The organism is Bradyrhizobium sp. Leaf396 (genome assembly GCF_001424605.1).
GTDB classification, from domain to species: domain Bacteria; phylum Pseudomonadota; class Alphaproteobacteria; order Rhizobiales; family Xanthobacteraceae; genus Bradyrhizobium; species Bradyrhizobium japonicum_C.
The window spans coordinates 55,586-112,842 of record NZ_LMQJ01000015.1; the positions used below are offsets into that span (position 1 = coordinate 55,586).

Annotated in this window: 46 protein-coding genes, 1 pseudogene and 1 riboswitch (1 of these 48 cut by a window edge); of the genes and pseudogenes, 23 read left to right on the forward strand and 24 right to left on the reverse strand. The window is 64.5% G+C overall.

Annotated features, from left to right (window positions below; all coding sequences use genetic code 11):
• On the reverse strand, positions 1-53 hold the beginning of the coding sequence (locus ASG57_RS17000; RefSeq protein WP_024342221.1) for a LemA family protein. It extends 556 nt beyond the left edge of the window; the window shows 53 of its 609 coding nt (coding positions 1-53); its start codon is at positions 51-53; the stop codon falls past the left edge of the window.
• Positions 54-313: 260 nt separating this feature from the next.
• Here ASG57_RS17000 and ASG57_RS17005 point away from each other — a divergent pair, with 260 nt between their 5' ends.
• Genes ASG57_RS17005 through ASG57_RS17015 form a run of 3 tightly spaced genes read left to right on the forward strand, consistent with a single transcriptional unit; the run spans position 314 to position 3,533 of the window.
• Positions 314-1,168 carry an enoyl-CoA hydratase gene (locus ASG57_RS17005; protein WP_024342220.1) on the forward strand — a complete coding sequence of 285 codons (855 nt, stop codon included), beginning with the start codon at positions 314-316 and terminating at the stop codon, positions 1,166-1,168.
• A 4-nt stretch (positions 1,169-1,172) separates the two neighbouring features.
• Positions 1,173-2,321, forward strand: coding sequence for an acyl-CoA dehydrogenase family protein (locus tag ASG57_RS17010; protein WP_024342219.1), 1,149 nt, complete (start codon positions 1,173-1,175; stop codon positions 2,319-2,321).
• A gap of 15 nt (positions 2,322-2,336) precedes the next feature.
• Positions 2,337-3,533, forward strand: coding sequence for an acyl-CoA dehydrogenase family protein (locus ASG57_RS17015; protein WP_024342218.1), 1,197 nt, complete (start codon positions 2,337-2,339; stop codon positions 3,531-3,533).
• An 88-nt stretch (positions 3,534-3,621) separates the two neighbouring features.
• On the opposite strand, the gene ASG57_RS17020 is transcribed toward ASG57_RS17015, so the two are convergent.
• The 3 genes from ASG57_RS17020 to ASG57_RS17030 all read right to left on the reverse strand — a co-directional run bounded on the left by ASG57_RS17020 (position 3,622) and on the right by ASG57_RS17030 (position 8,219).
• Positions 3,622-5,946: a xanthine dehydrogenase family protein molybdopterin-binding subunit gene (locus ASG57_RS17020; protein ID WP_024342217.1), complete on the reverse strand. Its 2,325-nt coding sequence runs from the start codon at positions 5,944-5,946 to the stop codon at positions 3,622-3,624.
• Positions 5,947-6,070: 124 nt separating this feature from the next.
• Entirely contained in the window at positions 6,071-7,177 is a 1,107-nt protein-coding gene (locus ASG57_RS17025; RefSeq protein WP_024342216.1) for a S1C family serine protease, read from the reverse strand.
• A gap of 166 nt (positions 7,178-7,343) precedes the next feature.
• Positions 7,344-8,219, reverse strand: a complete 876-nt coding sequence (locus tag ASG57_RS17030) for a dihydrodipicolinate synthase family protein (protein WP_024342215.1) — start codon at positions 8,217-8,219, stop codon at positions 7,344-7,346.
• A 178-nt stretch (positions 8,220-8,397) separates the two neighbouring features.
• Here ASG57_RS17030 and ASG57_RS17035 point away from each other — a divergent pair, with 178 nt between their 5' ends.
• Entirely contained in the window at positions 8,398-9,558 is a 1,161-nt protein-coding gene (locus ASG57_RS17035) for a GGDEF domain-containing protein (protein ID WP_024342214.1), read from the forward strand.
• On the opposite strand, the gene ASG57_RS17040 is transcribed toward ASG57_RS17035, so the two are convergent.
• Positions 9,548-10,513, reverse strand: a complete 966-nt coding sequence (locus ASG57_RS17040; RefSeq protein ID WP_024342213.1) for a VOC family protein — start codon at positions 10,511-10,513, stop codon at positions 9,548-9,550. The genes ASG57_RS17035 and ASG57_RS17040 overlap by 11 nt on opposite strands.
• A 192-nt stretch (positions 10,514-10,705) precedes the next feature.
• On the opposite strand from ASG57_RS17040, the gene ASG57_RS17045 reads away from it, so the two are divergent.
• Positions 10,706-11,572: a S1C family serine protease gene (locus tag ASG57_RS17045; protein WP_024342212.1), complete on the forward strand. Its 867-nt coding sequence runs from the start codon at positions 10,706-10,708 to the stop codon at positions 11,570-11,572.
• Complete coding sequence (locus ASG57_RS17050) at positions 11,569-11,940, forward strand: response regulator transcription factor (RefSeq protein WP_024342211.1); 372 nt, start codon at positions 11,569-11,571, stop codon at positions 11,938-11,940. Before ASG57_RS17045 ends, ASG57_RS17050 begins: the two co-directional genes overlap by 4 nt.
• Before the next feature lie 175 nt (positions 11,941-12,115).
• On the opposite strand, the gene ASG57_RS17055 is transcribed toward ASG57_RS17050, so the two are convergent.
• Positions 12,116-14,452 carry a Tex family protein gene (locus ASG57_RS17055; RefSeq protein WP_057196858.1) on the reverse strand — a complete coding sequence of 779 codons (2,337 nt, stop codon included), beginning with the start codon at positions 14,450-14,452 and terminating at the stop codon, positions 12,116-12,118.
• Between the two features lie 581 nt (positions 14,453-15,033).
• On the opposite strand from ASG57_RS17055, the gene ASG57_RS17060 reads away from it, so the two are divergent.
• The gene (locus tag ASG57_RS17060; protein WP_024342209.1) at positions 15,034-16,503 is read left to right on the forward strand and encodes an amidase; all 1,470 of its coding nucleotides are present in this window, start codon (positions 15,034-15,036) and stop codon (positions 16,501-16,503) included.
• Between the two features lie 39 nt (positions 16,504-16,542).
• On the opposite strand, the gene ASG57_RS17065 is transcribed toward ASG57_RS17060, so the two are convergent.
• The gene (locus ASG57_RS17065) at positions 16,543-16,860 is read right to left on the reverse strand and encodes a hypothetical protein (RefSeq protein ID WP_024342208.1); all 318 of its coding nucleotides are present in this window, start codon (positions 16,858-16,860) and stop codon (positions 16,543-16,545) included.
• Between the two features lie 135 nt (positions 16,861-16,995).
• Here ASG57_RS17065 and ASG57_RS17070 point away from each other — a divergent pair, with 135 nt between their 5' ends.
• Both ASG57_RS17070 and ASG57_RS17075 read left to right on the forward strand, forming a co-directional pair.
• Positions 16,996-17,904 (forward strand): PaaI family thioesterase, encoded by a 909-nt coding sequence (locus tag ASG57_RS17070; RefSeq protein ID WP_024342207.1) that lies wholly within the window; start codon positions 16,996-16,998, stop codon positions 17,902-17,904.
• Positions 17,905-17,973: 69 nt separating this feature from the next.
• A complete protein-coding gene (locus ASG57_RS17075; RefSeq protein ID WP_024342206.1) occupies positions 17,974-18,366 on the forward strand; it encodes a hypothetical protein in 393 nt (130 codons plus the stop codon).
• 80 nt (positions 18,367-18,446) lie between these two features.
• Here the strand turns inward: ASG57_RS17075 and poxB are convergent, their stop codons facing one another.
• The 3 genes from poxB to ASG57_RS17090 form a co-directional block, all read right to left on the reverse strand.
• Entirely contained in the window at positions 18,447-20,183 is a 1,737-nt protein-coding gene (gene poxB / locus ASG57_RS17080; RefSeq protein WP_024342205.1) for a ubiquinone-dependent pyruvate dehydrogenase, read from the reverse strand.
• A 96-nt stretch (positions 20,184-20,279) separates the two neighbouring features.
• Positions 20,280-20,924 carry a 2-dehydro-3-deoxy-6-phosphogalactonate aldolase gene (locus ASG57_RS17085; RefSeq protein ID WP_057196859.1) on the reverse strand — a complete coding sequence of 215 codons (645 nt, stop codon included), beginning with the start codon at positions 20,922-20,924 and terminating at the stop codon, positions 20,280-20,282.
• A gap of 13 nt (positions 20,925-20,937) precedes the next feature.
• Positions 20,938-21,852, reverse strand: coding sequence for a 2-dehydro-3-deoxygalactonokinase (locus tag ASG57_RS17090; RefSeq protein WP_024342203.1), 915 nt, complete (start codon positions 21,850-21,852; stop codon positions 20,938-20,940).
• Between the two features lie 216 nt (positions 21,853-22,068).
• Here ASG57_RS17090 and ASG57_RS17095 point away from each other — a divergent pair, with 216 nt between their 5' ends.
• Entirely contained in the window at positions 22,069-23,166 is a 1,098-nt protein-coding gene (locus ASG57_RS17095; protein WP_024342202.1) for an LLM class flavin-dependent oxidoreductase, read from the forward strand.
• Positions 23,167-23,225: 59 nt separating this feature from the next.
• Entirely contained in the window at positions 23,226-23,780 is a 555-nt protein-coding gene (locus ASG57_RS17100) for a flavin reductase family protein (protein WP_024342201.1), read from the forward strand.
• A gap of 32 nt (positions 23,781-23,812) precedes the next feature.
• Here ASG57_RS17100 and ASG57_RS17105 read toward each other — a convergent pair whose 3' ends face one another.
• The 7 genes from ASG57_RS17105 to ASG57_RS17135 all read right to left on the reverse strand — a co-directional run bounded on the left by ASG57_RS17105 (position 23,813) and on the right by ASG57_RS17135 (position 35,023).
• Positions 23,813-25,243 carry an FAD-binding protein gene (locus tag ASG57_RS17105; RefSeq protein ID WP_035698696.1) on the reverse strand — a complete coding sequence of 477 codons (1,431 nt, stop codon included), beginning with the start codon at positions 25,241-25,243 and terminating at the stop codon, positions 23,813-23,815.
• A gap of 175 nt (positions 25,244-25,418) precedes the next feature.
• Complete coding sequence (locus ASG57_RS17110) at positions 25,419-26,306, reverse strand: LysR family transcriptional regulator (protein ID WP_230646678.1); 888 nt, start codon at positions 26,304-26,306, stop codon at positions 25,419-25,421.
• Between the two features lie 121 nt (positions 26,307-26,427).
• Positions 26,428-28,299 carry a sigma-54-dependent Fis family transcriptional regulator gene (locus tag ASG57_RS17115; protein WP_024342198.1) on the reverse strand — a complete coding sequence of 624 codons (1,872 nt, stop codon included), beginning with the start codon at positions 28,297-28,299 and terminating at the stop codon, positions 26,428-26,430.
• Between the two features lie 96 nt (positions 28,300-28,395).
• Positions 28,396-31,701 (reverse strand): acetyl-CoA carboxylase family protein, encoded by a 3,306-nt coding sequence (locus ASG57_RS17120; RefSeq protein ID WP_024342197.1) that lies wholly within the window; start codon positions 31,699-31,701, stop codon positions 28,396-28,398.
• 12 nt (positions 31,702-31,713) lie between these two features.
• A complete protein-coding gene (locus ASG57_RS17125; RefSeq protein ID WP_024342196.1) occupies positions 31,714-33,435 on the reverse strand; it encodes an AMP-binding protein in 1,722 nt (573 codons plus the stop codon).
• 159 nt (positions 33,436-33,594) lie between these two features.
• Entirely contained in the window at positions 33,595-34,251 is a 657-nt protein-coding gene (locus ASG57_RS17130) for an aspartate/glutamate racemase family protein (protein ID WP_024342195.1), read from the reverse strand.
• Position 34,252: 1 nt separating this feature from the next.
• Positions 34,253-35,023, reverse strand: coding sequence for a GntR family transcriptional regulator (locus ASG57_RS17135; protein ID WP_024342194.1), 771 nt, complete (start codon positions 35,021-35,023; stop codon positions 34,253-34,255).
• Positions 35,024-35,219: 196 nt separating this feature from the next.
• Here ASG57_RS17135 and ASG57_RS17140 point away from each other — a divergent pair, with 196 nt between their 5' ends.
• From ASG57_RS17140 to ASG57_RS17170, 7 genes are all read left to right on the forward strand, one after another.
• Entirely contained in the window at positions 35,220-36,341 is a 1,122-nt protein-coding gene (locus tag ASG57_RS17140) for an ABC transporter ATP-binding protein (protein WP_024342193.1), read from the forward strand.
• Between the two features lies 1 nt (position 36,342).
• On the forward strand, positions 36,343-37,392 hold the full coding sequence (locus ASG57_RS17145) for an extracellular solute-binding protein (RefSeq protein ID WP_024342192.1): 1,050 nt from the start codon (positions 36,343-36,345) through the stop codon (positions 37,390-37,392).
• Between the two features lie 33 nt (positions 37,393-37,425).
• The gene (locus ASG57_RS17150) at positions 37,426-38,250 is read left to right on the forward strand and encodes an ABC transporter permease (RefSeq protein ID WP_024342191.1); all 825 of its coding nucleotides are present in this window, start codon (positions 37,426-37,428) and stop codon (positions 38,248-38,250) included.
• On the forward strand, positions 38,240-39,049 hold the full coding sequence (locus ASG57_RS17155; protein ID WP_024342190.1) for an ABC transporter permease: 810 nt from the start codon (positions 38,240-38,242) through the stop codon (positions 39,047-39,049). Before ASG57_RS17150 ends, ASG57_RS17155 begins: the two co-directional genes overlap by 11 nt.
• Positions 39,050-39,051: 2 nt before the next feature.
• Positions 39,052-39,951: a polysaccharide deacetylase family protein gene (locus ASG57_RS17160; protein WP_024342189.1), complete on the forward strand. Its 900-nt coding sequence runs from the start codon at positions 39,052-39,054 to the stop codon at positions 39,949-39,951.
• Between the two features lie 206 nt (positions 39,952-40,157).
• Positions 40,158-40,658 (forward strand): hypothetical protein, encoded by a 501-nt coding sequence (locus ASG57_RS17165; RefSeq protein ID WP_024342188.1) that lies wholly within the window; start codon positions 40,158-40,160, stop codon positions 40,656-40,658.
• Positions 40,659-40,673: 15 nt separating this feature from the next.
• The gene (locus tag ASG57_RS17170) at positions 40,674-41,141 is read left to right on the forward strand and encodes a hypothetical protein (RefSeq protein WP_155248704.1); all 468 of its coding nucleotides are present in this window, start codon (positions 40,674-40,676) and stop codon (positions 41,139-41,141) included.
• Positions 41,142-41,270: 129 nt separating this feature from the next.
• Here the strand turns inward: ASG57_RS17170 and ASG57_RS17175 are convergent, their stop codons facing one another.
• The 3 genes from ASG57_RS17175 to ASG57_RS17185 all read right to left on the reverse strand — a co-directional run bounded on the left by ASG57_RS17175 (position 41,271) and on the right by ASG57_RS17185 (position 45,132).
• A complete protein-coding gene (locus ASG57_RS17175) occupies positions 41,271-42,197 on the reverse strand; it encodes a CobW family GTP-binding protein (protein ID WP_024342186.1) in 927 nt (308 codons plus the stop codon).
• A 3-nt stretch (positions 42,198-42,200) separates the two neighbouring features.
• Entirely contained in the window at positions 42,201-43,691 is a 1,491-nt protein-coding gene (locus tag ASG57_RS17180; RefSeq protein WP_024342185.1) for an amidohydrolase family protein, read from the reverse strand.
• 232 nt (positions 43,692-43,923) lie between these two features.
• Complete coding sequence (locus tag ASG57_RS17185) at positions 43,924-45,132, reverse strand: alpha/beta hydrolase family protein (RefSeq protein ID WP_024342184.1); 1,209 nt, start codon at positions 45,130-45,132, stop codon at positions 43,924-43,926.
• Between the two features lie 436 nt (positions 45,133-45,568).
• Positions 45,569-45,763, forward strand: a riboswitch (cobalamin riboswitch).
• A gap of 179 nt (positions 45,764-45,942) precedes the next feature.
• Here ASG57_RS17185 and ASG57_RS17190 point away from each other — a divergent pair.
• The 3 genes from ASG57_RS17190 to ASG57_RS17200 all read left to right on the forward strand — a co-directional run bounded on the left by ASG57_RS17190 (position 45,943) and on the right by ASG57_RS17200 (position 50,814).
• Positions 45,943-48,147 carry a TonB-dependent receptor gene (locus ASG57_RS17190; RefSeq protein ID WP_230646676.1) on the forward strand — a complete coding sequence of 735 codons (2,205 nt, stop codon included), beginning with the start codon at positions 45,943-45,945 and terminating at the stop codon, positions 48,145-48,147.
• 2 nt (positions 48,148-48,149) lie between these two features.
• Complete coding sequence (locus ASG57_RS17195; RefSeq protein WP_024342182.1) at positions 48,150-49,595, forward strand: PepSY domain-containing protein; 1,446 nt, start codon at positions 48,150-48,152, stop codon at positions 49,593-49,595.
• A 193-nt stretch (positions 49,596-49,788) separates the two neighbouring features.
• Entirely contained in the window at positions 49,789-50,814 is a 1,026-nt protein-coding gene (locus ASG57_RS17200; RefSeq protein ID WP_024342181.1) for an alpha/beta hydrolase, read from the forward strand.
• Between the two features lie 24 nt (positions 50,815-50,838).
• On the opposite strand, the gene ASG57_RS38735 is transcribed toward ASG57_RS17200, so the two are convergent.
• The 4 genes from ASG57_RS38735 to ASG57_RS17215 all read right to left on the reverse strand — a co-directional run bounded on the left by ASG57_RS38735 (position 50,839) and on the right by ASG57_RS17215 (position 54,291).
• Entirely contained in the window at positions 50,839-51,084 is a 246-nt protein-coding gene (locus tag ASG57_RS38735; protein ID WP_024342180.1) for an ATP-binding domain-containing protein, read from the reverse strand.
• A 58-nt stretch (positions 51,085-51,142) separates the two neighbouring features.
• The gene (locus tag ASG57_RS38385) at positions 51,143-51,316 is read right to left on the reverse strand and encodes an NERD domain-containing protein (protein WP_162250064.1); all 174 of its coding nucleotides are present in this window, start codon (positions 51,314-51,316) and stop codon (positions 51,143-51,145) included.
• 436 nt (positions 51,317-51,752) lie between these two features.
• Positions 51,753-52,868, reverse strand: a complete 1,116-nt coding sequence (locus ASG57_RS17210) for a hypothetical protein (protein WP_024342179.1) — start codon at positions 52,866-52,868, stop codon at positions 51,753-51,755.
• 391 nt (positions 52,869-53,259) lie between these two features.
• Positions 53,260-54,291: an IS110 family RNA-guided transposase gene (locus ASG57_RS17215; protein WP_028146165.1), complete on the reverse strand. Its 1,032-nt coding sequence runs from the start codon at positions 54,289-54,291 to the stop codon at positions 53,260-53,262.
• Positions 54,292-54,432: 141 nt separating this feature from the next.
• Between ASG57_RS17215 and ASG57_RS17220 the strand changes: the two genes are divergently transcribed.
• Together ASG57_RS17220 and ASG57_RS17225 are read left to right on the forward strand one after the other, a co-directional pair.
• Positions 54,433-55,989, forward strand: coding sequence for an ISL3 family transposase (locus ASG57_RS17220; protein WP_057196861.1), 1,557 nt, complete (start codon positions 54,433-54,435; stop codon positions 55,987-55,989).
• Between the two features lie 212 nt (positions 55,990-56,201).
• Positions 56,202-56,330: pseudogene (locus ASG57_RS17225) on the forward strand (transposase domain-containing protein); the annotation flags it as partial.
• Positions 56,331-57,257 lie beyond the last annotated feature (927 nt).

The following is a 57,257-nucleotide window of genomic DNA, read 5'->3' on the forward strand; positions in this document are numbered from 1 at the left end:
TTGGTCAGGCTCAGCGAGGCCAGCGCCGCCAGCACGGTCAGGATCTTGCGCATCAAATTTCTCCCGGTGGAATCTCTCGCAAACTATCAGATTGCGCGCGCAAGACGCCAGCTTGCCGATGTCATTCCAAAGCGAACTATGGTGCGCATTTGCGCACCTGAGAATCTCGAGATTTCGGGTCTGGTCCTCGGACCATCCGGGAATGGCTGCGCCGATGACCACACGCCAGCCGGCTGACGCAAGCCTCTTGCCTATCGCGGGCCGACATAGTCAACTCCGACAAAACAAAAGCGGAAACGCCAGGGGGAACGCAATGAGTTCGTTCGAGACCATCCTCGTGGAACGGCCGGACCCGGCGATCGCACGGATCGTGATGAACCGGCCCGAGGCGCGCAATGCGCAGAACCTGCAAATGACCTACGACCTCAACGCCGCCTTCGACGCGGCGGTGCAGGACGATGCGGTCAAGGTGATCATCCTCGCCGGAGCCGGTCCGCACTTTTCGTCGGGCCATGACCTGCGTGCGGGCGGCAAGAACGAAGCAGGCACCGATTTTCCGCCGGTAGGAAATTGGGGCGGCTTTGCCGAACCCAATGCGCACGGCCGCTTTGCGCGCGAGCAGGAGATATATCTCCAGATCACGCGACGCTGGCGCAACCTTGCCAAGCCGACCATTGCCGAGGTCCACGGCAAGTGCATCGCCGGCGGACTGATGCTGGCCTGGGCCTGCGACCTCATCGTCGCCAGCGACGATGCGCAGTTCTGCGATCCCGTCGTCACCATGGGCGTCTGCGGCGTCGAATGGTTCGTGCATCCCTGGGAACTCGGTCCGCGCAAGGCCAAGGAGTTCCTGTTCACGGCCGACAGCTGGAGCGCGCAGGAGGCTCACCAGCTCGGCATGGTCAATCAAGTCGTGCCGCGCGCCGAGCTGTCCTCGCGCGTGCTCGAGCTGGCGCGCCGGATCGCGACAAAACCGTCCTTCGCACTGAAGCTGACCAAGGAAGCCGTCAACCGCTCGGTCGACGTGATGGGCCAGCCCGCCGCGATCGATCAGGCCTTTGCTCTGCATCAGCTCTGCCACGCCCACAATCTCCAGGAATTCGGCATGATCGTCGATCCTTCCGGCCTGCATCCCTCCGTGCGCAAGCCGCCGGCGGCCGCGGAGTAGCGATATGGACCTCAATCTCAGCGACGAACAAAAGCTGCTGCGAGAAAGCGCGGAACGCTTCGTGGCCGAGAGCTACGATGCCGCTCACCGCCGCAAGATGGCGAACGACCCGCTCGGCTTCAGTCCTGCCGTCTGGAAGCAGTTCGCCGAGCTCGGCTGGCTGGCGCTGCCGTTGCCCGAAGAGTTTGGCGGGCTCGGCGGCGGCGCGGTCGATGTCGGCATCCTGATGGAAGCCTTCGGCCGCGGCCTGGTATCCGAGCCCTATGTCGCAACGGTCGTGCTGGGAGCCGCGCTGATCGACAGATGCGGCACCACGGAGCAGAAGCAGGCGAGCCTGCCCAAGGTTGCGGACGGGTCGCTGAAGCTCGCCCTTGCCCATTCCGAGCGCGCAGCCCGGTTCGATCTTGCCAAGGTCGCGACCAGTGCCAACAAGACGGCGCAGGGCTGGCGCCTCGCCGGCAGCAAGATCGCCGTGCTTGATGGCCACGCCGCCGACGAGATCATCGTCTCCGCACTGATGCACGACCATCACGGCCCTTCGGGGCGAATCGGCCTGTTCGCCGTCCCGGCAACGGCGCCGGGCCTTGCGATCTCCGACTATGCGCGCCTCGGCGGGGGGCGCGCCTGCAATATCGAGCTGTCTGACGTCAATCTGCCCCAGGACGCCTTGCTTGGAGACGGCAGCGACTCGCTGCCCGCGATCGAATGGGCGGTCGACCGCGCTATGGCCGCGCTCGGCGCGGAGGCCGTCGGCATCATGCAGACGTTGCTCGACACGACGCTCGAATACACCAAGATCCGCAAGCAGTTCGGCCGGACGCTGTCCGCCAACCAGGTGATCCGCCACCGTCTGGCCGACATGGCGATGCAGGTCGATGAATCCCGCTCGATGGCGCTGCGGGCTGCGTTGAAGGCCGACAGCCCGCCGGTCGAGCGCGCGCGGGCCGCCTCGGGGGCGAAGGCGAAGATCGGCAGATGCGCGCGCTTCGTCGGCGAACAGTCGATCCAGCTGCATGGCGGCATGGGCGTCACCGAGGAACTCGAGGTCGGCGCCTATTTCAAGCGGCTCGTCGCCTTCGACACGCTGTTCGGCGGCAGCGCGCATCATTATGGCCGCCACGCCGAGCTGAGCCGCCGGGCCGCCTCGGCCTGACAGGAGGAGCGCATCATGGATCTGTCGTTCAATGCCGAAGAGCGTGCCTTCCAGGACGAGGTGCGCAACTTCATTGCGAAGAACCTCACCGACGAGATGAAGCGCGCGACCGCGCTGACGCCGTCGGTGTTCTCCGATCCCGACGTCGGCATGGCCTGGCAGCGCGCGCTGCACAAGCAGGGCTGGGGCGCACCGGGCTGGCCGGTGGAACATGGCGGACCCGACTGGACGCCGGCGCAGCGCTGGATCTTCGAGACGGAATGTGCACGCGCGGGCGTACCCAACGTCAACGTGATGGGCGTGAAGATGGTCGGGCCCGTCATCATCGGCTTCGGCAGCCCTGAACAGAAGAACTTCTACCTGCCGCGGATTCTCTCCGGCGAGGACTATTGGTGCCAGGGCTATTCCGAGCCGGGCTCCGGCTCCGATCTCTCTTCGTTGAAGACGCGCGCGGTGCGCGATGGTGATGATTACATCATCAACGGCACCAAGATCTGGACCACGCACGCCCATCACGCCAACCGCATGTTCGCGCTGGTGCGCACCAGCGACGGGCCGCGGCAGCAGGATGGCATCAGCTTCATCCTGATCGACATGAAGACGCCGGGCATCACCACCCGCCCGATCCTGACCATCGGCGGCGACCACGAGGTCAATCAGGTGTTCTTCGACGACGTGCGCGTGCCGGTCGCCAACCGCGTCGGCGAGGAAGGCAAGGGGTGGACCTACGGCAAATATTTGCTCGAGTTCGAACGCGGCGCCGGCATCGCCTCGGCCAAGCTGCGCGAGGGGCTGAGGGCGATCGCGGATCTCGCCGAGTCGGACCTCACGGGCCGGGCCATCGATAGCCCCGATATCGCAACACGTATCTCCGAGGTCGAAGTCGATATCGACGCGCTGGAGATGACCGAGCTTAGGGTGCTTTCGGCGCTCCAGACCGGACAAAATCCGGGCGCGGTGTCGTCGATCCTGAAATTGCGCAACAGCGAGATCCGCCAGGCCGTGACGCGGCTGGGCGCCGACGTGATTGGCCATGACGCCCTCGCCGTCGAACCGATGCGCCCGCTCTACAAGCTCAATCACGAGCCGGCGACGCCTGAGGAGATGCTGACCGTGATGCCGGAATATCTCAACGGCCGCGCCTACACGATCTTCGGCGGCACGTCGGAGATCCAGCGCGACATCATTGCGAAGATGATGCTGGGGATTTAGCCGGGCTGGCGCTCCACCCTCCGCCGTCGTCCCGGATAAGCGGAGCGCCGATCCGGGACGACGGCGGAGATCGGAACGACGAGGAGAGTTAACCCGCCGCCTTTGCGTCCCGGATCGCCTGCCAGACCTTCTGCGGCGTCAGGGGCGTGTTGAGCTGGGTGATGCCGAGCTCGGCGAGCGCGTCCATCACACCGTTGGTGACGCAAGGCGGGCCGCCGATGGCGCCGGATTCGCCGCAGCCTTTGGCGCCGAGTGGATTGGTGCGGCATGGTGCGGAATCATCCAGCGTCACCACGATCGGCGGGATGTCGTCGGCGCGCGGGATACAGTAATCCTGGTAGCTCGCGGTGAGGAGCTGGCCGTCGGCATCGTAAGACACGCCCTCATACAGGGCCTGGCCGATGCCCTGCGCCACGCCGCCGTGGATCTGGCCGGTGACCAGCATCGGATTCACGGCGACGCCGACATCGTCGACGGTGGTGTAGCGAACGACGCGGGAGACACCGGTCTCGGGATCGATCTCGACCTCGCAGATGTGCGTGCCGTTCGGCCAGCTCGGACCGTCGACCTCGCCTTCGGAATCGACACTGAGCTTTGCGCCGCTTTCCTTCTCGGCGAGATCGAACAGGCTGATGCGGCGGTCGGTGCCGACCACGGTGAGCATGCCGCCCTGATATTCGATGTCCTCGACCGAGGTCTCGAGCACGTTCGCCGCCTTCTCGCGCGCCTTCTGGACCAAGTCGTTCGAGGAGACCGCGACGGCCGTGCCGCCGACGAACAGCGAACGCGAGCCGACGCTGCCGAAGCCCATGGCCAAATCGGTGTCGCCCTGGACGACGTCGATCTTATCCATGGGGATGCCGAGTGTATCGGAGATCATCTGGGTGTAGGTGGTCTGCAGGCCCTGCCCCATTGCCATGGTGCCGGAATGCAGCACGACGCGCCCTTGCGAGGTCGCGTGCAGGCTGACCTTCTCGGTGTGCGCGCGGCCGCCGGTCCACTCGATATAGGAAGTCAGGCCGCGACCGTAGAGCAGGCCCTTCTTTTTCGCCGCCTTCTTGCGCGCGGCAAAGCCGTCCCAGTCGGCGAGCTTCACGGCGCGGTCGAGCATGTGGGCGAAGGCGCCGGAATCGTAGACCTGGCCGGCGGCATTGGTGTAGGGCAGCTGTGCCGGCTTGATGTAATTGGCCTTGCGGATCGCACGCGGGTCCATGCCGATCTTTCGCGCGGCAGCGTCGAACAGGCGCTCCACGATGAACACCGCCTCGGGGCGGCCGGCGCCGCGATAGGCACCGACCGGCGCGGTATGGGTCATCACCGACTTGACCTCGAAATGCACCAGCGGCAGATCGTAGACGCCGGTCTGCACGAAGGGCCCGAGCACGAGCGGGATGATGTTGGCCGCTCCGGAAGAATAGGCGCCGGTGCATCCGATCGACTTGACGCGATAGGCCAGCACCTTGCCTTTTTCATCCAGCGCGAAGGACGCGGTCGAGGTGAGATCGCGGCCGTGGGTGCCGCCGACGAACTCGTCGGTGCGGTCGCCGCGCCAGCGGATCTTCTTGTTCAGCTTGGTCGCGGCATAGGCGACGATGCCGTCCTCGGGATAAAGGTTGGTCTTCTGGCCGAAGCCGCCGCCGATGTCTCCGACGAGCACGCGTACGCTGTCCTTCGGGCGTTTGAGCACGGCTTCCGCCAGCACGTCCCGGGTCGAGGCCGGCGTCTGGGACTGCACGTGCAGGAGGAGGCGTCCGGTCTTCTTGTCGATCTCTGCGATCGTCGAGCGCGGCTCCATCGCGGAGGGAACGAGGCGCTGGCTGACGATGTCGAGCTCGACCGTGTGCGCCGCCTTGGCGAAGGCCTCGTCGACCTTGGCGGCATCGCCATAGCTCATGGCGCCGACGATGTTGTCGGGCGCCTCCGGCCACACCACGGGCGCGCCGGGCTTGACCGCTTCGACGGGATCGACCACCGCGGGCTGCACGTCGTACTCGACCACGATCGCCTCGGCCGCGCTCTGCGCCTCCACGCGCGACGACGCCACCACGGCGGCCACAGCCTCGCCAGCATAGCGCACGACCTCATGGGCGAGCAGCCGGCGCGGCGGCACCGTCATCGGCTTGCCGTCCGGGCGCTTGAAGATGTTCAGCGTCGGGATGGTACCGATGTCGTCCTTGACCAGGTCGGCCCCGGTGTAGATTGCGGTGACGCCGGGCATCGATGCCGCGGCGCTGGTGTCGATCGAGACGATCTTCGCGTGGGCGTGCGGCGAGCGCAGCACGTGCAACCACAGCGCGCCGTCCTCCGGCTTGTCGTCGATGAATTGCCCCTTCCCGGTGAGCAGCCGCTGATCTTCCAAACGCTTGACGGGCTGCCCCGCCCCGAAACGCAAATTGCCGGGAAGAATGTTCATTCCGTTCTGTCCTCGAAATCCGGAAAACGACCGCGGCGGTTTTAGCCGATTTTACGGGCCAGACAACCGAGCCGCGGCACATCTGCACTGCGTGCCACGCCCCTAGGCCACGCAGATCGCCCCGTCAGGAACGCTCGATGTCGATGATGCCCACATTCACGTCGCGGGTGTCGGAGCCCCGCTTGAGGGTGAGGCGGACGGTCTTCCCGGCCCCGGCCTGCTCCAGCGCATCGGTCAGATCGGCGAGGCGCCGCACCGGCTTGCCTTCGACGGCGGTAATGACGTCTCCGACCGCTCCAGTCGAAAAGTTGACGCCGCGAATGCCCGCCCGCTCGGCAGGACTTCCGGGGGCCGTCCGCACCACGATCACCCCCTCGACACCAAGCCGGGTCGAAACATCCTCGCCGGCGGCCACGATGCCGATGCCGGGAGTCGGCACCCGGCCGTTGCGGATCAGTTCGGGGACAATCCGGTTCACGACGTCAACCGGGACCGCGAACCCGATGCCGGCGTTCGAACCGGAGGGCGAGATGATCGCGGTGGTCACGCCGATCAGCCGGCCGGCAGAATCCAGCAATGGCCCGCCAGAATTGCCCGGATTGATCGCAGCATCGGTCTGGATGACGTTGGCGATCTCCCGACCGCCATGGGTCGGAAGCCTGCGCTTGAGCGCACTGATGATGCCGCTGGTCATCGACTGATCCAGCCCAAAGGGATTGCCGATCGCGAAGGCCGACTGCCCAACCTTCAGGTCGTTCGAACTGCCGAGTGCAATCGGAGCCGGAAGCTGGCGGACGCTGCGGATCCGCAGCACCGCGAGATCGTAGTTGGGCGCCCTGCCGACCAGGTCGACCTCGGCCACCTCTCCCGACGCGAAGCGCACCGCAATCTCGTTGCTATTGGCCACGACGTGGTTGTTCGTCACGAGGTGCCCGTCCCGGTCCCAGACGAACCCCGTGCCGGAAGCGCCGGCGCCGCTCTGCCCTTCCTCGCCCATGAGAGGATTGGCCGCCGACCGGACCGCAACCTGGACGACCGAGGGCGACACGCGCTCGAAGATATCGATGGTAGCCTTTTCGCCATCGGATAGCGGCCCGCGTTGCTCGACGGCGCGCGCGGTTGGAGCCGCCCATGGGACATACGAGATCGGGACATGCAGGATCTTCGAGCTCGTGACGGCGAGCAGCAGGGCGGCGAAGACTGCCGCGGCGATCGCATAGCGACGATTCATTAGGGATCACCGTCTCTTGTGCTGAATACGACGCTTGAGGCACATGCATGGGGCGATAGAACTCGCTCACGCAGCAACGTCGTAGACGAACGGAAGTTTCTCACTCAGGTAAGGGCCATTTTGCGTCCGACAGGGGTGCCGGGGCAAATTGCCGCGTGCCAACCAGCTAGGCCAGCTCGCGCAACGCCGCCTCCACGATCTTGCGTGCGTCGGCCGTCAGCGGTACCTGCGGCGGGACGGGATCGCCGACGTCGTAGCCCTGGACCGAAAGGCCGGCCTTGATGCAGGCGGCCAGATTGAAACGCGCGAAGGCTTCGTTGATGCGCCACAGACCGCGCTGCAATGCCATGGCCTCGTCCCAGCGGCCAGCCTTGCAGAGCTCGTAGAGCGCAACGCTCTGACGCGGGATGATGCAGGCGGGCCCCGCCATCCAGCCGCGGCCGCCGATCAGCATCACTGCGGCGGGAATATGAGCCGAGGCCGAAAACACGCGCAAAGAATCGCCGCAGCGGTTCATGATCGAGAGCAGCCGGCCGGTGTTGGTCGAGGCGTCCTTGATATAGCCGATGCGCGGATGCTCGGCGAGCCGCGCGATGACGTCGAGCGTCAGGTCGGAGCGCTGGAATTGCGGGTTGGTGTAGATGACGACGGGGATGTCCACGGCATCCGCAATGGCGCGGAAATAGGACTCGACCTGGGCATCGGGAAGCGGAAAATACGCTTCCAGGATCGCCAGGATGCCGTCGGCACCGAGCGTCTGGTAGGCCTTGGCTTGCGCGACCGCGTCTGCCGTCGAGGTGGAGGCAACGCCTGCGATCACCGGCACGCGGCCCTGCGCGGCCTCGATCGTGGTCTGCACGATTGCGGTGCGTTGCGCGGCATTGAGATAGGCAAACTCGCCGGTCGAACCAAGCGGCGTCAGGCCGTGAACGCCGGCGCCGACCAGATCGTCGCAGAGCCTGCCGAGGACTTCGGTACGCACCGTGCCGTCGGCATCGAGAGGCGAAACGAGGTAGGGGAAGACACCGCGAAAATCGGACATGGCAGGCAATATTCCCACGCATCGAGGCGCGCACGGCGCCATTAGCCGCTGCTAACACGCCGAAAATCCGCCAGCAAGCATTCCGCGTTGACCACTTCTTAAGGACGTTGCACATCGAGCCGTCGTGCCGCGCCTCGCATCCAACCCCTTGTTAGGAAGATGCAGTGATGGTGCCGGCATGCCGCTGACAATGCTGTCCAGGTTCCTGCATCCCGATCCGCGCATCAGGCGCGAGCTCGTCGACCTCCTGTACACGTCGTTGCCGCAGGTGTTCGCGATCGGCGTGACTTCGGTGACGGGGGCCGTGGCGTTGGCCGTCATGAGCGGGGACACCGGCTACGCCGTGATCTCGATCTTCATATTCATCACGGCCACAGCCCGCATCATCTCGCTGTTCCGCTACAAGTCGCGCGCCGCGCAATTCACCGATGCCGACGTGATCCGCTGGGAGCGGCTTTACGGTGCGGGCGCATCTGCCTTCGGCCTCTCGCTCGGCATGCTGTCGTATCGGGCGCTCCAGCTCGACGACGCGCCCGGCGCCTGGATCGCGTTCGGGCTCTCGATGTCCTTCTGCGTCGGTATGGTCTCGCGAGCTGCGATCCGTCCCTGGATCATCCTCACCACCGCGGCGGTCCTGCTGACGCCGACCATCTTGGCCGGCCTGCTCCGCCCCGAGCTCGCCTACAAGCTCGGCGCAGTCATGCTGGTGTTCTTCTGGCTGACCTTGCGGGAGGCCTCAAAGCATCTCAGCGCCGCCTTCGTCGAACGACTGGAGGCCAAGCATCGTTTGGCCCGGCAGGCGACCCACGACTTCCTCACCGGCCTGCCGAACCGCGCCGCGTTTCTCCAGGCGTTGGCGGAGACACAGGGCGACTTCGCCATCATCGCCATCGATCTCGACGGCTTCAAACCGGTCAACGACCGTCATGGTCATCACGCCGGCGACGATCTGCTCCGCCAGGTGGCGGAGCGATTGTCGTCGTGCGTCGGAGAAGGCGGCCTCGCGGCACGGTTCGGCGGAGACGAGTTCATGATGCTGAAGCCCGTTGCCGCAGGGGCTGGCGGCCGCGACGAAGCGCTCGCACTGGCGCGCCAAGCCATCCGCGACCTATCGATGCCGTTCCTGCTGACAGATATTCCAGTCCGCATCGGCGCAAGCGCCGGCATCCTGGTCAGCACCGGGACGGCGGCCGCAGGCAAAACCTCTCAGCTTCTGGAGCAGGTCGATCGTGCCCTTTACACGGCCAAGCGCGCCGGCGGCGGACGATGGAATTGGTCCGAAGAGGAAACCGCCTCAAACGTGCGGCAAGCTGAAACGGCCGCACTTGTCACGTCCTGAGCAACCGGACCCGCGTGCCCCAGGGATCGACCGCCTCAAAGCCATCCGCGAGCCCCGTGACCTGCGCACCACTCTGGCGCAACCGCTCTTCCTGCGCGGCGAGCAGTTCCTGCCTTGCCATCACCAGCGAGAACCAGGCGAGGCCCGTCGCCTGATGGTCGCGCCGGCCGGCACCCTGGCTCTGCCAGACGTTCAGGCCCAGATGATGGTGATAGCGGCCCGACGACAGGAATGCGGCGCCGGCGCGGCTGCGGGTCGGATCGAGCCCGATCACACCATGATAGAATCTCTGGGCCTCGGCGAGATCGCCGACGCGCAGATGCATGTGGCCGATGCGCAGACCGTCCGGCGCCTTGGCATAGTCGGGCACCCGCGTGTTGGTCAGCGACAGCAAATCGGGGATGTCGAGCTCGTCCGTCGCCATCTTCACGCTGCCCTCGCTCCACTGCCATAGGGAGGGATCGCGATCGGCATAGATCTCGATGCCGTTGCCTTCGGGGTCGTCGAGATAGACGGATTCGGAGACGAGATGATCGGCAAAGCCCGTCAGCGGCACGCGGTGCGTGGCGGCCGCGACCAGCCAGCGAGCGAGGTCCTTGCGTGTCGGCATCAGGAAGGCAGTGTGGTAGAGGCCGGCGGCATTGCGAGGCTCGATTGCAGCACTGGGGCGGGCCTCCAGCACCAGCAGCGTGATGCCAGCCGTTCCGAGCTTCGCGGCGGTGCCCGAGCGCTCCATGACGCTGAGACCGATCACGTCGCGGTAGTAGTCTGTGACCTCGTCGAGATTCTTCACCCGTAGCGTCACCATGCCGATCCGCATCGGCGTGCGACTGGCATAGGTCGGCCCGCCGCCTTGCCGATCACCCTCGGCGCGCGCCGCAGCTGCGGCTGCCATCGCAAGCGAGGTCGCGCCGGCAAGCTGCAACAGGGTGCGGCGGGTGAGGTCGACGGTCATCGTCAGGGCTCGCTGAAAAGGTTGAAGCGGTGCGGCGCAATGTCGGGCGATTGCTACACGTTGCCGTGAGCGGCTCCCAATCACATGTTCGTCGGCCGCGTCCTGCGCAGGCGCTGCCTGCGTCCTGGCCACCCGGCCAGTTTCGCAAACGATCGCGGCACCCCAGATTGAGAACAGCTACAGGAGCCTGCCATGACCGACCCAACCGCTCTGACTTCGCTGTCGTCCGCGCTCGCGGATATTGTGGGGCGCACCGCGCCGTCCGTCGTCTCCGTGCACTCCCATCGCTCCTACGCCACCGGCTTCGCCTGGAAGCCCGGCCTCATCGTTACGGCCGACGAGACGCTGGCCGACGAGGGGGAGGTGGGGATCGGCCTTGCCGACGGCGGCCGAGCGACCGCCACGATTGCCGGCCGCGACCATACGACCGATATCGCGCTGCTGCGCGTCGATGCCGCCACCGCGCCGGTCAGGCTGACGGCGACTGTGCCGCCGCTGGGCGCCCTGTCGGTTGTGGTGGCCACCAATCGCGACACGCCGAGCGCCGCGCTCGGGATGGTCTCGGCGTCTGGCAAGAGCTGGCGCTCCCTGCGCGGCGGCGACATCGATGCGCGGATCGAGCTCGACGTGCGCCTGCGCGAGAGCCAGCAGGGCGGGCTCGCGCTCGATGCAACGGGTGAAGCCTACGGCATGGTCGTGCTCGGGCCGCGTCGGGTTCTGGTGATCCCGACCGCGACGATTGAGCGGGTCGCAACGCAGCTCGAAACCCGGGGTCGCATCGCGCGGGGTTATCTCGGCCTTGGGCTCCAGCCGGTGCGGCTCGAGGACGGCATCGGCGCCATGGTGATGAATGTCGACACGGCCGGACCTTCGGCTGCGGCCGGCATCCGCCAGGGTGACGTGATCGTGGCGGTCAACGACCAGAAGCTCTCCGGCGTGCGCGCGCTAGCCGGCACGCTTGGACCTTCAAGCGTCGGCGCCGTGGTCGATGTCGCCGCGCTCCGCGGCGGCGAGCCGGTCGGCTTCAAGGTCACGGTCGGCGAGAGGCCGGAGGCGTGAGCGAGGACACGTCGCCTGAGATCGTGCTGTCCCTGGAGATAGACGATCCAGCTTTGGCCGACCGCCTGGCCGCCCTGCTCGGTAATATCGCCGGACTTCGCCTCGCCGCGCCGGGCGAGCAGGCGGCCGCGGCGATCGTCGGCCGCGACCCTCGCATCATGCCTGAGGACATCGCGCTGACGCAGCGCGAGCTCGACGTGCTGGCGCTGATGGCGGAAGGAGCCTCCAACAAGATGATCGCCCGCCAGCTCGGCATCTCCGTGCACACGGTGAAATTCCACGTCGCCTCGCTGCTCGACAAGCTCGATGCCACCGGCCGCACCGATGCGGTCACGCACGCGGCGCGCCGCGGCGTGATCGAGCTGTAAGCGAAGCTCCTCTCTCCCGTCATTGCAAGGAGCTCTTGCGACATAGCAATCCAGAGTCTTTCGGGCGAAGCATTCTGGATATGCATCGCTGCGCTCGCATGACGATGTGGAGAGAGCTCTCCATAGGCCCAACAGTCACCTCTCCCCGCGAGAGCGGACAGAGAGATGGGGGAGCTCACGCCCGCTTGCCGCCGCTCTTCTCGGCCGCGCGGCGCAGCGCCTCTGCAAGGGCGCCGCCGCCGGCCGGCTCCTGCTTGCGGGGTGGCGAGGAGGTCATGCGGGCGGGATTGCGTGAATTGTTGTCGCGCTGCATGCCGGGTGCCTCCTTCTTGGCACCGACCTCGTCGTCGAGCCGCAGCGTGAGCGAGATGCGCTTGCGCGCGACCTCGAAGTCCAGCACCTTCACCCTGACGATGTCGCCGGGCTTCACCACCTCGCGCGGATCCTTGATGTAGTTCTTGGACATCGCCGAGATGTGCACGAGGCCGTCCTGATGCACGCCGATGTCGACGAAGGCGCCGAACGCGGCGACGTTGGTCACGGTACCCTCGAGGATCATGCCCTTCTTGAGATCCTTGATCTCCTCGACGCCTTCCTTGAACACCGCGGCCTTGAACGCCGGGCGCGGGTCGCGACCGGGCTTTTCGAGCTCGCGCAGGATGTCGGTGACGGTCGGCAGACCAAAAGTCTCGTCGACGAAATCCTTCGGCTTCAAGGTGCGCACGATCTCGCTGTTGCCGATCAGAGCCTTGATGTCGCTCTTGGTCGCCGCCAGTATCCGGCGCACCACCGGATAGGCCTCCGGATGCACCCCGGAGGCGTCGAGCGGATCCTCGCCACCCAGGATACGCAAAAAGCCCGCGCACTGCTCGAACGCCTTTGGCCCGAGCCGCGGCACGTCCTTGAGCGCCTTGCGCGACTTGAACGGACCGTTGGCGTCGCGGTGCGCCACGATGCTCTGCGCAAGACCCGCGCCGACGCCCGACACGCGCGCCAGCAGCGGTGCCGAGGCGGTGTTGACGTCGACGCCGACCGCGTTCACGCAGTCTTCGACTACGGCGTCGAGCGATTTTGCGAGCTTGGCCTGGCCGAGATCGTGCTGGTACTGGCCGACGCCGATCGCCTTGGGCTCGATCTTGACGAGCTCGGCGAGCGGATCCTGGAGACGACGCGCGATCGACACCGCGCCGCGCAGGGTGACATCGAGTCCCGGCAGCTCTTCCGAGGCGAAGGCCGAGGCCGAATAGACCGACGCACCGGCTTCCGACACCACGATCTTGTTCATCTTCAGCTCGGGGAGACCCTTGACCAGCTCGGTCGCGAGCTTATCGGTCTCGCGCGAAGCCGTGCCATTGCCGATCGCGATCAGCTCGACGCGATGCTTCAGCGCGAGCCTGCCGAGCGTCGCCAGCGACTCGTTCCACTGCCTCTGCGGCTCGTGCGGATAGATCGCAGTGGTGTCGACCACCTTGCCGGTGGCGTCCACGACCGCGACCTTCACACCGGTGCGGTAGCCGGGATCGAGCCCCATGGTGACACGGGTGCCCGCCGGCGCCGCCAGCAGCAGGTCGCGCAGATTGGAGGCGAACACCCGCACGGCCTCGGTCTCGGCCGAATTCCACAACCGCATGCGCAGGTCGATGTTGAGATGCACCTGGATCTTGGTACGCCAGGCCCAGCGCACGGTGTCGATCAGCCAGCGGTCGCCGGGCCGCTTGAGATCGGCGATGCCGAACCTCTTCATGATCTTCAGCTCATAAGCGCTTGGCACGCCCGGCGGCGGCGCCTCGGCCTCGGCCTGAATTTGCAGATCGAGGATTTCCTCCTTCTCGCCGCGGAACATGGCGAGGATGCGATGCGAGGGCAGCTTGGTCAGCGGCTCGGAGAAATCGAAATAGTCGGCGAACTTCTCGCCTTCGGTCTTCTTGCCGTCGCGTACCTTGGAGGCCATACGCGCGTTGGTCCACATCTCCTCGCGAAGGGCGCCGATCAGGTCGGCGTCCTCGTCGAAGCGCTCGACCAGAATGGCGCGGGCGCCGTCCAGCGCGGCGGCCGCATCCGCAACGCCCTTCTCGGCATTGACGAAGCCTTCGGCCACGACCTTGGGATCGTTCGCGGGTTCCGCCAGCAGCTGATTGGCGAGCGGCTCGAGGCCGGCCTCCTTGGCGATCTCCGCCTTGGTGCGGCGCTTCGGCTTGAACGGCAGATAAATATCTTCGAGGCGGGCCTTGCTGTCGGCGGCCATGATCGTCGCTTCGAGGGCGGCATCGAGCTTGCCCTGCTCGCGAACCGATTCGAGGATGGCCTTGCGGCGGTCCTCAAGCTCGCGCAGGTACACCAAGCGCTCCTCCAGGGTACGCAATTGCGCGTCGTCGAGCGCACCGGTGGCTTCCTTGCGGTACCTGGCGATGAAGGGAACGGTGGCACCGCCGTCGAGCAGCGTCACTGCCGCCTCGACCTGTTCGGCGCGAACCCCAAGCTCCTGCGCAATTTTCTGGTTGATGCTGGCCACGCGAGATTCCCTCTATCAAAGCACGCTGCGCAGGGCGAACCACCGGCCGCGGGACGCCGCTTATGGACCAACCGGGGTTGATTCATCAAGGTGCGGCGGAGGGCCGTCGACAGAGGATTTTTTGCTGGATCGATGCGATCTGGCCACAATCGTGCGATGCGAACGCGAGCGCGCTAGGCGCTTGTGGCCGGGTCGCATCGGACCGAACGGCTCTTCGTATCGCCGGGAGCGCTGCACCGCGCCCCGGGATATGCGCGCGGTTTGTGGTCCCCACTATCGCCACGTTGTCATTGCCAGCGCTTGCGACGAAGCAATCCAGGATCCCTCCTCGAAGAGACTCTGGATCGCTTTGCTTCGCTCGCAGTGGGGAACAGGAGGCGGTCTCCACGCGGCCTGCGGACAAGGTCAAAGGCCAGGCAGCCCTCAGTTGCGGCGATCCCACGACTAATGGATGCGACGCCCTTGATCCTTCCGCCCTGCGACCCCTCCGTCCCGCGCAACCCTGCCCCCCGCGCCGGCTCGGTTGATTCACGCGGTCCCTTGCGAAAAAGGTTTCGCTGCACCTGAGGAGTATGGACGTCATGACTTTGCCGATGAGCTGGAATGAATGGGCGCAGCACGATGGCATCGCGCTGGCGGGGCGCGTCCGCAAGGGCGAGCTGACGGCGAAGGAATTGGCGCGGCAGGCCGCTGCCGGGGTCGCCAAGGTCGACCCCGCGCTGTCGGGCGTGGTCGAGCTGTTCGAGGACGTGATCGCGGACCCGGCCAAGGATGGCGCCAACCTCGCCGGCCCCTTCGCCGGCCTGCCCTTCCTGATGAAGGATCTGGGGCCGACCATGAAGGGACGGCTGCAGGAAATGGGCTCGCTGCTGATGCGCGGCAACCGTGCGAGCGCAGACACGTTCCTGACCGGCAAATTCCGCCAAGCCGGGCTCAATCTCATCGGACGGACGACGACGCCGGAATTCGGCGTGTGCAGCTCCGCGGACAATCCCGCCGTTTACGTCACACGCAATCCCTGGAACACCGACTACACCACGTGCGGCTCGTCCGCCGGCAGCGCGGCGATGGTCGCCGCCGGTGTGGTGCCGATCGCGCATGCCACCGATGGGGGCGGCTCGATTCGTATTCCCGCCGGCGTCAACGGCAATATCGGACTGAAGGTCTCGCGCGGCGTGTTCTCGCTCGCGCCGCACATGTCGGATCTCACCGGCCTCGTCTCGATCCAGGGCTGCCAGTCGCGCTCGGTGCGCGACACGGCGGCCTTCCTCGACCATGCCCGCGGGCCGGCCCCCGGCGAGTTCATGCCCTTCTGGAACACGGCGCAGCCCTATTCCGAGATGATCAAGCGCGACCCGGCCAAGCTTCGCATCGCGCTCTCGCACACCTGGGGCGATTACACCGCGACGCCCGAGATCGCCGCCGAGTTGGAGAAGGCGGGCCGCTTCCTCGAAGGCCTCGGCCATCACGTCGACTACGCCCTGCCCGAGATCGACTTCCGCGCCGCGTTCGCGGCGCAGACCACCTGCTACATTTCGAACTTCGCAGTCGTGATCTCCAACATGCTCGCTGCGCGCGGGTTGGAAAAACCGCCGGAAGATCTGATCGAACCCATGAATATTCGCATCTGGGAAGCTGGCCGGCACACCAGCTTCGCGGAGCGGGCGAAGATGCAGGCCGTGTTCAACACGACCTCGCGCGGCTTCGGCACCTTCTTCGAGCAGTGGGACGTGATTCTGACGCCGATCACCGCGCTGCCGACGCCGAAGGTCGGTACCAGGGAATACCTCACCATCTCCGACAATCCCGACGTGCTCGACTGGTTCGGCAATCTCTGGCGCAATTTCGCCTTTACGCCGCTCGCCAATCTCTGCGGCATACCGGCGATCTCGATGCCGATGGCATCTCAGAACCACGGCCTGCCGCTCGGCATCCAGGCCATTGCCAAGCAGGCCAATGACGGCCTCTTGCTGCAACTCGCCGCCCAGATCGAACGCGCGCTCGACGGCAAGTGGAACGGCGGCAAGAAGCCGAAGGTGCATGTAGCCTGAGAACCTGCGATTGCGCTGACAGGCAATCGCACTCCAGCCTTAGTTCTTCACCGCTGGAATTTCCTCGTTCGGCTGCTGCTGACCTTGCTTGTACATCGCCAGCGCCTTGTCGAGCGCTTCACGCAGCGCCAGCGCCGCGGCCACGCTACAGCGCAAGTGCGCTGTCTGAACCACGTCCACCCTGACGGCGGCGCCGACAGGCATCAGGAGGTTGGCGGCGAGCTCGATCTGGATCGCGCCGTTGTGATGGCCAAAGCAGGAGGCGCCGTCGAAATAGATGATCGGCGCGCGCTCGGCGCTGGACGTCGAAATAGTGACGGGCCCCTGGGCGGTCGAGGGCGTTTCGGGGTCGGCCATGGGCGCTCCTTGCTGGTCGAACGAAGCCCCACCATCGTCGCTTCCGCCGGCCCTGTCGAGGCCAAACCACTCGGGGCCCGCCAGTAACGCCCATTCGGGGTTTTGCAGGGCGCCACACTGGTCTAGAACATCGCCATGTCCACTTCACCGACCACCCTCCCATTCGAGGAACTCGCCGAGGCGATCAAGGGCCGCCGCTCCGATTATGGCCATATCAGCGGGCTTCAGCTCGACCGCTTCGCGCCCGCCGAAGCCTGGTCCAGCCTGCCCTACCGTCCCGTTTTCGTCGGCGATACCGAGACCGGCGTTATTCATGGCGGTGTCGTCACTGCGATGCTGGACGAGAGCTGCGGCATGGCGGTGCAGCTCGCGCTGGACGGCACACGCGCCATCGCCACGCTCGACCTGCGGATCGATTACCAGAAGCCGGCGACGCCGGGCCTCGACATCAAGGCGCACTCGGTCTGCTATCGCACCACGCGCTCGATCGCCTTCGTGCGCTCAACCGCCTATCAGGAATCCGAGGACGATCCGGTCGCAACCGCGACCGCCTGCTTCATGATCGGCGCCAACCGCACCAACATGCTTGCCGACCGCCGCATGGATGCACGCAACATTCCGACGCTGGAGGCGCCGGAGAATCCGGATGGCCCGTTCGCGAACAGCCCGTTCGCGCGCGCGCTTGGCATCCGCGTCAACGACGACGGCACGCTGACCATGCCGTTCTCGCCGCAGATTGTCGGCAACCCGATCCTGCCGGCGATCCACGGCGGCATGACCGGCGCCTTCCTGGAGACCACCGCCATCATCGGCGTCGCGCGCGAGCTCGGCGCTGCGGCGCCGCCGAAGCCGATCGGCCTCACCATCAACTATCTGCGCTCCGGCCGCGCCCTCGACACGTTCGCCAATGTCTCGATTGTGAAACAGGGCCGGCGCATCGTCGCATTCGAGGCGCGGGCCTGGCAGGACGATGCGGAGAAGCCCATCGCCACCGCTTTCGGTCATTTCATGCTGCGCCCGACGCCGGGGAGTGACGAGGAATGATTAGCGGGTTTTAACTTGACGGATGGAGTTCCGGCCACAACGATAACGCTCCCTGCAGGAGGTATTGGATTGCGGCATCCGCTCGACATCGTCGCCATGTTCGCCGCGCTCTGGCTGCTGGCCTCGATGGTGCTCGACGCGCTGACGCCGAAGGAGCTGACGGCGATCACGATTGCCGTCGCGATCGGTCCCGCCATCATCATCACTGCAGTGTTCTACCATCTGCGCTCTCCGCGCGCGGATTTTGCGGTGATGTTTGCGGCACTCTGGCTGATCTCCGACATCGCCATCGCTTTCGCCTCGCCGAAGGCGCTGCCGCATTTCCTGATCGCGCTCGGCTTCTTGCCGGCGCTACTGATTGGGGCCGTGCTGCATTGGCGGACCTTCACCTCTCCCCGGCGTGGAGAGGTCGGATTGCGCAGCAATCCCGGTGAGGGGCCGCAGCCCTCTGCGAGACCGTGACCCCTCACCCGGATCGCATCTTTCGATGCGACCCGATCTCTCCCTTCGGGAGGGGTGAACCGAACCCGCCTCAGTCGAAATCAGCGCGACAGCAAGTTCGTTTTCGCAAGATCGAGCACCTCGTCGCCGCGACCGTTCATCACCGCACGCAGAACCCAGAGGCTGAACCCCTTGACCTGCTCGGCCGTGATGGTCGGCGGCATCGACAGCTCCTGCTTGGCGGTGACGACGTCGAGCAGCGCCGGCCCGTCATGCGCCAGCATCTGCTTGACCGCGCCGGGTAGGTCGCCGGGGTCCTCGACGCGCTTCGCGAAGATCCCCATCGCACGGGCCATCGCGGCGAAATCGGGATTCTCCAGGTCGACATTGGTATCGACGAAGCCGGCCGCCTTCATCTCCAGCGCGACGAAGCCGAGCACGCCATTATTGAAGACGACCACCTTCACCGGCAGCTTCATCTGCGTCAGTGTGATCAGATCGCCCATCAGCATGGTGAAGCCGCCGTCGCCCGACAGCGAGATCACCTGACGGCCAGGCTGGGTGGCCTGCGCGCCGATCGCCTGCGGCATAGCATTGGCCATCGAGCCGTGCACGAAGGACCCGATCAGCCGGCGGCGACCGTTCATGTCGAGATAGCGCGCGGCCCACACCGTCGGCGTGCCGACATCGGCGGTGAACACGGCATCGTCCGATGCATGATCGCTGATCACCTTGGCGAGGTATTGCGGATGAATCGGCTTACTTCCCGGCGTGCCCTTGGCGAGCGAGTCGAGGCCCTCGCGTGCTCTCTTGTAGTGCGCGATGGCGTCGTCCAGATGCTTGCGTTGCGTCTTTGTCTCGAGCAGCGGCAGCAGCGCCTCGATGGTGAGCTTGACATCGCCGACGAGGCCGAGATCGATCTTGCAGCGGCGGCCGAGGTTTTCCGGGCGGATGTCGATCTGCGCGACCTGGCAGTCAGTCGGAAAAAACTGCTTGTAGGGAAAATCGGTGCCGAGCATCACCAGCGCGTCGCAGGCATGCATCGCGGCATAGCCCGAGGAGAAGCCGATGAAGCCGGTCATGCCGACGTCGTAAGGGTTATCGTACTCGACATGCTCCTTGCCGCCGAGCGCATGCACGATCGGGCTCTTCAGGGCCTCGGCGAGCTGCATCAGCGGCGCATGCGCACCGGCGCAGCCGCGGCCGCAAAACAGGGTGATGCGCCCGGCGCCGTTGAGGAGATCCGCGAGGGCCTTCAGCTCATCCGCCTGCGGCACCACCTTTGGGGCAGCCAGCGTCAGGCCGCGCGTCGTCGACAGCGCGCGTTTCGGGGGACTGCGGAACGCGACGTCGCCGGGCATGGCGACGACGGCGACGCCGCGCAGGCCGACCGCGGCGCGAATGGCATTCTCCAGCACATAAGGCAGCTGGCTCGGATCCGACACCAGCTCGCAATAGTGGCTGCATTCGCGGAAAAGGTTCTGCGGATGCGTCTCCTGGAAATAGCCGCCGCCTATCTCGGCCGAGGGGATCTGCGCGGCAATCGCCAGCACCGGAACGCGGCTGCGATGCGCGTCGAACAGGCCGTTGATCAGATGCAGATTGCCAGGGCCGCAAGAGCCGGCGCAAACCGCAAGACTACCCGTCATTTCGGCTTCGCCGGCCGCGGCGAACGCCGCGACCTCCTCGTGCCGGACATGGACCCACTCGATGGTGCCGCGTCGGCGCAGCGCTTCGGTCAGCGCATTCAGGCTGTCTCCAACGATGCCGTAGATGCGCTTGACGCCGGCCTGTTCGAGCGTTGCCACGAACAGATCGGCCACGTTGTTGATCGCCATATCGGTCTCCTGCTTCAGCCGGTCACATGCGCGCGATGGACGAACGTCGCCACGGATGTACCATGAACACAATCGATTGACGCGATCACCGCTCGTTCAATGCGCCTTCATTTCTTTCACAGTTGCCCGATCGTAAGCCGTAATCGTCGCTTTCGCGCGCGCGGCGACATCGGCCGCCGTCATGCCGGGCTTGTAGAGGCTGGAGCCGAGCCCGAAGGCGGTTACACCGCCCTTGACGTACTCCGCAAAATTCTGGTCGGAGACGCCGCCGACCGCGGCAATCATCACGCCCGGCGGCAGCACGGCGGCGATCGCGGCGATGCCGGGGGCGCCGAGCACGCTGGCCGGAAAGAACTTCAGACTCGATGCCCCCGAGCGCGCGGCGAGCAGCGCCTCGGTCGGCGAGAAGACCCCGGGCATCGTCACCATGCCGTGCCGATGCGCCTGCGCCAATACCCCGGTATCCACATTCGGGGAGACCATCAGCCTGCCGCCAACGTCATGGAGACGATCGACGTCGGCGACGGTCAGCACCGTGCCGGCGCCGATCAACACGCCGGCCGGCGCCCGCTTCACCGCGATGGCGATGGACCGGAACGGATCGGGCGAGTTCAGGGGAATCTCGATCGCGGTCATGCCGGCATCGATCAGCACCTCGACGATGGCCTCGGTCTCCTCGGGCTTGACGCCGCGCAAGATCGCGACCAGCGGTCGCTTCATCGGCGGAAAGGCAACGCTCATCTCGAGTTTCCTTCTACTTCGTCCAGATCGCGGCGGCCGCCATCGAGAGGCCGTGGCGGACGGCCTCGTCCGCATCGACCGGCTGCACTGCAACCGACAGTGTATCGAAGGCCAGCCGGTACAGCATCGCAAGCCGGCCGGAGGCGATCAGCTTGACGCCCGCTTGCGGCACAGATCCGGAGAGCCCTGCGGCCACCTCGATACCGATCAACGTGCCCGACATCGTCTCGCGCGCCGCGGCCGGCGCGCCACCGAACAGAAGCTGTCGCGACCGTGCGCCGAACAGGAGATTGGCCGCGAAGGCCGGCGCCTCGTACGCTGCTTTCACGGCCGCCTTGAAGCTCGCGACATCCTCGGCGTCGTCTGCGCCGGCGACGGCGAGCGACAGGATCGTCTCGCGCGAGATCGCGCTGAAGAGCTCGCCGGTCATGAACGTGGCAAACCGTTCGACAATGCCGTTCTTCACGCAAACCCATTTCGAATGCGTGCCGGGCATGCAGACCAGCGCCTCGCCTGCGGCATCGACGCCGAGCGCGCCGAGCAATTGCGTCTCCTCGCCGCGCATGACGTCCGGCGCGCCGGCGTCGCGCTGCGCGATTCCCGGCAGGATCCGGACGTCTCGCACCTCGCTCGGCACGCGCACGGCCTGTTTCAGAACGGCAGAGAGCGGCGCCGGCGTATCGACATAGCCGGCCTCGACCCATCCGGTGCGCGCCCCGGCCATGCCGCAGACGAGCACCGGCAAATGATCCGGCGCCTCGACAGCCGCAAGATGCGATCGCAGCACCGCCGGGAAGCCGGCCTTCGCCGCGGCCAGCATGCCTTCGCCGCTGCGGCGCTCGGCCAGGACGTCGCCAGTGCGGTCGACCAGCCAGAGCCGGAAGCTGCTGGTGCCCCAATCCACCGCGACATAAGCGGGTTCGATCATATCAGGCCTCGTCATCGTCTCATGGCCAAGACGCCGTCTCGCGACAATGAGACGATGCCTCTGAGGCTTCCGCCGAGATACCGGCTATTGCGCGTGCAAACCAGCCCCTTCTAATGAATTCGCGGCTTCGTTGGGCTGGCACAGCGCTTGCTCGAGCTTCGCCACTCAACTCCGTCAACGCGCGACAAGACGCGTCAACATCAGATGAGGAAACCCATGGAGATCGGCTATTTCACGATGCCTTCGCATCCGCCGGAGTGCGGGCTGAAGGAGGGGCATGACTGGGACCTGCAGGTCCTGCGCTGGCTCGACGAGCTCGGCTACCAAGAGGCCTGGATCGGTGAGCACCACACCGCGCCTTGGGAACCAAATCCCACCCCGGATCTCTTGATCGCGCAAGCCCTGCTGCAGACCAAACGTCTGCGCATCGGTCCCGGTGGTTTCCTGCTGCCCTATCACCATCCGGCCGAGCTCGCCAACCGCGTCGCGATGCTGGACCATCTTTCCGAGGGCCGGCTCAATTTCGGCGTCGCGGCCTCGGGCCTGCCAAGCGACTGGGCGATGTTCAACGTCGACGGCATGAGCGGACAGAACCGCGACATGACGCGCGAGGCGCTGGAGATCATCCTGAAGCTGTGGACAGAGCCGGCGCCCTTCACCCACAAGGGCAAGTTCTGGACGGTGACCAAGCCGGACACGATGTTCGACTTCCTCAAGCCCCACATCAAGCCGCTGCAGGCGCCGCATCCGCCGATCGGCGTCGCCGGTCTCTCCAAGAACTCGGACACGCTGAAGCTCGCAGGCGAACGCGGCTTCATTCCGATGAGCCTCAACCTCAACCCGGCCTATGTCTCCAGCCATTGGGATTCGGTCGAGATCGGTGCCGCAAAGACAGGGCGGAAGCCGAACCGGCAGGACTGGCGACTGGTGCGTGAGGTGTTCGTGGCCGACACCGACGAAGAGGCCTGGAAGCTCTCGACCGGCGACATGATGGGCCGGATGATGAGCGAGTACTTCCTGCCGCTCCTTGGTCATTTCGGCTTCAAGGACTATCTCAAACACGCGCCCGACGTGCCCGATAGCGATGTGACGGTCGAATATTGCGCCAAGCGGAACTGGATCGTCGGCTCACCCTCGACGGTCGCCGAAAAGATTGAGAAGATCTACGACGAGGTCGGCGGCTTCGGCGTGCTCTGTGTGTTCGGCTTCGACTACAAGCACAAGCCGGAAGCCTGGCACCACTCGCTCGCGCTGCTCAAGAACGAGGTCATGCCGCGCCTGAAGCATCTCGGCTCCGCGAAGAAGGCGGCTTGACCAAACGCGGGTGCGGCGCGAACGTGCCGCACCCACCTTTGCTTTCGGAGCTTTCCCGCGTGACCGTCGATGCCAAGGATTTCAAGCAGGCGATGCGCCAATGCGCCGGCGCGGTTGCCCTGGTGACAGTCGGTGCCGAGCACGGCAGGCGCACCGGACTGACCGTAACGTCAGCTTGCTCGCTCTCCGATAATCCTCCATCGCTCATCGTCTGCGTCAACCGTAACGCCAGCGCCCACGCGCGCATCCGCGAGGAAGGCGCCTTCGCGATCAACTTCCTGCACGAGGATCACGCGCTGCTCGCGCTCACCTTCAGCGGCCAGAAGGGCGTCAACGGCGACGATCGCTTTGCGTTCGGGCAATGGAGGCGCGGTGTGACGGGCGCACCGGTGCTGGCGGACGCGGTCGCCGCGTTCGACTGTGTGCTGGCGCAGGAGTTCGAGACCAGGACGCATTCGATCTTCGTCGGGGAGGTCCGCGGCGCGACGCATTCAGCCACGGCGACGCCACTCGTATACCTGCGCAGCAGCTTCCACATACCGGAGGAAATCCGTGAAACGGTTTCAGTCGGCGACCTCGATTCGCGGCATCTGAGCTGGACGGATTTTTCCTGACGAGCCCGCCGCCCGATGCCGGATCCGGCAATCTAGAACAGCTTATAGCCCGGAGTGAGATGGCTGCCGCGATCATGCTGCGCCTTGGCTTCACGCAACAGCGGCCATTGCGCGCCGAAATGATCTGCCCAATCCCGGGACGACATCGGAAATGCGCTCACCGGGTACAGCACGCCGCCCGCGCCGCGAATGCGATCATACAATTCGCGATTTCGCGCGATCAGCCGCTCCGCATTCGCCTTGTCCGCCGATGCGGGGATACGGATGAGATTGAACGGGAACACGATCCGCTCGCCGGGCAACCGGACCAGCGGCGTGCGGCATTCATCCGTGACCATGGGATAGTAGGTAATCCGCCCGAACGGACCGATATCCTCACTGTTGATCCCGGCAATGACCTCGCTCGCGATCTCCATCGCGTTGCTGCCGGGCAAGAAGGTGAGGAGCCAGGGATGCGGATTGAACCACTGGCCGTTCGACCTCAGGAGCGTTTCGAGCTTCGCAAATGCATTGGCGTCGTCGCGGAAGGTGAGGTCGGTGATGACGGCGCTCTCGCGGCGATCCGATAAGCCGGCAAGCAGCGCCTCGTCATCGACAGGAGACTGACCGTCATGGAATACGCCTGCCTCCAGCAGGTATCGCCAGCCACCGGCTCCGTCGGGCACGACGGCTCCTTGCAACTGATCGAAGCGCGCCGCGTCCAGAACGCGCCGCTGATCGGCCGTCAGCGACGGGAGATCCGGATATGAGAGCTGAAAGCGGCGGACCCGTTCCGGCGCACGCACCAGGCGGAGCGTCGCCCTCGCGATGATCGCGCATTGGGCGAGCCCCGCCCGAACGGCATCGTAGAGCCCGGCGCTGGAGGTTGGCGAGCAGGTCAATTGCCGGCCCTCGCCCGTCACCACATCGAGTTCGAGAACCTGGTCCGTCTGCAGGCCGTGTCGCGACGACGATCCGCCGATTCCGCCGACGGCGAGAGTGCCACCCACGGACAGGCCGAGATAGTTGGTCAGGACCGGCGGAACGAGCCCCTTGGCCAGGGTCGCTTCCAGCACTGCGTGCCAGGTCGCACCTGCATCGACCACGACACGGTCCGGCTCTACCCGATGGATCGTGGCCAGCGCGCCGAGGTCGATCACGATGCCGCCCTCGGTCATGGACCGACCATAGATGCCGTGGCCCTGTCCGCGCGCGGCAACCGTCAGCCCTTGCTGCCCGGCCCATCGCAGAATCTCCGCGATTCCGGCAGACGTCGTCGGCCTGAACACCGCACGTGGCCGCTTGTGAATGATGTGACCGAAATCCTCGCTCGCGGCCGCGCAAGCTTCCGGGCTGCAGTTCAATTCGGCGCCGGCCGGCGATCCGCTGGACGGACCGTGCGATTGTCCGGCAAGAGCGGTGGAAGCCAGCATCGCGGTGGCGCTGACACTTGCATTCAAGAGCGTGCGTCGATTGGGGGTCATGGTGCGGTCCTTCACGCCGAGCCGGGCGGGTATGTGCCCGTGGCCCTCAAGCTGCGGTCGCCCGAGCCGGCGAACAACCGGCGCGTCGCGGGATAGACATTGCCGCAAACCGGTAGAATGCGGACGAAACGCCTCGCCGGCGCGGCATGGCCAATGCGTGGGAACACCGGAAATCTCAGAGCCGCTCGCGCTTCAGCCGCTCCGCCAGCAGATCGAGAAACAGGCGCGTCTTGGCTGGCGGTGCCGAGCTCGGCGGAACCACGGCATACACCGGCATGCGCGGCGCCTCGAAATCCGCCAGCACGATCTCCAGCGCCCCCTGATCGACGCGATCGCGTATCTGCCAGAACGGCGCATAGCCGATTCCGACGCCGTGGCAGGCGGCCGCCTGCGCGGCATTGGTATTGTCGGTCCGGAAGCGGCCGTACACCTGCAGCAGCTTCGCCTTGCCGCCGATCTGAAACCGCCACACCTCCGTGTCACCCGGGCCGGTCTTGCGCAGGATGCATTGATGATCCGCAAGATCGTCGGGATGACGCGGACGACCGTGGCGCGCGAAATAGGCCGGTGCGCCGTACACGACCGTACGCAGTTCACCGAGGCGCCGCGCCTTCAGCGACGAATCCGGCAACTCCCTGATCCGCACGGCCAGATCGAAACCGTCGCCGACGACGTCGACGGGCCGATCGGTGACATTGAGATCGGTCTCGATCCGCGGAAAGCGCGCCATGAAATCAGCGATCGCCGGCACGACGTGGGTCGACCCGAACAGCACGGGCGCGGCGAGGCGGAGCAGGCCCGACGGCTCGACGCGGCGATTGGCCGCTTCCAGGCGCGCCTCGCTGATTTCGGCAAAGGCGGGCTTGACACGACGATAGAACGCCAGCCCCGCTTCCGTCGCCAGCGACTGCCGCGTGGTTCGCCGCACCAGTTCGACACCGATGCCGCGTTCCAGCGCCGCCAGTGCCCGGTTGACCGATTGCAGCGACCGCCCCAACCGCCGCGCAGCCGCGGTCTGGCTGCCGGCCTCGACGACAGCCAGAAAGACTTCGATCTCCTCCATCGAATCCTCTCCTCTCATAATTCCTGGAGATGCACGTTCACGACGGCGTGCCAGCCGCGCGAAGACCCAAGCTGCGCCAGAATTCCGACTTCTTTCGGCAGAGGCGGGACGTCGAGCCGGTCTAGTATGAACCCGGGTCGATCTTCAGTTGCTTGATCTTCCGATACAGCGTGGCGCGGCTGAGTTTCAAGGCACGCGCCGCTTCGGTGACGCGGCCGCCGTGCCTGCGTAGCGCCTCGACGATCGTGGCGCGTTCGGCCGCTCCAAGATCCGGCTCCGCCGCCCGTCCGCCGAACGGTGGCAGATCGAGATCCGCGTCGGTGATGACGCCGTTTTCCGCCGTGCAGCCGGCGAGCCGGAGCACGTGGCGGAGCTGGCGCATGTTGCCGGGGAACGGATAGGCTGCAAGCTGCGACCATGCCTCGTCCGAAAGCCTGCAGTTGGGCGCTTCCTCGCGCGCAATCTGGCGGATGATATCGTCCCTGTCCGTACGCTCGCGCAACGCCGGCAGCCGCACCTCCATGCCGCGCAGGCGAAAATAGAGATCGGCGCGGAAGGCGCCCTGCTCGGCCATGCGGCCGAGATCGCGATGGCTGGCGCTGATCAGGCGGATGTCGACGGCGACAGGTTTGAGCGCGCCGAGCGGCCAGACCTCGCGGTTTTCCAGCACGCGCAAGAGGCGCGTCTGCAGCGCGATCGGCATGTCGCCGATCTCGTCGAGGAACAGCGTGCCGCCGTCGGCCTGCACGATCAGGCCCTTCGAGCCGTCGCGGCGCGCGCCGGTGAAGGCGCCGGCCTCGTAGCCGAACAGCTCGGCGTCGATCAGGCTTTCCGGCATCGCCGCGCAATTCAGCGCGACATAATTGTTGAGCGCCCGCTTGCTCGCCGCGTGAATGGCGCGCGCGAACAAATCCTTGCCGACGCCGGTCTCGCCCTGCAGCAGCACCGGTAGATCATGATCACTGACGCTGCCGAGCCGCTTCACGCTCTTGATCAACCCGGGATCGCGACCGGCGAGCCGATGCAGCGCATTGAAGCGATCGACAGGCACGTCACGGCGCGGCGCAAGCGGGCGCGCGGAGGATCTCGCGCGCAGCGGCGGCGCGACATGGCCCCGGCCCAATGCCGCGCCATCGGCGCGACGCAGCTCGACGATCTCCTCGGAGCCACGCGCGGCGTGCTGGTCGAATCTGACGTAGCGCGACAGATCGATGCCGGATGCGATCATGCCGTCGGTGAGGCCCAGCAGGGCGCGCGCCGAACGGCAGGCGCCGACGATGCGGCGGTCGTCGTTGTAGGCGAGCAGGCCGCTGCCGCCGTCGCCCGGTACGGTCGCGATCCAGGCGTCGCGGAAATGACCGCGGAAGATCGCTCCCTCCATCCGCCGCGTCGCTTCCAACGTGACCGCCAGCGCGAGCTGATGCGCGGTACGCTCGAGATCCGCGCGGCAGGAGGTGATGTTGACGGCACCGGCAAGCCGCCCGGCGTGGTCGAACAGCGGCGCCACGGCGCAGGAGAACATGTGCCATTGCGCGCGAAAATGCTCGTCGCGATGCACCAGGATCGGCTTCTGATCGGCCAGCGCGGTGCCGAGCCCATTGGTGCCCTCGAACGTCTCGGCGAAATTGGAGCCGGTGTAGATCTTCCAGTCCAGAAACATCCTCGCATCGGCTTCGCCCGGCAGGCGGCTGAACAGCATGATCGCATTTGTGTCAGCGAGATTGACGCAATAGCCGGCGTCGCGCAGCACGCGGGCAAGGTCGTCGAGTTCGGGCGTTACAAGCCTGATCGTCTCTTCCATCGGCGCGACGACGTGCCGGATCTCGGCCTCGGTCAGCGTCTGCGGCGGGCCCTGTCGGGCGGGATCGAGCTTGTGGCTGATCAGGCAGCGCCGCCACGAATTGGCAATCCGCGAAGAGGCGTCGACGTCGGCCACGTGGTTGGCCACCGACATGACACGGGCGACATGGTTCGAGGCCGAAAGGCTGGCCATCGCAGACGTCTCCACCCTGTATTATTGTGCAAAGTCTGGCACCACAGGCGGGGATGTCAATCGGGAACCGGGACGCAGGCTATTGCTGCACTGCCCTCACCACGTATCGATGCATGGTCGTTTCTTCGCCGTCCGCGCCGGCGGTTTCGGCACGGAGCGCAGGCCCGCCATGATCCAGCGCCGCGTCTCGGCGGGATCGATGACGTTGTCAATCTCGAACACCGAGGCGATCGAGACGGCCTTGCCGTTGGCGTAGAGCTCGGCAACCTTGTTGCGGTAATAGGTCTCGCGCTCCTCGGGATCCGCGATCGCCTCCATCTCCTTCCGGAAGCCGAGGCGGACGTAGCCTTCGAGACCCATGCCCCCGAACTCGCCGGTCGGCCAGGCCGCGGTGAAGAATGAGGCATGGAAGCCGCCGCCGATCATCGACTGCGCGCCGAGCCCATAACCCTTGCGCAGCACGATGCCGAACAAGGGCACGGTGAGGCTCGCGCCGGTGACGAACATCCGCGAGACGTGGCGCACGATCGCGGTCTTCTCGGCTTCCGGCCCGACCATGAAGCCAGGCGTGTCGCAGAGCGAGACGATCGGCAGATCGAAGGCGTCGCAGAGCTGGAGGAAGCGCGCGGCCTTGTCGCCGGCATCGGCATCGATCGCGCCGCCGAGATGGCGCGGATTGTTGGCGATCAGGCCGAACGGTTTGCCTTCGATGCGGATCAGTGCGGTGATCATGCCGACGCCGTAATCGCGACGCAGCTCCAGCACGGAATCCTTGTCGGCGATGAGGTTGATCACGCTGCGGATGTCGTAGACGCGCAGGCGGTTCTCGGGGATGGCACGGCGCAAGAGGCGCTGGTCCGCGGTTTCCCATTCCGTCACCGCGCCCTGGAAGTACGACAGATATTTTTGCGCGACGCGCGTCGCCTCTTCCTCGTCCTCGACGAGGATGTCGATGACGCCGTTCGGCGCCTGGAACGTCACAGGGCCGACCTCGGCAGGATGATAGACGCCGAGCCCGCCGCCCTCGATCATGGCCGGGCCACCCATGCCGATCGAGGCATTCTTGGTGGCAATGATGACGTCGCAGCAGCCGAGCATCGCGGCGTTGCCGGCGAAGCAATAGCCGGAGACGACGCCGACGACCGGCACGAGCCCGGAGAGCCGAGCGAACTGCACGAAGGACGGTCCGTCGAGCCCGGTCATGCCGAGCCGGTCGGTGTCGCCCGGCCGGCCGCCGCCGCCTTCGGCATAGAACACCAGCGGCACGCGCCAGTCTTCCGCCAGCGTCAGCATGCGGTCGATCTTCTTGTGGTTCATGTGACCCTGCGTGCCCGCGAGCACGGTGTAGTCATAGGCCACGACGATGCAGCGCGCGCCCTCGGGGCCGAATTGCTCGGCGTTCACCGTGGCGACGCCCATGACGAGGCCGTCTGCCGGCGTGTTCTTGATGAGGTCGTCGAGCTTGCGCCGCCGCCGCTGCGCCGCGATCGCAAGGCTGCCGTACTCCATGAACGAGCCGTCGTCGACGAGCTGCGCGACATTCTCGCGCGCGGTGCGCTGGTTGGTGTTGCGGCGGCGCTCGAGCGCGGCGGGGCGGTTCTCGTCCAGCGTATTGGCCTGGCGCGCGATCAGTTCAGCGAGATCTGGGCGAATGTGATCGAGATCGATCTCGGCTTCCGCCGCCGTGCTGTCGGCCGCGACGTCGAGCGGCTCGAGATAGAGGATCGGCTCGCCATGCATCAGCGTAACGCCATCGCCGGCGACGAGCTTCATGACCCGGCCACCCTGCTCGGTCATGACCAGATGCTCCATCTTCATCGACTCGATCACGGCGAGCTGCTGGCCGGGGCGCACGATCTCGCCTTCCTTCACCTGGATGGTGACGATGGTGCCCTGCAAGGGCGCCGCGACCATCACCGCACCTTCGGGCACCGTTTGCGCAACGAGAGCTTCAGCGCCTTGGACACCGCCACGCTCGGCCGCGGCAAAGTAGAGCGGCTTGGCCGCGCCATCGGCCGCCTCGACCAGCTTGCCGATATTGCGATCGATGAAGTCGGTCGCGATGCGGTTGATCCTGAAATCGGAATGCGCGAGCACCGCCTGGAGGAAGGCGATATTGGTGACGACGCCGTCGATGCGGAATTCGCGCAAGGCACGCGAAGCCTTGGCGACCACGTCATGCCAGGATTCGCCCGGCGTATGCACGATGACCTTGGCGAGCAGCGAATCGAACGCAGCACTGGTCTTGTAGCCGGCATAGCCAAAGCTGTCGACGCGGACGCCGGGGCCCGATGGCGGCTCAAACACCGCGAGCACGCCGCCAGTCGGATGGGTTGCGCCCGTCTCGTCGAGCGTTTCCATGTTGACGCGGAGCTGCATGGCATAGCCGCGCGGCTTCGGGATCGATTCCTGCGCAAGACCCAGAGCGGCTAGCGGGCTGCCCCCGGCCACCGCGAGCTGGGCGCGCACCAGGTCGACACCAAGCACCTCTTCCGTGACGGTGTGCTCGACCTGGAGCCGCGGGTTGGCCTCGATGAAGGCAAAGCTGTCCTCGGCGCCGCCATCGACGAGGAACTCGAACGTGCCGAGATTGTCGTAGGATGCAGCCGCCGCCAGTTGCTTCGCCGCCTCGATGATGCGGCCGCGCAACGCATCGCTTAGCGAGGGGCTCGGTGCCACCTCGATCAGCTTCTGGTGGCGGCGCTGGATGGTGCATTCGCGTTCCCAGAGATGGGAGATCGCACCGTGGCGGTCGCCGATGATCTGCACCTCGATGTGGCGCGCCTGCCGGATCAGCCGCTCGGCATAGACGCCGTCGAATCCAAACGCCGCCCTGGCCTCGGACTGGCAGCGCGCATAGGCTTCCGAAAGATCGGACGCGTTCTCGACGACACGCATGCCGCGGCCGCCGCCGCCCGCCATTGCTTTGATGACGATGGCTGCGTTGCTGCCGAGTGATGCGAAAAAGGCCGTGATCTCCTCAAGACTCGATGGCCCGGTGGTGCCGGCGATGATCGGCACGCCGCAGCGTTTTGCCAGCTGACGCGCCGCGACCTTGTCACCGAACAGCTCGAGCGCTGTCGCCTGAGGACCGACGAAGGTGATATTTGCGTCGGAGCAGGCTTTGGCGAAGGTCGCGTTCTCGCTGAGAAAGCCATAGCCGGGATGCACGGCGTCACAGCCCATCGCCTTGGCCGCCTTCACCACGGCGTCAATGTCGAGATAGGCCCGCGCGCCGCGGCCAGGAATTTCGATCGCTTCGTCCGCAACGCGCACATGCAGCGACAGCGCATCATCCGCAGGATGAATCGCGACCGTCGCGATGCCGGCGTCGGCGGCCGCGCGGGCAATGCGGATGGCGATCTCGCCGCGGTTGGCGATCAGGAGCTTCTTGAACGGCATGATCTCTCTCACTCAGACAGCAGCAGGCAGAATTGGATTGAGGTCCTGCTTCTTCACTTTGCCCGTTGCGGTCAGGGGCAGGGCTTCGATGATGCGTATCTCGGGGACCTTGTAGACGGCCATGCGCTCGGCGCACCAGGCACGCAGATCCTCCGCAGAGACGCTGCCGACCGCCTCCGGCTTGAGCTGGATGAAGGCCACCGGCACCTGCCCCCTCTCGGGGTCCTCGCGCCCGACCACGCCCGAACCCAGCACCTTTGGATGTTGCCCCAGCAACGCCTCGATCTCCGGCGGAAACACGCTCATGCCTTTGACCTTCAGCATCTCCTTGCGGCGGCCGAGGAAGTGCAGGAAGCCATCCTTGTCGATGGCGCCGATGTCGCCGGTGCGAAGCCAGCCGTCGATCAGGGACTCCGCGGTCGCCTCCGGCTTGTTCCAGTAGCTCTTGAGCAGTGACGGCGTGCGCACGCGGATCTCGCCTTCGGCACCCAGCGGCAAGAGTGCGCCGGTTTCGAAATCGGTGATCTTGAACTCGGCACCGGGGACCGGCAGCCCGACGAAGATCGGCTGGTTGTTGAGATCGAAATCGTCGTCCTGAAAGCCAGCCGTGAAGGTGTTGGAGGTGTGGGTCTCCGTCATGCCCCAGGCCGCTTCCATCAGGATCGTGCCGGTGAGATCCTTCCAGCGCTTGCGATAGTCGGCGTTGAGCTTCTTGACGAAGGAGACCACGCGCACCTGCTGCAGCGACGACAGGTCGAACTCGTTCCAGCGCGGATGATCCATCAGCTCGACCGCACCGTCCACCGGCATCGCCGTGATTGTGACCTTGTATTTGTCGATCGCGGCCATCGCGCCGACGGCATCCCAGCGCGCGAGCAGGACCAGCGTCGCGCCCGAGAACAGCGGGAAGATCAGGCCAAAGTTCTCGCCCGCGATCCAGAACTCAGGAAAGAACGACAGGAAGACGCTGCTCTCGTCGGACAGCACCGAGATGCCGTAATTGGCGGCGGCCGTGTAGACCATGTCGCGATGGGTGTGGACGCAGCCCTTGGGCATGCCGGTCGTGCCGCCGGTGTAATTGAGCGCGGCGACGTCATCGAGGCCGGCAGGCGGCAGCGGCACAGGAATCGGCATCGCAGCAAGCGCCGGCAACAGATCGGTCGCGCCGGTGACTGCGGCGCGCGGCACACGGATCGAGTCTGGCGCCGGAATTGCCGGCTTTGCCGGTACGACATCGGCAAAACTCGTGACGATGATCTCGCGCAGCCGCACCTCGTCCCTGACCTGCTCGACAACCGGCATGAGCTGGTCCAGCGCGACGATCACCTCGGCCTGGGTGTCGTTCAACTCGTAGGACAGCTCGAACGCGCGCGACAACGGGCTGACGGGAACATGGACCGCGCCGAGCTTCAGGATGCCGAAGAACACAATGTGGAATTGCGGGCAGTTCGGCAGAAAGACGGCGACGCGGTCGCCTTTGCTTATGCCCTTGGCCTGCAACAGCGCGGCAAACCGGTCGCTCTGCCGGTCGAGGTCCGCGTATGTCGTGACGTGGCCATAGAAGATCACCGCGGGCCTCTCCGGACTTCGCTTCGCCCAGGCGCGCAGATATTCCGTCAGGGGAACTTCGCCGTGCAGATAGTTCGGCGAGCGCGGCGTCCCTTTCGGCCAAGCCTTGTTCCATAGCTCGTGCAAGGTGGCGAGGTAATCCTGTTCGTTGAGGCTTACGCTCACGACGTCCTCCCGTGCGGTTCTTCTCGTCGCGAGGGCACGCACTCACAATCACGCGACGTCGTTACACGTCGAGCACGGCAGACCTCATGTCAAGGAAAACAGTTTCCGCATCACGGCCGATGCCGCGCCGCGGAAATTGCTGGTCGCCCCGGTTCTTTGTTACACCGCGACGAGACGAATGATCCGCCGCACGGCTGACGGGACCGGCGCGATGACCGGCACGGTAAAGATCGCCTCAAGCTCGCGTGCCGCTTCACCCAGCGGGCCGCCGCCGACGATCACCGCTTCCGCTCCGTCCTGCGCAATGCAGGCCTCGACCGCGCCCGCAAGCGCAGTGCGCAAAAGCGATGGATCACGCATCAACTCATGCGGATCGCCTACGGTGAAGCGTGTACCGGTGTAGTGCGATCGCAATCCCAGCACATCCGGCAGTGCGTCGATCTTCGCTTTCAGCAGCGGCGTCGTGGTCGCCACGCCGAAGCGTCGGCCGTTCTCCGCGGCTTCCAGCATCGAGGACTCACCAATGCCGACGGCAGGCAATCTCATGGTCAGCTTGATCCTTGCGAGACCGGGATCGCCAAATGCCGCGACGATGATGCCGTCGCAATCGCCAGAGCGGGCACGCGCGATCTCCTCGACCTCAGGCGCCGCTGCCTCCAGCGCATCCGCCGAGACGATCATTGTGGGCGCACGCGCTGCCGTGACGCCGGCAATGTCGAAGCCATCCGCGGCTGCAGACTTGGCAATCGCCACCATCATCGTAGTGGTCGCCTCGAGGCTGTTCGGATTGATCAGGAGGATGCGGCGGCCCGCCATGCTATCCGCCCGCCCGCGCCCGCGCGCCAATCTCCTGGAAGATCGCGGTCAGCTCGTCGACCTCGTCCTCGCCTTTCTTCGGCCGGATCCGCTGCTCCATCTCCTCGATGTGATGATGCATGGCATGGATCGCACCAGCCTTGTTGCGGGCAAGGATCAATGCGCCGATGTCGGGGTGGGCGTCGGGCGAGCAATCCGGCTCGCCTGGCTGCTCGAAGGTCGCGATCGCCAGCGACGTCCGCAGCATCAGCTCGCGCGATATTTCCAGCAACACGCGGTTGCCGGCAAGCTTGGCCACCAGGATGTGGAACTCGGCCGTCAGCGACAGCGAGGCCCAGCGGTCATTGCGATCGTGACGCGCCTCGCGCTCCATATGCGCCTTCAGCTCCGCCTTGCCGGCCTTGTCCAGCCGGTCGACCGCGGCGCTCACAGCTGCGGTCTCGATGATCCGACGCGCGGCAAAGATGTCCTGCGCCTCCTCCCAACTCGGCCGGTACACGAAGGCGCCCCGGTTGGGGATCTGCATAACCGCCTTGCGCGAGGCGAGATGGGACAAGGCCTGGCGGATGTGAATCCGCGTGGTACCGAAAGCTGCGGCAAGCTTGTCCTCGCCGAGCTTGGCGCCTGGCTTGAGCCGCTTCTGGCTAATCGCGGTCAGGATGCCCTGGACCACCGGATCGTCGTCAATGTTGCGCGGATCGACGACCTCCGGCTCCCTGTGCTTCGGCTCGGAGCGTTTCGGCTTGCGCTTGAAGGGACGGGTTCGCTTCATGCATCGCTTTTACAGGATTCTGGAATGCTGCCGGAGCCCATTTTTTAGACAAACCCATGGCATTTATGTCTACAATATGTACAATAAATTGGCGCCAATATATGGCGCCTAAAATTGTCGTAATGCTCGCAGGACCTTAGCGGACGAGCCGCGCTGGCACGACGATTGCTATCTCTCGCGCAGGACAACGCGAAGGATGGAGCTGGCGTTGAGCGATGTACGCGGACTTTCGCTGGATCTGAAGGGCATCGGTCACGCGTTCGGCGCGACGGTTGCGCTCGACGAGATCGATCTCTCCGTTGCAGCCGGTGAGTTGATCGCCCTCCTCGGCCCGTCCGGCTGCGGCAAGACCACGATGCTCCAGATCATCGCGGGCTTCCTGCGTCCCTCCCGCGGCGAGGTGCGCTTCGACGGCGCGCGGGTCGAGCATGTTCCGGCCAATCGCCGCCGCATCGGCATGGTGTTTCAGAACTATGCGCTGTTTCCGCACCTGACTGTGTTCGAAAACGTCGCCTACGGCCTGCGGGCGCGCAAAACCGCGAAGAATGTTGTGGCCGCGAAAGTCGAACAGATGCTCGGCCTCGCCCAGATGGCGCCGTTTGCGCGAAGGCTGCCCGGAGAACTCTCCGGCGGGCAGCAGCAGCGCGTCGCGCTGGCGCGGGCGCTCGCGATCGATCCTGGCCTCGTCCTGCTCGACGAGCCGTTCTCGGCGCTCGACAAGAACCTGCGGCTCGACATGCAGATCGAGATCAAAAGCCTGCTGAAGACCTTTGGCGTCACCTCCATCATCGTCACGCATGATCAAGAGGAGGCACTGTCGATGGCCGACCGCATCGTCGTGCTGAACAAGGGACGCATCGAGCAGATCGACAGCCCGGACGCGCTTTACGACCGGCCGGCCAGCCTGTTCATCTCGAACTTTATCGGCCACACCAACCTCCTGCGCGGCACCGTCACCGACGCGGACCGCGTGCAGCTGGACGCCGGGCCTGAGCTCGATCTCGGCCGTTCGGCCCAGCGCAGGCGCGGCACGCCGGTGACGATCTCTGTCCGGCCTGAAAACATCTTGTTCGGCGCAGAACGGCCCGGCGCCATCCCCGTCACGATCCGCGCCACCCTGCCGCTCGGTGCCGTCAGCGTGACGGAGGGCGTCACCGCGAGCGGCGAAGCCGTGAAGGTCAGCCAGGCCCGCGCTGCCGGCAGCGCGAAGACGCAGGCCGGGGAGACGGCTTGGCTCACGATCTCCGACGTCTCGCGCGTCAGCATCTTCAGCACGCCGGTCGACGAGCTTTCCCTGCATCACCCAAGGAGTATTTGACATGAGCCTATCCCGGAGATCGCTGCTCACCTCAGGTTCGGCCGCGCTTGCCGCGGCTGGTCTCGGGTGGCCGACGTCATCACGCGCCGCTCCCTCGATCGTGGCAACGACCTATCCCGGCAGCTTCGACGAAGCCTTCCGCTCGGTGGTCGGGCCGGCCTTCAAGAAGTCCAGCGACGGCAGCGTCACCTTTACGCCCCTGCTCGGTGTCGACCAGATCGGCAAGATCCAGGCCTCGCGCAACACGCCACCCTTCGACGTCGTGCTGTTCGACGAGGGACCGCTGATCCCGGCGATCGCGAGCGGCGTGCTGGAGAAGTTTCCGGTCGATCACTCGAAGTCATATGCCGACATCCCAAGCGTATTCCGGCATCCCGACGGCTACGCCCCTGTCATCACCGTGCAATTGATCGGCATCGCCTACAATCCGAAGAAGATCACCAAGCCGCCGACCTCATGGGAGGATCTCTGGAAGCCGGAACACAAGGGGCGCGTCGGCATCACCGGGCTCGGCTCCAGCCTCGGCACCGCCTTCATGGTCGAGATCGCCAAGCTAAACGGCGGCTCCGAGACCAATATCGAACCGGCGTTCGAGGCCATCAAGAAGCTGCTGCCGAACGTCGGTGCGATCGCGGCCTCGCCCGGCGCGCTGGCTGCGCTGTTCCAGCAGGGCGAGATCGATATCGCCTTCAACTTCTGGAACAACGTGGCGCTGCTCGCCGCCAAGGGCGTCGACATCGCCTTCGCCAAGCCGAAATCCGGCGCCGTCGTGATCCGCACCAGCGCACAGATCGTCAGGAACAACCAGGATCCGAAGGCGGTGCTGGATTATCTCGACACCGTGATGTCGGCCGAAACGCAGAAAGGCCTGGAGGCGGCGCCATGGATGATGATGCCGACCAACAGCAAGGTGAAGCTGACCGGCGCCAATCTCACCGTCGCCAAGAGCCTCGACGACCTCGTTTCCAACAATGTGCTGCTTGACTGGACCAAGTTCCAGCCGCTGCGCGGCGAGTGGATCACCCGCTTCAACAAAGAAGTGAGGATCTAAGTGCCGCGGTCAAGCACGGTTGCATCACGACAAATGCTGCCGGCGGTCCCGCTGGCGGCGTTGTTCCTCGCCGCCTTCGTGCTGCCACTGATTGCCCTTGTCGCGATCAGCCTGTTCCGCACGTCACAGTTCGAAGAACTGTCGCTGGCGCAATACGTGCGCTTCTTCTCGGACCCGTTCAGCATCAAGGTGCTGACGGACACCATCTGGCTGGGGGCGGAGGTCGCACTGGTGACGCTGATCATCGCCTATCCGATCGCACTTGTTTACGTCGCGAGCGGTCAGCTCATGCGCACCTTGATCACGTTTCTGATCATGCTGCCGCTCCTGACCAGCACGGTGGTGCGCACCTTCGCCTGGATCGTGCTCCTTGGCCGCGACGGCATCATCAACACGGCGATGCTGTCGCTCGGGCTGTGGCAGGCCCCGGCTCGCCTGCTTTACACCTGGGAGGGCATGGTACTGGCGCTAATCCAGATCCAGCTTCCTCTGATGGCACTGCCTGTCATCAACAGCCTGCTGCGGCTCGACGGCAATCTGACGCGCGCGGCAGAAGGGCTGGGTGCAAGCCGCGCCCGCATCTTCGTCACCGTCATCCTGCCGCTGACGCTGCCGGGCGCCATTGCCGGCTGGCTGCTCGTCTTCGCAGCCGCTGCGACCGCCTTCATCACCCAGACACTGGTCGGCGGCGGCCGCATCATCCTGATGGCATCCCATATTTACCAACAGGCCGTCGGCGTGCAGGACTGGCCGTTCTCGGCAGCGCTTTCGCTGATCTTCACGCTGGCCGTGACCGGCATCGTCTTTGCCACCGGCGCCCTGTCGCGCCGCTACGTGCGAGGCGTCGATGCAGCGTAGCCTCATTGATCGCGTCTACTCGGGCATCATTGGTGCCATCACCGGCTTCGGGTTGCTGCTGCTGTTGGCACCGACGCTGGTCGTGCTGATCATTTCCTTCACCGGCGGCGTCACGCTGAAATTCCCGCCGCCGAGCTGGTCACTGCGCTGGTATGTCGATCTGCTGCAATCCCAGGAAATCGTGGAGCCCGCGTTAACGAGTCTCAAGGTCGCAACGGCGGCGACGATTCTCTCCGCAGTGCTGGGCGGCGCGGCGGCACTCGGACTGGCACGGAGCCGGTTGAAGATCGCGCGCGTCCTTGACGCTCTGTTCATGTCGCCGATGGTGCTGCCGGCGATGGCGTTCGGCCTGTCGCTGCTGCTGGTCTTTAACCTGCTCGGCATCCGCCTGTCGGCGGCAACGCTGGTGCTCGGCCACACGATCATCTGCGTGCCCTTCGTGATCCGGATGGTCGGCGCCTCGGTGCAGCAACTCGATCCGGTGCTGATCACTTGCTCGCTCAGTCTGGGTGCCGGCCGCTGGTACACCTTCCGGCGCGTCACGCTGCCGCTGATCCGCCGCGGCATCGTTGCGAGCTGCTTCGTCGCGTTCCTCACCTCCTTCGACAATGTTCCCGTATCGCTGTTCCTCGCCGACGCGCGCACCGAGGTCCTGCCGATCAAGCTCTGGGCAATCCTGGAAGGCAGCCTCGACGTGCGTGTCGCAGCCGTCTCCGGCGTGATCGTGCTGCTGACTTTGGCCGGCCTCGTCTGCGCTGAAATCTTCGGCGGCTTCAGTCGCCAGATCGGGAGCCGCTGATCATGCCGATCGAACGCGATCTTCGCGGATATGGAAGGACCCGGCCCGATATCGTTTGGCCCAACGGCGCCCGCGTCGCGGTGTCATTGGTGGTGAATTTCGAGGAGGGCGCCGAGCTCGCGATCGAGCAAGGCGATGCGGAGACGGAACACTATGGCGAGGTCGCCTCGACAGCGCCGCCGGGCGTACGGGATTTCGTGCAGGAGCAGGTGTTCGACTATGGCATGCGCGCGGGCCTGTGGCGATTCCTGGACGCCTTTAACGAGGCCAAAATCCGTTCCACCTTCATGATGTGCGGCCGCGCCGTCGAGCGCGTGCCGGACCTTGCGCGTGCCGTGGTCGAAGCCGGCCACGAACCGGCGGTGCATGGTTGGCGCTGGCTGCCGCATGCACTCTATGGCCGTCCCGAGACGGAACGTCGTGACATCGAAAGGACGCGCGACGCCATCGCCGGCGCGACGGGTCTCACCCCCGTCGGCTTCATGTCACGCGGGAGCCAGAGCGCGTGGACGCGCGATATCCTGATCGGGCTCGGCTTCGCCTACGATTCCAACGCACTCGATGACGATCTGCCCTATTGGAGCCCGTCGTCCCAGGGAGCGATGCTGGTCCTGCCCTATGGCTTCGATACAAACGACATGAAGTTCTTCCATCCGAACGGCTTTGTGCAGCCGGAGGACTTTTCGAACTACGTCAGCGCCGCACTCACGACGCTGGTCGAGGAGGCAGAGCGCGGCCGCTCCGCGATGCTGTCGGTCGGATTTCATCTGCGCATTTGCGGCCGGCCCGCGCGTTTCCGAGCGGTGAAGACCATTCTGGCCGAGCTGGCGCGGCTGGAGGGCCGGGTCTGGGTCGCAACACGCGCCGACATTGCGGCGCATTTTCGTAAAGTCACGCGCTAGGGCCGCCCGCACGACACGGGAGATGTTTGCCCCGCAATTCCGCGGGAGAGCTGCCTGCACGCACCTGGCGAGATACGAACTCTTCCAATCTAGAACATCTCGACAACGCCCCTCCGAGCGTTGACTTGAAGAGGTCTCTGGCAGAACGATCGGCGCGGATCATCCGCGCCAGCCATGGTGCGAGAGCAGCCAAAGGCCAGAGGCTCATGCATCATTCGACACATACCAGACCCGTCGATCTTCCGGCGCTGAGCGCAGCGGAGCGGCTCTTCATTTGGGGCTTCAGGGCGAAGGCCCGCAGCGGAGGCGCCGTTCCGACCGCCGCTGATATCAAGGAGGTGTATGATCACTTCCGCGTAGGCGACGCCGTGCCCTCGCTGGACTCCATCATCGAGATCTTCGCCTGTACGGCCCACACGGCCATCGAAGTGCACTGCCCGACCTGCCCGCGCATGTCGGACAGCGAGCGCGGAATTCTGCGCGCCATCGCCGCAGCACAGCAGGATCGCGTCGACATCGCCCGCGAACAATTCGAGCGCTGGCTGCCGCCGGTCGGCGCCGATTGGGCGCTCGCGCCGGTCGAGGGGCTTGCAACGATCTTCCGTAGGGCCGGTCTCATCCTTCCCGACCGGCATGTGCGGTCTGTCGGCCATGACCGGATCATGGCGATGAAGAGCTGGCTGGTCGGAACCCCCACGCTGCACTGACGAGGACGTTTCATCATGCAGGATGCACGCGATTGCGTGGCGGTCGCGGACGCCGGCCAGTCGCAGCTTTGTCCGCTCCGGGCCGCGCTTGCGGCGCCGCCATGCGTCGAAAGCTACGACGAGTTCTGCCGCGTCGCACTGTCGCTGTTCCGCTTCATCGGAGCGGCCTATGCGACCGGCGCCTCGGATTGCTGGGAAGCTGCTTATCGCTTTGCCGACGAGGCGCCCGGCATTGCCGACAGTCCGCTGCTGGTTGCGCGGGCGGCCCTTGTCAGGATCCTCCGCGGCGGCCGGCCATGCGAGCTGTGCTTCATGCCGCCGTCCTGCCGGCGCCTCTCCAAGGACGAGGCGGAGCTGATGCGCCTGCTGGCCGTCGCACGCCGCAAGCAACCGGGCGAGCTCGAATCCATGATTTGCCAATTCGTCGGCTCGGACAAGGAGGATGCGGCGACACGGGCGGTCAACGCGCTTGCGTTGTGCTGACGCCCAACTTTCTTGTGCCGCCGAGCACGAGAGTGAACATGTGCGCGGCGATCCGGCGCGACTGCGCTCGATGCCCGCCAAAAGAGCTGATCGGCCGGTCACGCCTCGGATGGAGACGAAACGTGGACCTCACACGGCTGCAGCGCAGGCTTCCATGATTTCATCGAGCTCCGCCTTGGAGAGCACCCCAAGCTCCGCGATGAAGACGATCCGCGTCCGCGGCACGCCGGGTGCCGATGCAACGCCCGGTGCGAGCGTGGCGCGGCCGGCGGCGAACTGAAGCACCATCGGACGTCCGGGCTGCTCGATGCTCTCGATCAGGCCTTTGGCGCGCGCGAGCTTCGGTGCCAGCCGGTTGATGGCCTGCTGCAAACGGGGCAGCGACACCGGCTTGTCCGAAGTCCAGCTCAGCGTTTCGAAGCGCTCCTCGGTCGGCCGGCGCGGACCCGGATCACGTGCCGGCGCGCGATCGAGGTTCGCGGGGAATAACAGTGCCGCGGGTATCTCGCCGCGGTTAGCATCCACCACCAGGGCAGGCAGGCGTAGTGCGCGAAGAGCGTCGCGAATTCGCACGCCTGCCCCCTCGTCCGCCAGATCCAGCTTGCTGAGCGCCACGATATCGGCGACGCGCAACTGCGACCGCTGGAGCGCGTCCTCGAAGGCCGCGGGCGGCGCCGTGGCATCCAGCACGCAGACCACCGTCTCCAGCGGCGCCTCGCGCAGAATCACCGGGTCCATCAGATTGCGCACGATGTCGGCGGGATCGGCGACGCCGCTGGTTTCGATGACGATGTACTCGGGCTTGGGATCGCGCCGCAGCAGCGCCGAGAGCGTGCGGAGCAGATCGCCCTCCAGCGAGCAGCAGATGCAGCCATTGGCGAGGCTGACGACGCCGTCGCTGGCGCCCGCGAGCAGTTCCGCATCGATGTTGATCGCGCCGAAATCATTGACCACGGCGGCGATCCGCCGCCCCTCGGCATGCGCCAGCAGATGGTTCACGACCGTGGTCTTGCCCGCCCCCAGAAAGCCCGTCACCAGGAGAATGGGGACCGGCATGGGTCAGCTCCCGATGACGGGACGGCGCACCGGTTTTCCAGGCCGCGCGTTCACATCCAGCACGCCGTCGCTGATCAGCGGCTGGCCGCTGACGACCAGATGCCGCACGCCCTCCGAGGGACGGTTCATCGCGGTGAAGGTCGCGCGGTCCGAGAGCTTCTCGTAGTCGAACACGACGATGTCGGCATCCGCGTTTTTCGCGAGCCGGCCCTTGGCGCGCATCGCCGGCGTGCTCTGCGACAGGATTTCCGCCGGGATCAGCGCGCATTTGCGCACGCCTTCCAGCAGCGACAGGGTCTTGCGCTCGCGCACCCATTCGCGGATGAACTTCGTGAAGCAGCCGGCCGAGCGCGGATGCGAGGTGGCGTCGTCGGGCAGCGGCCAGGCATCGCCGGTGTAGGTGGTGCCATCGGAGAGCGTCCAGGGCATCGCGTCGGAGGCAATCGCTCCGCCGGGATACAGCACCGACATGTCGAGCAGGTCGCGGTGATGCGCATTGTTCTCGGTGTCGAGGATGTGCCAGAGCACCAGCGAGGACGGCTCCTCGGCCTGCGCCTTGAGCAGCTCCTCGCGATCGTGGAAGCGATAGCCATCGGTGACGCGCTGCACGGAATCATAGCCGGTGCCGTTGCGCTCGACGAACTCGGGATCGCTGAAGAAGGCGGCCGCCAGCACGGTCGAGCCGGTGCCGTAGGGGTAGGCCTCGACGGTGATCGGCAGCCCCTGCGCCTGTGCTTTCGCGATCAGCACGCGGCAGCGTTCGACGTCGGTCTTGCTCGACGAATTGAAATGGCAGATGTGCATGTGGGCGCCGGTAGCGCCGGCATAGCCGATCAGGCGGATATAGGCTTCCACCGCGCTTTCGGGATCGATGCGCGACATGAAGGCCACGTGCGTGAAGGTCGGCACGTTCTGCGCGGCTGCGAGCTGGCACACCGCGGTCAGCTCCTGCACGCCGGCTCCCGGCGCGTAAGCGTTCAGAATGCCGATGCCGATGCCGCCTTCGTTCAGGCCGCGTGCGAGACGCTCCAGGATGCCTGAGACCTCCGCATCCGTTGCAACATTGTCGATCCAGCGGCGATCCCGCATGGCATTGCCGAACGCCTCCAGCGAACTCTCCGCGTTTGAGCCGGTCATCGCGCCGATGCGGGCAAAGGCCCAATTGGTGGCAGCGCCGTAGTTCAGCACGCGCCCCTTCCTGGCCTGGCTCTCATACCAGGACCCGACGGGCAGCACGCCGGCTTCGAGGTCGAGGGTGGTCGTAATGCCGTCGAACGCCTGCATGCGGTCGGCCGGAATCGACTGGCCATGCGCGTGCAGGTCGATGAAGCCCGGCGCGACCACGAGCCCGGTCGCATCGATCACCCGCTCGGCGCCGCCGAGGCCAGTGCCGACGGCGGCGATCCTGCCGTCCACCACCGCTACATCGCCGATGGCATCCATCCCGCTCGCGGGATCCACCACCCGGCCGCCAGAGATCACCAACCCGCTCATGTCGTCACTCCACCACGAAGGCCGTCGCATCTGCCGGCCTCATCCCGGCCCCCATCAAGACAGATTTTCACTGCAACGACCACCTCCGGCGACGCCAAGGCGGCATGCAGAGCGATGCATGCCCTTCGGATATGAGCAATGGATACACAGCGCCACGGCCGGGCTCGTCCCCGCCATCCGCTGAGTGCGAAGAACGTGGATGCCCGGGGCGAGCCCGGCCATGACGGCCGCATCAAAGCCCGTCGAACCATGCCTTCCACTTCGGCACAGCCGTCGCAAAAGTGCCGCGATGGGTGGTCGGACCGGTGGAGACGGCTTCGACCGCGGGATTGCCGTTGCCGATCGCCTGCTGATAGGTCATGGCGAGCCGGCCGAGGCCGACACTGATGGCCTCGTCGGTCTCGCCGTAATAATTGCGCACTGGGCTCTTGATGATCCAGCGATAGGCCTGTGTCTGCGCGACGAGCCGGCCGTAGGCCGAAGCTGCGAAGAACTGCGGATCGAAATAGTCGGGACGGAGCAGCTTGTGCAGGTCCGTCGGCACGGCGGCGGCGTCGTAGGGTTCACGCAAATAAGCCTTGCGTGCCACGTCGTAATAGGCATCCGCGATCAGCGAGCGGGCCAGCCCGGGCACGCCATAATAGTTTTCGAACGAGAACGCCGACAGGATGAACAGCGAGTTGACCCAGCTCGCATCGTTCTTGCGGGGAAAATTGAGAAAGCCGTTCAGCGCCACGAATACGTCGACCGGCGCGCTGGCGGTCGCCGCGGCGTCAACCTTGATGCCGGCTTGCTCGAGCTTCTCCAGCATCGCCATGGTGACGAATCCGCCCTGCGACCAGCCGGCGAGAAACAGCTTGGTCGTGGCGAGTTTGAGATGATCCAACACGGCGCGGCTGGCCACGAGCATGTCGTAGGTCGCCTGCTGGTGGCTTCCCTTCACCATGTAGCCTTCCGTCTCTGCCGACGTGCCCATCCCGAAATAGTCGGCTCCGATCACGACATATCCCTGCCCCGCGAACTGCGCGATCATCAGCTGGGTTTCGGGTGACTGGTCGGGAAATGAAGGCACCTGCTGCTTGCCGTAGACCGTGCCGTGCTCGTAGGACAACAGCGGAAACGACGTGGCCTGTCCTTCCGGGATCGCAATCAGTCCGGATGCGACCGTCGGCTTGTTGCCGCGCTCGGGCACCACCGACGAATAGGTCACGCGATAGAGCCGGACGGGATTGCGCGCCGGACTGTAGGTTACGGTGATACCGGCGAAGGCGGGCGTATCGGCTTGCAAAATCCTGTTCAGCCGATCGACATCCCAGCGCGCAATGAACTGATACTGTATCGCAGCAGACAATCTGACGGGCTCACCATCCTGTGCCGCCGCCGGCCAAATGGTGATGACGTGAAGCAGAACGAGAAGGAAGAAGCGCGGGAGCAATGCCATGCAGGGACCCATTGAGAGAGGATGGGCCGGTCCTAGACAATTTGCGTTGAGATTGTGTTTCGCAACGCCTTGTGCCGTTGGGAATCCGCCGGTTTCGCCGTACGCAGGCTATCGGCTTCGCCAAGAGGCTTCGCCGGATATGGGCGCCGTCCGCCCTCGCGATCCGAGCGCGCTCTCGCCTTGCACGCAACAAACCGCCGTCAATGCCGCCGCGTCCACCGCGACCAAGCCAGCGCTCGTGACGACGTACGACCGCCCCCTTGGCCGAATACGCTGGATCCGAATTAGGTAGAATGGAATAATGTTCGGGGGGAGAGTTGAGAGCGGATTCGTGTTTCGCCCGACACCGCCCGGTGGACGATCCGTGCGTCGCCGATGAAGGTGCGACGCGCTGAACCGTGTCGGGAACAGCCAGTTGACAGCCCTTTGAAAATAAAACTAGGGTGACTGCGACGGTTCTCCTTCGGGAGATCAATAGGGAATACGGTGCGGGATTTCCCCAACGCCGTGGCTGCCCCCGCAACTGTAAGCGGCGAGCCTTCGCCAAACGCCACTGAGCTCGCGAGCTTGGGAAGGCGGCGCAAGGCAGCGACCCGCGAGCCAGGAGACCTGCCGTCAGTCGTGGTCACACGCGAGCACATTGGGCGGGGTGTCCTGGTGAGTGTTGAGCTGCCTTGCTCTTGAGGCAGCGGCCAAGCTGCGTTCGCGGTGACGTGCCACGTTATCGCGAGTCCATTGATGACCTCCCGCACAATATTTGCGCCACGACATCGGCGGGCGTTGCTCTGTTTAGCGGCTTTCTCCTGCCTCATGGTTTCGACCGATGGCTGGGCACAATCCGCAGGCCCGGCCCAGACGCTCGATCCGGTCGTGGTGGCACCATCGGCGAAGCCACCGAATGTCAGGAGTACCCGACGCAGCGAGGCTGCGCGTCTCGCGCGCTCACGACAACAGCGAAACCTGGCTGCCGCCGAAACGCGTGCTCCGACAGCCAGCCCGGCGGGATCGGCATTCGCCGCACCGACGCTCAATCTCACCGGCGCGAGCACGGCCGGCAGCCGGCTGGGCCTGACGCGATTGCAGACGCCGGCCAGCGTGGAGGTGATTTCGGCCGAGACGCTTTCCGAACGCGGCCAGCAGAACGTTCTCGACGCGGTGACGCAGAACGCCACCGGCTTCACTGCGAGCCCGGCACCGGGCAATGGCGGCGTCTCCTTCAACACCCGCGGCTTCACGGGCCTTGGCTCCGTCATGACGCTCTATGACGGCACACAGCTCTATATCGGCGCGGGAACGGTGACCTTTCCGTTCGACACATGGTCGACCGAGCGCATCGAGGTGCTACGCGGCCCTGCGTCGGTGATGTACGGCGCAGGTGCGGTCGGCGGCGCCATCAACATTGTTTCGAAACTGCCCTTGTGGGTCCCTCGCAACGAGGCGGAGGTCTCGCTGGACAGCAACATGACGCGGCGGATTGCCGTGGACAGCGGCGGTCCCGTGAGCAAGAACGTCGCCTATCGGATCACCGCCATCGGCAACATGTCGGACGGCTGGGTCGATCGCGACAACACATCAAACGTTGCACTTCATGCCGCGGTCCAGGTCCGGCAGAACGAAGACGTCACCTGGACGCTGTCCACGGACTACGGTGATCGCCATCCATCGCGGTACTTCGGCACGCCGTTGATCAACGGCAAGCTCGAAGAAGCGCTTCGCTTCAAGAACTACAACGTCAGCGACAGCCACATCCGCTACCAGGATAGCTGGAACCAGGTGAAGACCGACTGGCAAGCCGCCGACGGCATCTCGATCCAGAACACTCTCTACTACTTGAACTCCAAGCGGCACTGGAAGGACGTCGAAAGCTACGCCTACAACCCTGCCACCGGCCTGATCGACCGAGCCAGCTATATCGAGATCTTTCACGATCAGCAGCAGGTCGGCAATCGCATGGATACGAAATTCCGCGGGCATGTGCTTGGCATGGCCAACGAATTCCTGGCGGGCTTCGACGTCAACAGCATCAATTTCACGCACACCAACAACTCTCCTTATGGCGGCGCTTCGTCCGTCAACCCCTACGTCTTTAGCCCAGGCTCGTTCAGCAGTCCGAACGCCACGATTCCCGGTTACGGCAGCGTGACGAACCAATATGCGCTGTTTGCCGAAAACAGGCTGTCGGTGACCGAGCAGTTCTCCTTGATTGCCGGCGTCCGCCAGGATCAACCGACCATCACGCGCACCGACTATGTCGTGCCCGCAAACAGCTTCGAGAAGTCGTTCTCCTCGACGACATGGCGCGCCGGTGCGGTCTACACTCCGGTGAAGGACCTCGCTTTCTATGGGCAGTATGCCACGGCCGTCGATCCGGTCGGAGGGATCATCTCGCTGTCCTCGGCCAACAAGAATTTCGATCTGGCCACCGGCAGACAGATCGAGATCGGCGTCAAGCAATCGTTCTGGGGAGGCCGCGGCGAATGGACCCTGGCCGGCTACGAGATCGTCAAGAACAACCTGCTGGCGCGCGATCCGAACATTCCTTCCCTGACCGTTCAGGTCGGTCGGCAATCATCGCGCGGCGTCGAAGCATCGGTCGGTTTCCTGCTCGACTACGGCTGGCGAATCGATGCCAACACCGCTTTCCTGCGCGCGAAGTATGACGACTTCGTGCAGTCGGTTGGCGGCGTAGCCGTGAACTATGCCGGCAACGTGCCGGTCAACATACCGCAGAACGTATCCAATATCTGGGCGACGTGGGCCTTTGCACCCAACTGGTCGGCCAACGCGGGCGTGCAGATCGTCGGAAAGACCTATGCGGACAATGCCAACACGGTGACGCGCCCGGCCTACAACATCGTCAATGCCGGTGTGCAGTGGAAGCCCGATCTCCACACCACCGTGTCGTTCCGCATCTACAATCTCTTCGACGAGGTGTACACGACCTCGGGCGGCACGACCCAGTGGCTGCTCAGCATGCCCCGCACGGCGCAACTGGGTGTCAACGTGAAGTTTTGAGCGTGGCACGGCCCCTGAAACGCACGCTCCGGCGGTGGCTGTATATCGTCCACCGGTGGATCGGCATCACCACCTGCCTGTTTTTCGCCATGTGGTTCATTTCCGGCGTGGTGATGATGTATGTCGCCTTTCCCGGCCTTTCCGACAAGGAAAGGCTGGCAGCGCTTCCCGACATTCAATGGGAGAAGCTGGCGCTGTCGCCGGACGACGTGATGAAGACGGCAGGCGCCACCCGCTATCCGCGCGATCTCCGCCTTTCCATGCTGGCCGACGAGCCGGTGTATCGGATCACCGGCTGGGATGGCAGGCGGCAGACGATCTCCGCAGCCGACGGCCGCGTCATCGCGGGCGTTTCCGAACAGCAGGCGCTCGCGGTCGCGCAACATCATCCCGCGAGCAGATCACCGCAACTCGAAGCCATCATCGATCGCGATCAATGGAGCGTAACGGCCCGGTACGATCCGCTGCGACCGCTTTACCTCATCGGGCTCGGCGATAATGCCGGCACCAGGCTCTATGTCTCCTCGCGCTCCGGCGAGATCGCGCTCGACACCAATCAAACCGAACGCGTCTGGAACTGGCTCGGCTCGATCCCGCACTGGATCTACCCGACCGTGCTGCGCAAGGACGGGCCGTTGTGGCGGCTCGTCGTGCTTTGGATCTCCGGTATCTGCCTGATCGTCGGCGCCAGCGGCATCTGGATCGGCATCCTTCGCGTGCGGCTGAAGCGGCGCTATGCGAGCGGCAGGATCACGCCGTATCGTGGCTGGATGGCGTGGCACCACGTCACCGGCCTGATCGCGGGCATCTTCGTGCTGACGTGGACGTTCTCCGGTTGGCTTTCGCTCAATCCCGGCGAATACTTCGCAAGCCGCAGCACGACGCGCGAGGTGCTGCAGCGCTACGCCGGCCATGAGGCGCCTACGATTGCGACGAAGCTGCCAGCGCCGCAATCCGGCGCGGTCGAAGCGCGCTTTATCTGGCTTGATGGCAGCCCGATGATTGTCGTCGCATCGCGTGATGGCACGCAGAGGCCGCTGGATGTGACGTCGGGCCGGACTACGGCAATCCCGCAACATCGCCTTTGGACTGCCGCAGAGAAGCTGCTGCCGCAAGCCCGCGTGGCGGAACGGATGGTCCTCGAAGAATACGACTCCTACTGGTATGCGCATCATCACGACCGCGAGTTGCCGGTGCTGCGCGCTGTGTTCGATGATGACGCGAAGACATGGTTTCACATCAGCCCTGTCACCGGCGACATCCTTGGCCACGTAGACGGCAGCCGACGCACCTATCGATGGCTGTTCAACGCGCTGCACAGTTTCGATTTCTGCCTGCTGCTGATGCATCGCCCGGCCTGGGACATCGTGGTGTGGCTGCTGTCGATCCTTGGCGTCATCGTCTCGGTGAGCGGCGTCGTCGTCGGCTGGCGCTATCTGCGCCGTTGAAGCAAACCCACTTCGAACGAGTATGAGAGCGACGCGGGCCGATTAACCGTTCGCCGCAGTTCAGGAGGCGAACGCCGGCGCCGTGATCATGCAAACCGACCGCAAAGCAACTCCGCCGTCTTCTCGCCCCCATTGTCATTCAGGGAGCTAGGCGGGGCGGCGTTATGGTGGGCAAAGTTCCCGAGGGTTCCGTTTGATCGTCCGACATTTTCTGCAACGCGACTCCAATCATCCTGTTTCGCGCCGCGCGTTCCTCGGCGGATTTCTGTCGGCCGGAAGTGCCCTCGCGCTCGGCGGATGTGCCGGCTTGGGGGCGACCGGTGCGCGCTTCGACGCCTCATCGCTCTCCGTTGAGCCCACATTGCTCGTCACGACCACGCGCAAGCCCGTCAACGGCGGTCGCACGAAACCCTGGTTCGGTCCGGAGCGCGCGACCAGCATGACTGTCGCGCAGGTGAAGCTGTCGGCGCCGGACGAGAGCCGCCTTTCTCTCGCCTCGGTCGGACTTGGCACCTGGCGTCTCGATCGGGTCGAACCGGTGCCGGCGGACGTGGGCGATCTCGCCGCGCAGGCGGGCGGAGGGGACGTGCTGATCTATGTGCACGGCTTCAAGCAGACATTCGAGACTGCGGTGCTGGATGCCGCCCAGCTCTCCGACGGGATCAGGTTCCGCGGTCGGACCATGGCGTTTTCCTGGCCTTCAAGGGCAGGATTGTTCGACTACGCTTATGACCGCGACAGCGCGATGTGGTCCCGCGATGCTTTCGAACGCGTGCTCTCGTCGCTCGTGTCGTCGCCAGGCGGCGGCCGCGTGCACATCGTTGCTCACAGCATGGGAACCATGCTGACGCTGGAGAGCCTGCGTCAGCTTTATGGGCGATACGGCGATACGGTCACGAGCAAGATCGGCGCCGTTGTGTTTGCCGCGCCGGACATCGACATGGACGTGTTCTCGTCTGCGGTTCAGCGCATTGGGCCGCTGGCCGGCAAGATCACCGTGATCGCCTCGACGAACGATCGCGCCCTGGCATTGTCGGGGCAGCTCGCAGGCGGAATGACGCGGGTCGGCGCGGCCGAGAAAGCCGTGATCGCGCGGCTCGGCGTGCGCGTGGTCGATGCCTCCCAGGAAGGCTGGGGCATCATCAACCACGATCTGTTCCTGTCTAACTCGGAGGTACAGAAGGTGATCCGCCGCTCGATCGACGGCACGATGGCGTGAGAGAGCGCCCGGCGCGGCGTCCGTCTAGGCGATCAAGCGTTGCACCAAGGCGGACTCACTCGAGTAGGTCAGGAGCGCCTCGTGAGTTGCCCGTGTCACTCCAGCATACGTCAGCCGGACACATTCCTCGATCGTCTTGCCGTGGCGGCCGAGCAAGCCCAAGCCGGCGATGGCGACGCAGGGAAACTCCAGCCCTTTCGGATTGTGCATGCTCAAGAATCGCACCGCCACCCGCCTAATCGAAACCCTGTTGCGATTGTCCTTGGCCATATCGATCGGCACGTCATGCCTGGCGAGGATCTGCGCGACCCGCCCGCCGATCCAGTGCTCAGGGTAGAGACACGCGGAGCATGATGAAGTCGGGATGCCGGTCGAGCGGACCAACAGGAAGGTTGTGCCAGACGACAACCTCTTCGAGAAAATCCTTGAGCCGCTCCGCGAGTCGTAACTCTCCGCGGCTGTCGAAGCGCGCGAAGCCCAGACTTGGGATGAGGATTGCCATGTGACGACCGCAAGCGCGCAGTGGACCGCCGAATGAGCTACGTGTGTAGCAGGGCGGCCTCTCCAGGCCCACATGGTTGCCCAGAGGGTGCAGCTTTTCAATGGCTTAGGATTGAATGGCGCTCCCTAGGGGAGACGAAGGGCAATTCAGAAAATCACTGAAAAACAAGCGCAAATCAGCTTGGCTGCGTGTGCATTGCTACCACCATCTACTACCACCTGCAACGCAGTGCCTCTCCCGCAGCAATGGACACGCGCGCGCCACGGGGAAATGGGGCAGTGGACCGGGTTGATTCGGGCACCCACTGGCGCGGGATGTGGGATGACCTTGCTAGAAACCAGATCAAATTGGGCCAAGGTGTCGCCAGACGGTACTTTTCGCCATGGATCGGCGCTCTATCTCGCCTGCCGTACTTGCATCCTTGCCCCAAGCCTACTCAAATTGCATGATCACCATTTTGGTCACGCTTATGCTCTCCGAATAACGATCCCGCAGCCAATTCCACCATGCGAGGATAGTACTCCAGCTTCTTTATAGCCCGCATGTGTAGCACGAGATGCTTCACTTCATCTAGGAGAGCCAACTGGTCTCCCTCACCCGATTGATCATTGTCGGACTGCTTTTTCGAAATTAGCGACCTGACAAGCAAGAACGCAAAAAACGCCCCTGCACAAGCCTCTGGCGCTTTGCGCAGCTGGGTGAGTAAGCGCTTCCATACTGGCAGTGGCGCTGATTCTCCCGCGAATAAGGGGTTGAAATCGACCTTGGCGAGGGAGCCGTTCGTAAATCCATAGCGCCCGACAGCTGCTAACGCGTTTACTGCCTGCTCCTCACTAAACCCTTCCGGGCGCAAGTATCCGTCATTAGCAAGCAACACGAGGCTCGTCAGACCATCTACTCCGAAATACATGCCTTCCAGAGAGACGTTGAAGTATGTCGCTATTCCGTGCCGCCTTATCAGCTCCTCTGAAATTACACCGTACCAAGACCAAGCCACGGTTGCGAAAAAACTATTCGTCGGCGCGCCATCTACGACCATCTTTCTTAGCGCACTCTGCGCCTCAGCGCGGAGGTCTTCTGGGAGCAACGATGAGGGCCCTCTCCGCCCATACGAGTAGTCCGACATCGCGCGAAAAAGGTTCTCGGCAGCCGGTTGCTCGACCTTCCGAAAGGTCTTCACTATCAACTCCAAGAGCAATTTCCGTACAAACGAACGGCGTTCAGCTGAGCACTGAGCACAGTATTGCATCGCCCTCATATACTGCTCGTCGCTTCCATTCGTTGTGGCCTCGGCGAAGACGATTTCTACAAGAGCCTTAACCTGCGCTTCCGAAGCGACGAGGTACTCAAGTGACCGGGCGGCAAAAAGGCTCAGCGCCTTCTGCTCATCAATCGGCCGTGTTTCGCGTAACAATGCGATTAACGCATCAGTGGCCTGGTTCTGCCGTCGCAAGCTGCGATGTGTTTTAATTTGCAGACTCAGATGCGCGACAACATCCCATTCTCGCTGCAATACATGTGGAATGATTTCGTTCAGCACATCAGCTGTCATTCGGCTTGCAATATTGGCTCTGACTCATATGTGGAACGGCCCGGGCTGCAAGGTCTTTCTCTGGTTGAACAAGGGATGACGGTGCGGTCATATGTTCGGCCTGTGAACGCGNATTGGCTCTGACTCATATGTGGAACGGCCCGGGCTGCAAGGTCTTTCTCTGGTTGAACAAGGGATGACGGTGCGGTCATATGTTCGGCCTGTGAACGCGGCGCCTGGCCGCTGGCCACGATGATATCCGCGGAAGCAATCGCCCAATCAATTTCTCGCGCTCGAAGCGCAGTGAGTCAGGCGGTCTGATTGCTACCGGGAATGGCGTCATTCGGGGTTCATCCAGATTTGCACCTTGCCTCCTCGGCAGCGTTCTTCTTCCGCCGGAGAGCTCTTGAGATTAGGATTTCAGCATTGCGGCCGGCACCTGATAAATGCCGCCTCTGACCAGCAAGGCCCAGATCGTGCGCGCAATCTTATTGGCGAGCGCGACCGATACGACCTTGACCGGCCGCCTTTGCAGCATGGTCCGAATCCAGAGTGGGACTTTCAAGCCTCGTTTAGCAAGCTTGATGATAGAGGTCGCACCAACGATCAAGAGCGTCCGCAGTTGCCGATTTCCACGCTTTGATATCGCGCCGAGCCTTTCTTTTCCGCCGCTCGACTGTGCCCTCGGTGTGAGCCCCGTCCAAGCCGCAAAGTCTCGTGCAGTCGCAAAATCGCGAGCATCCAAGACGGATGTCCGAACGGTAGCGGCGATGAGAGGACCGACACCCGGTATGCTCATCAGACGCCTCGCATCGGGGTCCTTTCTGACGGCAACCAAAATCTCTCTGTCGAGCTTCTCTATGCGGGTTGTAAGCAGCTCAATCTGTTCAGCGAATAGGATCAGGGCAAAGCGGGCGGCGCCGGGGATCCTATTGTCCTTTTCGTCCCGGAGAAGCACCAGGAGTTTTGCGATGCTTGCCATGCCTGTGCCAGCGATAATGCCCAATTCGGCCATATGAGCACGCAGGGCATTTGCAGTCTGGCTGCGCTGCCTCATCAGCATCTCTCGAGTTCGCAAAATCATGCTGGCTGCTTGTTGCTCGGCAGTCTTCACCGGCACGAACCGCATTGTCGGGCGGGTGACCGCCTCACAAATGGCTTCAGCATCCGCCACGTCGGTTTTGTTTCGTTTGACGTAAGGCTTCACGTAGGTTGGCGGCATCATGCGGACAGAGTGGCCGAGCGCCGCTATCTCGCGTGCCCAGTGATGGGCACTCGCACAGGCCTCCATACCAACCAAGCACGCTGGAAGGCTCCGAAAGAAGGGCAGAACCTGCGATCGCCGCAATGTGCGACGAACCAAGACTTTCCCGTTTTCGGCAATGCCGTGAACTTGAAAGATCGACTTGGCCAAATCCAAACCCACTGTGATAATCTTCTCCATGGAACGGTCCTTCCTTTATGGCGCCTCTCTACGCGACCACGTTAGGCACTTTTGATGCCGGTTCGAAGGGCCGTTCCACACCATCACTTTTGATGCAGTTCGAGGGATGTCTGGCGTTTTGATTGGAGGAGAATCAGCGCCATGCAGCAAGCACTCCACCGCTCCAGTCTGGTGCCGCGTGGGTTTGTTGTAGAGAGTGCATGCTACGAGGGAGATAAGGCCGTCATCACGGTCCGGGCCTCCGGAAGTTTCGGCGTCTGTCCATCGTGCGGAACGGCTTCCCGCCGTGTCCACAGCCGGTATCGGCGACGCGTGACCGATCTGCCGCTTTCCGGGCGGRTCGTGGAACTCCTGGTGGCCGCCCGCCGCTTCCGCTGCGACGCCGTCCTGTGCGGACGCCAGATCTTCACTGAGCGTTTCGCCGACGGGATATTGGCTCCATCGGCGCGACGCACGGCGAGGCTGGACTCCGTCGTCCATCACCTCGGTCTGGCGCTTGGCGGTCGACCGGCGGCGGGCTTCGCAAAACGGCTGATGCTGCCAGTGAGCAAGGACACGCTCCTGCGTGTCGTCCGACGCCGCAGCCGTTCGCCGGCCGATCTTCTCAAGGTCATCGGCATCGATGATTGGGCCTGGCGGCGCAATCACCGATACGCCAGCATCATATGCAACCTGGAGAAGCGGCGGGTGGTTACCTTGCTGCCGGATCGTGAGCCCGCGACCGCCCAAGCCTGGCTGGCTGCTCATCCCTCGATCTCCGTCGTCGCTCGCGATCGCGGCGGGGGATATGGCGAAGCCGCAGCAAAGGCCCTGCCGCACGCGGTGCAGGTCGCCGACCGCTGGCATTTGATGGAGAACGCCAGCCGGGCCTTACTTGACGCCGTCCGCAAATCGATGCGCCAGATACGCACCGTCATCGGCGCGACCACGATCGATCCCAAGCTGCTAACAGCCGCCGAGCGCCTCCAATATGAGGGCTATCTGCGGCGCGAGGAGACCAATGCGGCCATTCTGGCCCTGTCGAGGAACGGTATCCCTATCAAGCAGATCATGCGTCAGACTGGCCATAGCAGGAAGCTAGTACGGCAGGTGGTCCGCGGCGAACGTCACGACGTGTTCCGAACCCGGCAGAGTTCGTTGGATCTGCACTTGCCATGGCTGGACGAGCAGTGGGCGTCTGGCTGCCGCAACGGGGCTGAACTTTGGCGCGGTTTGAAAGGGCGTGGCTTCCGAGGCTCGCTCCGCGTCATCAGCGAGTGGGCGACCCGCAGACGACGGGCTGAAAAGGCCGACGCGCGAAACCTTCAGAGGATTCCGTCGGCCAGAACCATCGCGCGCCTGATGACAATCGGCCGAGACTTGCTCACGAAAGCGGAGACYGTCACGATCGCGGCGATCGAAGCCGGCGTACCAACACTGGTCGAGGCACGCGAAATCATCGCTGAATTCCACCTGATGATCCGGCGCAGGACCGAGGCGGGCCTCGCCCCATGGATTGAGCGCGCTGGCGCCAGTCTCGTCGCCTCGTTCGCCAGCGGCGTCGCGAAGGATGAGGCGGCGGTACGGGCGGCAATCACTTCACCATGGTCCAACGGCCAGACTGAAGGTCAGATCACGCGCCTCAAGCTCCTTCGACGTCAAATGTACGGCCGCGGCAAAATCGATCTGCTTCAAGCCAGACTAATCGGTGCAGAATAGTCGGCGCTGCACCAAACTTGCGTCAGAGCCAAATTTGCAAGCCGATTGACATCGATCCGCTCGCCTATCTCACCGACGTCCTTAGGCGATGTAGATCGNGTTCGACGTCAAATGTACGGCCGCGGCAAAATCGATCTGCTTCAAGCCAGACTAATCGGTGCAGAATAGTCGGCGCTGCACCAAACTTGCGTCAGAGCCAAATTTGCAAGCCGATTGACATCGATCCGCTCGCCTATCTCACCGACGTCCTGACCAAGATCGTCAAAGGTCATCCCAACCGCGACATCGACCAGCTACTGCCCTGGGCCTACCGCACTCAATCCCTCAAAGCCGTGGCCTGAAGACGACGCTTACCACCAAACGCGCGCGCCACGCCCAGGATCGTCGCACCCGGCTGCAACGCTGCAGCGACGATGCGCTCCTTGTCAACCCGCGACCAATGCCGCCGTCGCTGCTCCGAAGTGATTACTTCCACTTCCGCTTTGGCCATAGGACTAGCTCCAGGACTAGTCCTATGGCTTCGCGAAGCCTCACTGCTGACGCAAGGCGGCCGTCACCGGGGGCTTACAGCGAAACGTCGAGGCCGACGTAGATCATGGCTTGTCCTCCTTGAATGGAATTGGTCCATGATCGTCAGTCAAAACGTGCTGCGCGGCAAATAGCTCAGGCGATCGGGACCGAATACCCCATCTCTTCCGTGAACCGACTTGGCTTCATGATCCATCTCCTCAGAGATGACGGACTCTACCCATTCTTGGAGGAGTTTGCGGGGCTCAGACCAAAGCCCGCCTTAAATCGTATGGCTTCGATCAGCACACCATCGGCATGGAAGTGTACGTCCGCGCGCGAGGAGCACCGCTTCAAGCCTGATGTTGCTGAAGGAGATCAACAACCTTTGCCATTCGATGATGGTGGATGGTGCCCGGGTTGCCAGATCGCGCCGACAGACCGCGTGGCGATGAAGAGGTAGACGAGGGATGACTAAAGATAGATGCTCTTAGTAGAAAGGAGAATCTCGCCTCTAGTCCCTCCTTCGCATCTCCGAGTTTTCCAACGGACATTGCACGGCCCGCCCCAGCAAAAGAAGTGCATCATTCCCGGAGTCCCGCACGTACAAGTTCCTGATGCCACGTGGGCCACTTCGTCATCAACTGAGTGAACTTCGCGTGCTCTGAACTTCCTCCGAATGAGTGGACACCTGTAGTAGGCTCGTTGAGCCTGGAGGTGTTGAATGGAACGTGCACGTCGGTCGTTTACTGAAGAGTACA

Excerpts from the sequence above, each read along its gene's own strand:
- ASG57_RS17005 (WP_024342220.1), top strand. The coding sequence starts at position 314 with ATGAGTTCGTTCGAGACCATCCTCGTGGAACGGCCGGACCCGGCGATC.
- ASG57_RS17010 (WP_024342219.1), top strand. The coding sequence starts at position 1,173 with ATGGACCTCAATCTCAGCGACGAACAAAAGCTGCTGCGAGAAAGCGCG.
- ASG57_RS17015 (WP_024342218.1), top strand. The coding sequence starts at position 2,337 with ATGGATCTGTCGTTCAATGCCGAAGAGCGTGCCTTCCAGGACGAGGTG.
- ASG57_RS17020 (WP_024342217.1), bottom strand. The coding sequence starts at position 5,946 with ATGAACATTCTTCCCGGCAATTTGCGTTTCGGGGCGGGGCAGCCCGTC.
- ASG57_RS17025 (WP_024342216.1), bottom strand. The coding sequence starts at position 7,177 with ATGAATCGTCGCTATGCGATCGCCGCGGCAGTCTTCGCCGCCCTGCTG.
- ASG57_RS17030 (WP_024342215.1), bottom strand. The coding sequence starts at position 8,219 with ATGTCCGATTTTCGCGGTGTCTTCCCCTACCTCGTTTCGCCTCTCGAT.
- ASG57_RS17035 (WP_024342214.1), top strand. The coding sequence starts at position 8,398 with ATGCCGCTGACAATGCTGTCCAGGTTCCTGCATCCCGATCCGCGCATC.
- ASG57_RS17040 (WP_024342213.1), bottom strand. The coding sequence starts at position 10,513 with ATGACCGTCGACCTCACCCGCCGCACCCTGTTGCAGCTTGCCGGCGCG.
- ASG57_RS17045 (WP_024342212.1), top strand. The coding sequence starts at position 10,706 with ATGACCGACCCAACCGCTCTGACTTCGCTGTCGTCCGCGCTCGCGGAT.
- ASG57_RS17060 (WP_024342209.1), top strand. The coding sequence starts at position 15,034 with ATGACTTTGCCGATGAGCTGGAATGAATGGGCGCAGCACGATGGCATC.
- ASG57_RS17065 (WP_024342208.1), bottom strand. The coding sequence starts at position 16,860 with ATGGCCGACCCCGAAACGCCCTCGACCGCCCAGGGGCCCGTCACTATT.
- ASG57_RS17070 (WP_024342207.1), top strand. The coding sequence starts at position 16,996 with ATGTCCACTTCACCGACCACCCTCCCATTCGAGGAACTCGCCGAGGCG.
- poxB (WP_024342205.1), bottom strand. The coding sequence starts at position 20,183 with ATGGCGATCAACAACGTGGCCGATCTGTTCGTGGCAACGCTCGAACAG.
- ASG57_RS17085 (WP_057196859.1), bottom strand. The coding sequence starts at position 20,924 with ATGAGCGTTGCCTTTCCGCCGATGAAGCGACCGCTGGTCGCGATCTTG.
- ASG57_RS17090 (WP_024342203.1), bottom strand. The coding sequence starts at position 21,852 with ATGATCGAACCCGCTTATGTCGCGGTGGATTGGGGCACCAGCAGCTTC.
- ASG57_RS17095 (WP_024342202.1), top strand. The coding sequence starts at position 22,069 with ATGGAGATCGGCTATTTCACGATGCCTTCGCATCCGCCGGAGTGCGGG.
- ASG57_RS17105 (WP_035698696.1), bottom strand. The coding sequence starts at position 25,243 with ATGACCCCCAATCGACGCACGCTCTTGAATGCAAGTGTCAGCGCCACC.
- ASG57_RS17110 (WP_230646678.1), bottom strand. The coding sequence starts at position 26,306 with ATGGAGGAGATCGAAGTCTTTCTGGCTGTCGTCGAGGCCGGCAGCCAG.
- ASG57_RS17115 (WP_024342198.1), bottom strand. The coding sequence starts at position 28,299 with ATGGCCAGCCTTTCGGCCTCGAACCATGTCGCCCGTGTCATGTCGGTG.
- ASG57_RS17120 (WP_024342197.1), bottom strand. The coding sequence starts at position 31,701 with ATGCCGTTCAAGAAGCTCCTGATCGCCAACCGCGGCGAGATCGCCATC.
- ASG57_RS17130 (WP_024342195.1), bottom strand. The coding sequence starts at position 34,251 with ATGGCGGGCCGCCGCATCCTCCTGATCAATCCGAACAGCCTCGAGGCG.
- ASG57_RS17135 (WP_024342194.1), bottom strand. The coding sequence starts at position 35,023 with ATGAAGCGAACCCGTCCCTTCAAGCGCAAGCCGAAACGCTCCGAGCCG.
- ASG57_RS17140 (WP_024342193.1), top strand. The coding sequence starts at position 35,220 with ATGGAGCTGGCGTTGAGCGATGTACGCGGACTTTCGCTGGATCTGAAG.
- ASG57_RS17145 (WP_024342192.1), top strand. The coding sequence starts at position 36,343 with ATGAGCCTATCCCGGAGATCGCTGCTCACCTCAGGTTCGGCCGCGCTT.
- ASG57_RS17150 (WP_024342191.1), top strand. The coding sequence starts at position 37,426 with ATGCTGCCGGCGGTCCCGCTGGCGGCGTTGTTCCTCGCCGCCTTCGTG.
- ASG57_RS17155 (WP_024342190.1), top strand. The coding sequence starts at position 38,240 with ATGCAGCGTAGCCTCATTGATCGCGTCTACTCGGGCATCATTGGTGCC.
- ASG57_RS17160 (WP_024342189.1), top strand. The coding sequence starts at position 39,052 with ATGCCGATCGAACGCGATCTTCGCGGATATGGAAGGACCCGGCCCGAT.
- ASG57_RS17165 (WP_024342188.1), top strand. The coding sequence starts at position 40,158 with ATGCATCATTCGACACATACCAGACCCGTCGATCTTCCGGCGCTGAGC.
- ASG57_RS17170 (WP_155248704.1), top strand. The coding sequence starts at position 40,674 with ATGCAGGATGCACGCGATTGCGTGGCGGTCGCGGACGCCGGCCAGTCG.
- ASG57_RS17175 (WP_024342186.1), bottom strand. The coding sequence starts at position 42,197 with ATGCCGGTCCCCATTCTCCTGGTGACGGGCTTTCTGGGGGCGGGCAAG.
- ASG57_RS17180 (WP_024342185.1), bottom strand. The coding sequence starts at position 43,691 with ATGAGCGGGTTGGTGATCTCTGGCGGCCGGGTGGTGGATCCCGCGAGC.
- ASG57_RS17185 (WP_024342184.1), bottom strand. The coding sequence starts at position 45,132 with ATGGCATTGCTCCCGCGCTTCTTCCTTCTCGTTCTGCTTCACGTCATC.
- ASG57_RS17190 (WP_230646676.1), top strand. The coding sequence starts at position 45,943 with ATGGTTTCGACCGATGGCTGGGCACAATCCGCAGGCCCGGCCCAGACG.
- ASG57_RS38735 (WP_024342180.1), bottom strand. The coding sequence starts at position 51,084 with ATGGCCAAGGACAATCGCAACAGGGTTTCGATTAGGCGGGTGGCGGTG.
- ASG57_RS38385 (WP_162250064.1), bottom strand. The coding sequence starts at position 51,316 with ATGGCAATCCTCATCCCAAGTCTGGGCTTCGCGCGCTTCGACAGCCGC.
- ASG57_RS17210 (WP_024342179.1), bottom strand. The coding sequence starts at position 52,868 with ATGACAGCTGATGTGCTGAACGAAATCATTCCACATGTATTGCAGCGA.
- ASG57_RS17215 (WP_028146165.1), bottom strand. The coding sequence starts at position 54,291 with ATGGAGAAGATTATCACAGTGGGTTTGGATTTGGCCAAGTCGATCTTT.